This is a genomic window from Peribacillus sp. Bi134, assembly GCF_918698065.1.
In the GTDB taxonomy this organism is placed as follows: Bacteria; Bacillota; Bacilli; order Bacillales; family DSM-1321; genus Peribacillus.
This window is the reverse complement of record NZ_CAKKLN010000008.1, coordinates 346,027-391,010: the sequence shown is the minus strand read 5'-3', so window position 1 is coordinate 391,010 and position 44,984 is coordinate 346,027. Positions and strand designations below refer to the sequence as shown.

Sequence of the window (44,984 nt, the reverse complement as noted above, 5' to 3'; positions counted from 1 at the left end):
TCAAGATGAGATTTCCCATGGCGCAAGCTAGTAAGATCCCTGAAAGATGATCAGGTTGATAGGTCAGAGGTGGAAGCGTGGCGACATGTGGAGCTGACTGATACTAATAGATCGAGGACTTAACCAACGCTTTTTAAAAAATGAAATACCTTCTTATTATCTAGTTTTGAAGGAACAACGTTCCTTATATGTTTGGTGGCGATAGCGAAGAGGTCACACCCGTTCCCATTCCGAACACGGCAGTTAAGCTCTTCAGCGCCGATGGTAGTTGGGGGTTTCCCCCTGTGAGAGTAGGACGCCGCCAAGCCATTTAAAAAAGATCCGCCATCCGGCTGGTCTTTTTTTGTATTGCAATATTTTCGGCTTTCAGGGAGGAGTGACGTAAATTACATCTAATCAACCTGAAGCCTAACCTTTCGACCTAAAATGAAATAAATCGACCTGCGTTAAATCCTCTCAAATTACAAAAGCTGACTTTTAAAATAGGTCTTACTTGAATTGAAATAATTCGCGAGAGCAAGATACGAATATGGAGCAGAGGTTAATTTTATGAATAAGGCTATGGTAATTGAGAGGGGAAGAAGGGTAGGATATTGAAGGAGATGTATAATTTATGGGTGCAGGTGCTTTTACGGAAGACAGGGATATCATAATCTTAGGCATTATGGAATTTCCATTATAATGTAATCCTCTTTTTTGAAATGTAACTTGTCTTTACTTGTTCTTTTCATTATACTGTGAAGAATTTAATAATTTTAATAATGCAAGTTGGATGCTGAAGAAGAAGACAGAAAAAATAGAATTATGGAAGGAATCGGTATTGTGGGTAAAAAGAGTAAGGAAAAGTTTGAAGTTATCGAGGGCGAGACAATTGATGCATGTTTAGATCGAATTAAAGCGGCGGGGTACTTTCCTGTAAGGAGAACGGAAGAGCCCATCTTTGCCGAGAGAATCGAGAATGGCAAGGTCCATTATGTGCCAGTTGATCGAAAAATTGTATTCGAAGCAAAATTAATTGAGTAAAACACGAACGATAAATTAATATCATGTAAAAATATTCGATTTTAACTTGACATTAAAATGGCCGGAAGGTAAGATGAAGTTACATTAATACATCTCATATAATCATGGGGATATGGCCCAAAAGTTTCTACCTGATGACCGTAAATCATCGGACTATGAGAAAAGCATCTGACTATTTCGGAAACTAGCCAAGTCTTTTTGTTTTTTCAAAAGGGCTTTCTTTTCCGGACAGGTTGCTTTCTCGATGAGGAAGCAACCTGTCCGGTTTTTTAATTTACATGTTATAGATAAAAATGATAAGCGTCCGTCTGCATACCCGGGACGCCATAATATGAGTGTTGGAGGGAAAGATGATATGAAACCGCAAGTAGGGGTTATTATGGGAAGTGTCTCGGATTGGGAAACGATGAAATACGCTTGTGAATCATTGGAACAACTTGAGATTCCCTATGAAAAAAGAGTCGTTTCCGCCCACCGGACGCCGGATTTACTATTTGAATATGCAGAGAGTGCAAAAGATAGAGATATTAAAGTGATTATTGCCGGAGCAGGCGGGGCTGCACATCTTCCAGGTATGACAGCCGCTAAAACGATTGTCCCTGTGATAGGCGTTCCAATACAGTCGAAGGCATTAAATGGGATGGATTCGTTATTATCGATTGTTCAAATGCCTGGTGGCGTACCGGTTGCAACGGTTGCGATCGGAAAAGCGGGCGCAGTCAATGCCGGTTTGTTTGCGGCTCAAATATTAGCAGCTTTTGATTCTGACATTGCCGATAGGTTAGAGGCTTTACGAAACGAAACCAGAGAAAAGGTGTTACAGAGCAGTGAACAACTTAAATAATACAATCATTTTACCGGGACAGACCATTGGAATAATCGGCGGAGGACAATTGGGCAGGATGATGGCCTTATCGGCTAAGGCATCTGGCTTTAAGATAGCGGTCCTTGAGCCGACAGCAGAAGGTCCATGTGCTCAAGTGGCGGATATTGAAATCACTGGTGCTTATGATGATATCGAAGCATTGAAAAGGTTGGCTGAGGTCAGTGACGTCATAACATACGAGTTTGAAAATATCAGTTCAGAAGCACTGGATTGGTTAAAGCAACATGCATTTCTTCCACAGGGCTCAGAATTATTAAAGCTGACACAGGATAGACTGACTGAAAAAAAAGCCATATCTGATGCAGGAGCTTCCGTTGCTCCATATCAGGAAATACAGGATATTTCAGAAATTCACCTTCATATAGAGAAATTAGGGTACCCTAGTGTGTTAAAAACGACGCGGGGCGGTTATGATGGAAAAGGGCAGTTGGTCATTAAGGAAGAAGCCGACATCAAAAAGGCTGAATCCCTGCTCAAAACAGGTATATGTGTGCTGGAAGCCTGGATTCCTTTCGTAAAAGAAATATCCATTATCGTGACGCGTAAGGCAGATGGCGAGACAAGTCATTTTCCGATTGCGGAAAACATTCATGTTGAAAACATTCTTCATAAAAGCATTGTTCCCGCCCGTATTAGTCAACAAGCTGAACGGAAAGCTATTAATGAAGCTTTGCAGCTTGCAGAGAAACTTGATTTGGTGGGGACATTGGCGGTCGAGATGTTTTTAACCGCTCAGGATGATATCATCATTAATGAATTAGCGCCAAGACCTCATAACTCAGGCCATTATACAATGGAAGCATGTGAAACTTCACAGTTCGAACAGCATATAAGGGCTGTCTGCAATTGGCCGCTCGGCAATACGGAGTTATTGAAGCCTGTGGTAATGATAAACATCCTTGGTGAGCATATCGAGCCCTTAATGGATGAAATTCCGACGCTTTCAGATTGGAAGGTTCACCTTTACGGTAAGAAAGAAGCCAAGCTTAAGCGGAAAATGGGTCATGTGAATATTTTACGTCCAACGATTGAGGAAGCTCTTTTGGAAAGTGATCGAAGCAAAATATGGAATCAACAGGTTGAAACGGAGGAAGTAAAATGATTGAACGTTATACCCGCCCAGAGATGGGAAACATTTGGACAGAAAAGAACCGCTTTAATGCGTGGTTGGAAGTTGAAATCTTAGCTTGTGAAGCATGGTCTGAGCTAGGTGTCATTCCTAAAGAAGATGTGAAGCTTCTTCGTGAAAATGCTACATTCGATGTAGACCGTATCAATGAAATCGAAAAAGATACACGCCACGATGTTGTTGCTTTTACACGTGCGGTTTCTGAAACATTGGGAGAAGAACGGAAATGGGTCCATTACGGACTGACTTCCACTGATGTGGTGGATACAGCTCTTTCATATGTGATAAAGCAAGCGAATGAGATACTTGCCAAGGATTTAAATAACTTCGTGGAGATCCTGAAAAATAAAGCGAAAGAACATAAATATACGGTTCAAATGGGACGTACACATGGAGTTCATGCTGAACCGACCACTTTTGGGTTGAAACTGGCTCTTTGGTATCAAGAAATGAAGCGAAATGTAGAACGTTTTGAAGAAGCTAGAAAGAACATTGAGGTTGGGAAAATCTCTGGAGCTGTCGGAACTTACGCAAACATCGACCCGTTCGTTGAAAAATTCGTTTGTGAAAAGCTTGGCCTTGAAGCAGCACCAATTTCAACACAAACATTGCAGCGCGATCGTCACGCACATTATATGAGCACATTGGCTTTAATTGCGACATCAATTGAAAAATTCGCAGTTGAAATTCGCGGCTTGCAAAAAAGTGAAACACGCGAAGTGGAAGAATTCTTTGCAAAAGGACAAAAAGGATCTTCGGCAATGCCTCATAAACGGAATCCAATCGGTTCTGAAAATATGACGGGTATGGCTCGTGTAATCCGCGGTTACATGATGACAGCATATGAGAATGTGCCATTATGGCATGAACGTGACATTTCGCATTCTTCTGCTGAGCGCATCATCTTGCCGGATGCAACGATCGCATTAAACTACATGCTGAACCGTTTCAGCAACATAGTGAAGAACTTGACCGTTTATCCAGAAAATATGAAACGCAATATGGACCGTACGCTTGGATTGATTTTCTCACAACGTGTACTGCTTTCCCTTATCGATAAAGGACTTGTCCGTGAAGAAGCTTATGATACGGTTCAGCCAAAAGCGATGGAAGCATGGGAGCTTCAGGTTCCATTCAGAAGCTTGATCGAAAAGGATGATAAAATCACAAGCTTGCTTACGAAAGAAGAACTTGATGATTGTTTCGATCCTACACATCACCTGAAAAATGTTGATGTAATCTTTGATCGTTTAGGTTTATAAAAGTGAAGGCGGCAAACATGGCACCTCTAAACGGTGATATGTTTGCCAAGCCTGATCAATGGCAGGAAGATTCATAATATTCACAATGTGGGGGTCTGGACAGATGGAAAAACGAGAATTGTTGTATGAAGGAAAAGCGAAACAGATTTTTGCAACGGACAACAGTGAAATAGTTTGGGTGGAATACAAGGATTCGGCAACAGCGTTTAATGGTGAGAAGAAGTCAGAGATTGCCGGAAAAGGTAAGTTGAATAATCAAATTACTAGCTTACTATTTTCAAAGCTTGCCCAAGAGAATATCCCATCCCATTTTATTGAAATGCTTTCCGACCGGGAGCAGCTAGTCAAGAGGGTATCCATCATTCCACTTGAAGTCGTTGTCAGAAATACGGCTGCCGGCAGTTTTTCTAAAAGAACTGGCATTGAAGAAGGCCAGCCGCTCAAGAAAACGCTGATTGAGTTTTACTATAAAGATGACGAACTCGGCGATCCTCTGTTAACGGAAGACCATATTGAAGAATTGGAACTTGCAAGCAAGGAAGATGTAGCGATTTTAAAAGAAAAGGCAGAAGAAATCAGTATCGTCTTAACTTCCTTCTTTAAAGAGTTAGACATTAAATTGATTGATTTTAAATTAGAGTTTGGTAAAACCCCGAATGGAGACATTCTGCTGGCAGATGAAATTTCACCTGATACCTGCCGATTATGGGATATTAAAACAAACGAAAAGTTAGACAAAGATGTATTCCGCCGTGATTTAGGAAGTTTAACAGATGCTTATGAAAAAATACTAGCAAAGTTGGAGGGCACTCAACATGTATAAGGTTAAAGTATATATCACACTACGCGAAAGTGTACTAGATCCACAGGGAGCAGCAGTGCAACAATCACTTCATAGCTTGACTTATAACGAAGTCAGTGATGTTCGAGTGGGGAAATACATTGAACTTACAATTAAGGATACGGATCGTGATTTAGATCAACTTGTAAAGGAAATGTGTGAAAAACTATTGGCCAATACGGTAATTGAAGCTTACCGCTATGATGTTGAGGAGGTTATCACCCAATGAAATTTGCTGTCATAGTTTTCCCTGGTTCCAATTGTGATGTCGATATGTACCATGCGATAAAGGATGCACTGGGGGAAGAAGTGGAGTATGTTTGGCACTCTACAGACAATCTAGATCAGTATGATGGGATTCTTCTTCCTGGAGGTTTCTCTTATGGAGACTATTTACGCTCTGGAGCAATTGCAAGATTTTCGAATGTAATGGCAGAAGTCGTAAAAGCGGCACAAGCAGGAAAGCCTGTATTGGGTGTCTGCAATGGTTTTCAGATTTTACTTGAAGCAGGACTTTTACCTGGTGCGATGCGCCGTAATGAAGGCTTGAAATTCATTTGCCGCAATGTAGGACTGAAGGTTGAAAATAACCAATCGATGTTCACGACAGGATATGAATTAAATGAAACGATTACGATCCCTGTTGCACATGGTGAAGGGAATTACTACTGCGATGATGAGACATTGGCTGAATTAAAACAAAATAACCGCATCTTGTTCACGTATGATGGTGAAAATCCAAACGGAAGCTTGGAGCAAATAGCGGGAATTACAAATGAACAAGGAAATGTCCTCGGAATGATGCCTCATCCCGAACGTGCTGTTGATTCGCTGCTTGGCAGTAAAGACGGCTTAAAGATTTTTCAATCCATCGTAAAAAACTGGAGGGAATCACATGTTATTACAGCTTGAACCAAGTCCGGAAAAAATTAAATCGGATCGATTGTACGCAACAATGGGACTATCCGATGATGAATTTGCAATGGTGGAGAAAATCTTAGGCAGACTGCCGAATTATACGGAAACTGGATTGTTTTCGGTTATGTGGTCAGAGCATTGTTCCTACAAAAATTCAAAACCCATCTTAAGGAAATTCCCGATTACAGGGGAGAAAGTGCTACAAGGTCCTGGTGAAGGAGCAGGTATCGTTGATATCGGTGACGATCAGGCTGTCGTTTTTAAAATTGAAAGTCATAACCACCCTTCGGCAATAGAGCCTTATCAAGGTGCTGCTACCGGTGTCGGCGGAATTATCCGTGATGTTTTCTCCATGGGAGCCCGTCCGATTGCGATGTTGAACTCGCTTCGCTTCGGTGAGCTAGACAATGATCGTGTGAAATATCTATTTAAAGAAGTGGTTGCAGGGATTGCAGGATACGGGAATTGTATCGGAATTCCAACTGTCGGCGGAGAAATTCAATTTGATCCATCGTATGAAGGAAATCCTCTTGTCAATGCAATGTGTGTCGGTTTGATCGATCATAAGGACATTAAAAAAGGCCAAGCGCATGGAGTGGGCAACACAGTGATGTATGTGGGTGCCAAAACTGGACGTGATGGTATTCATGGAGCAACATTTGCATCTGAAGAGCTATCAGAGTCTTCGGAAGAGAAACGGCCTGCCGTACAAGTAGGCGATCCATTCATGGAGAAGCTGCTTTTGGAAGCATGCCTGGAATTGATTCAAAATGATGCCCTTGTTGGCATTCAGGATATGGGAGCAGCAGGTCTTACAAGCTCATCTGCCGAGATGGCGAGCAAAGCTGGCTCAGGAATAAAAATGAACCTGGATTTGGTACCGCAGCGTGAAACGGGAATGACAGCATATGAAATGATGCTATCTGAATCACAAGAGCGGATGCTGATCGTTGTCACTAAAGGACGCGAACAGGAAATCGTCGACTTGTTTACGAAATATGACCTAGAAGCGGTTGCTGTTGGTGTAGTGACGGATGATAAAAACCTAACCCTTTCCCATCAAGGTGAAATCGTTGCTGAGGTTCCGGTTGATGCATTAGCTGAAGAAGCTCCTATTTATCACAAGCCATCTGCAGAGCCGCAATATTTCCGTGACTTCCAAAGCATGACGGCAGAAGTGCCAGTCATTGAAGATTATAAAGAAACATTGGTATCACTATTGAAGCAACCGACAATTTCGAGTAAGGAATGGGTCTACGACCAGTATGATTACATGGTCCGCACGAATACAGTCGTCTCACCTGGATCGGATGCAGCGGTAGTGCGTGTACGTGGTACGAATAAAGCCCTTGCCATGACAACGGATTGTAACTCCCGCTTTATTTATTTAGATCCTGAAACAGGCGGCAAAATCGCTGTGGCTGAAGCAGCCCGTAACATCATTTGCTCGGGTGCGGAACCTTTAGCGATTACGGATTGCTTGAACTTTGGGAATCCAGAAAAACCAGAAATATTCTGGCAACTGGAAAAAGCGGCAGACGGTATGAGTGAAGCTTGCAGAAGCTTAAGTACTCCTGTAATCGGCGGAAATGTTTCCCTTTATAATGAAACGAATGGTGAAGCGATTTATCCGACGCCTGTAGTTGGAATGGTTGGTCTAGTCAATGACCTTAAGCACATCACAACACAAACATTTAAAAATGAATCCGATTTGATTTACGTGGTCGGTGAAGCGAAAGTTGAATTCGGAGGCAGTGAATTACAGAAAATGCTCGAGGGTAAAATCTTTGGACGCGCTCCAGAACTTGATTTGGACCTTGAACAAAAACGTCAGCAGCAAATTCTGACGGCAATTCAAAAAGGACTTGTTGCATCAGCCCATGACCTTTCAGAAGGCGGTTTGGCAGTGGCTTTAGCTGAATCTTTATTCGGGGCTAGCAAACTAGGGGCAAAAGTGAATATATCCGGGGAACCTGTATCTGAATTATTCAGTGAAACGCAATCACGATTCTTACTGTCCATCAATCCTGATAATCAAGCGTCATTTGAAGCTCTTGTTGAAGATGCGATTTGCATAGGCTCAGTAACGGCTGATAATAAATTAGTCGTAGCAACAAGTGATAGCAAAGTGTTGGAAGCGGACGTTGAAGATTTACAAACAGCTTGGAAGGGAGCCATACCATGCTTGCTGAAATAAGAAGCCTAAACGAAGAGTGTGGTGTTGTTGGAGTCTGGGGACATCCCGATGCAGCGCAGCTTGCTTACTACGGTTTGCATAGCTTGCAACATCGTGGTCAAGAGGGAGCGGGCATCGTCGTGACGGATGGTGAGCAGATGTCCATCTCTAAGGGCGAAGGACTTGTCACAGAGATATTCACTGCGGAAAAAATGCAGGCACTTTCCGGTAGCGGTAAAGCGGCAATAGGCCATGTCCGTTATACAACGGCAGGCGGCGGCGGGTATCAAAATGTTCAGCCTTTCCTGTTCAATTCTCATACAGGGGGGCTGGCCCTTGCTCATAATGGGAATATCGTCAATGCCCATCAATTAAAAGCACAGCTTGAAGGACAAGGAAGCATTTTTCAAACGACCTCTGATACGGAAGTTCTGGCACATCTGATTAAACGCTCCGGCTACTCGGATGTAAGAGATTCCGTGAAGAACAGTTTAAGCATGCTGAAGGGAGCCTATGCCTTTGTCATCATGACCGAAACCCAAATGATCATGGCAAGAGATCCGCATGGCTTCCGTCCACTTTCCTTGGGGAAAATAGGCGATGCATATTTCGCTGCATCTGAAACATGTGCTCTTGATATTGTAGGTGCAGAATTCATCCGCGATATTGAGCCGGGAGAACTGGTTGTCATTAATGATGAGGGAATCACATCCGAATACTTTTCGCTTTCCAGCCAACAGGCAATGTGCACGATGGAGTACGTGTATTTTTCCCGTCCGGATAGCAACATTGATGGTATCAATGTTCATACGGCACGTAAAAACCTTGGTAAGCAAATGGCACTCGAAACCAAAATTGAAGCAGACGTAGTTACAGGTGTACCTGATTCGAGCATCTCGGCAGCGATTGGCTATGCTGAAGCTGCAGGCATTCCTTATGAAATGGGTTTAATAAAGAACCGTTATGTTGGACGGACTTTCATTCAGCCATCACAAAGTCTGCGTGAACAAGGCGTAAAGATGAAACTATCACCTGTAAGAGGGGTAGTGGAAGGCAAGCGGGTCATAATGGTTGATGATTCAATCGTCCGTGGAACAACGAGCAGAAGGATTGTCCGCATGTTAAAAGATGCCGGAGCGAAAGAAGTGCATGTAGTAATCAGCTCACCACCGATCAAGAATCCATGTTTTTATGGCATAGACACGTCTAAAAAGGAAGAACTGATTGCAAGCTCAAAATCGGTGGAGGAAATAAGGGAAATCATTGAAGCTGATTCCTTAACTTTTTTAAGTGTCGAAGGTATGGTCGAAGCGATTGGACGACCGTTTCCTGGAGAAACGCGCGGTTCATGCCTAGCTTGTTTCACCGGAAATTATCCGACTGAAATTTTTGAATACGAACGAGAAAAAACAAAATGTTAATCAAGTCGGCAATGATGATTGATTTTCGGAGGAGGATTTCAAATGGCTAATGCATATAAACAGGCTGGTGTGGATATTGAGGCTGGTTATGAAGCGGTAAATCGAATGAAGAAACATGTAAAGCGCACATTTCGTCCAGAAGTAATGAATGGTCTGGGCGGTTTCGGCGGCATGTTTGACTTATCTTCCTTGAACCTTAAAGAACCTGTGCTCATTTCTGGTACGGATGGAGTGGGTACAAAACTTTTGTTGGCGTTCATGATGGATAAACACGATACAATTGGAGTGGATTGTGTAGCTATGTGCGTCAATGATGTTGTCGTTCAAGGTGCTGCACCTTTATACTTTTTAGATTATATTGCCTGCGGTAAAGCAGATCCTGAACGAATTGAAATGATCGTCAAAGGAATTGCAGATGGCTGTGAGCAGGCGGGCTGTGCTTTAATCGGCGGAGAAACGGCTGAAATGCCGGGCATGTATGAGACGGAAGAATACGATGTGGCAGGTTTTACTGTAGGTGCCGTTGAAAAATCACGTCTGATTACTGGTGAAGCGATCTCTGCTGGTGATGTCGTTATTGGACTCGCTTCAAGCGGCATACACAGTAATGGGTATTCCCTTGTTCGTAAGATCCTTCTTGAAGACTCAGGTATGGGGCTTCATGACTTCGTACCGGAACTGGATTGCAAGTTGGGGGAGGAATTATTAAAACCGACGAAAATCTATGTGAAGTCCGTTTTATCGACGTTGGAAAAATTTGAGGTTAATGGTCTTGCCCATATCACCGGTGGAGGATTCATCGAGAATATTCCGCGTATCCTTCCTGAAGGATGCGGTGTTGAAATCGAGCTTGGAAGCTGGGAAATTCCAACTATATTTTCATTCCTTGAAGAAAAAGGAAACCTTGTAAAAGAGGAAATGTTCAATATCTTCAATATGGGTATTGGGATGACGGCTGTCGTCAAAAAAGAAGTGGCATCGGATGTGCTAGCCCACCTAAAGTCTTGCGGTGAAGAAGCCTCAATTATTGGAACGATCGTGGATGGAAATGGAGTGTCGTTCAAATAATGAAACGCCTTGCTGTCTTTGCATCAGGTAACGGTAGTAATTTTCAATCAATTGCTGAAGCAATAAAAAGTGGAAAGTTGGAGGCGGAAATCTGTCTTGTCGTTTGCGATCGTGAAGACGCATATGTGCTTGAGAGAGCAAAGCTTGAGAATATTGACTCTTTCTCCTTTTCAGCAAAGAATTACTCCAACAAGACTGAATATGAATCGGAAATCCTGGAAAAACTTCGCCAGTATGAGATAGAGTTCATCATTCTTGCTGGTTATATGCGTTTGATCGGTCCGACATTATTACAAAAGTATTCACAGAGGATTGTGAACATCCACCCTTCACTTCTGCCAAGTTTTCCAGGCAAGGATGCAATTGGCCAGGCTTTTGATGCCGGAGTGAAGGAAACGGGGGTAACCGTTCATTATGTTGATGATGGAATGGACACAGGACCGGTCATTGCCCAAAAAACAGTGCCAATTCTTGAAGGGGATACGAAAGACATCCTTCAGAAAAGGATTCAGGAAATGGAGCATGATTTGTATCCATCAGTTTTGCAGGAGCTATGCCACAAGAAACTTACTTAATGGAGGGACCAACATAACATGAAGAAACGCGCATTAATTAGTGTATCGGATAAAACAGGTATCGTAGAATTTGCTCAAGGTTTAATTGAAGCAGGTTTTGAAATCATTTCTACAGGCGGTACCAAAAAAACGCTTCAGGAAAATGGTATTGAGGTTATTGGAATCAGTGACGTCACCGGTTTCCCGGAAATTTTGGACGGACGTGTTAAAACGCTTCACCCAAATGTCCATGGAGCAGTGTTGGCAAAACATGATGACAAAGGTCACGCAGCACAGCTTGCTGAGCATAACATTGAACCAATTCAACTTGTCTGTGTAAACCTATATCCATTCCAAGCGACTATTTCCAAACCGGAAGTCACTGTGGAAGATGCTATTGAAAACATCGATATCGGTGGACCGACAATGCTTCGTTCTTCTGCTAAAAACCACGAATATGTGACTGTTATCGTTGATTCCAATGATTATCCTACCGTATTGGCTGAGCTGAAACAAAACGGCGGGGTAGCAAAAACCACGAATCGCCGCCTGGCTGCAAAAGTTTTCCGTCATACGGCAGCATATGATGCAGTTATTTCAGAGTATATGACAGAGCTTGCCGATGAAGAAAATCCTGAATCATTGACTGTTACCTATGAATTGAAACAGTCGCTTCGTTATGGGGAAAATCCACATCAAAAAGCCGCATTCTATAAAAAACCGCTTGGTTCCGTTTTCTCAATTGCAGAAGCGAAGCAATTACATGGAAAAGAACTATCATACAACAACATCAATGATGCTGATGCAGCACTTCAAATCGTTAAAGAATTCAATGAGCCTGCTGCAGTTGCAGTCAAACATATGAATCCTTGCGGCGTCGGTGTCGGTGCGACCATTTTGGAAGCATATGAAAAAGCTTATGAGGCAGATGCCACCTCCATTTTCGGTGGGATCATCGCTTTGAACCGTGAAGTCGATAAAGCGACTGCGGAAAAGCTTCATGAAATTTTCCTTGAAATCATCATTGCCCCTGGGTTTACACAAGAGGCAGTGGAAGTATTGACAAGCAAGAAAAACCTACGTTTATTAACGATCGATTTTGACGCGGTTAAAAAGCCTGAACGAAAATTGACATCCATTGAAGGCGGATTACTTATTCAAGATCGGGACGCACATAGCTTAAAGGATGCAGAGGTAAAAGTGGCAACGAAACGTGAGCCTACACCTGAAGAGTGGAAAGCCATGGAACTTGGCTGGAAAATCGTGAAACATGTCAAGTCGAATGCAATAGTGGTTTGTAACGATCAAATGACATTAGGTGTTGGCGCAGGTCAAATGAACCGTGTGGGAGCTGCAAAAATTGCTCTGGAACAAGCTGGGGAAAGAGCGACAGGAAGTGCATTGGCATCAGATGCATTCTTCCCAATGGATGATACTGTAGAAGCGGCAGCAAAAGCGGGCGTCACGGCAATCATTCAGCCTGGTGGATCTGTTAAAGATGAGGATTCGATCAAGAAAGCTGATGAATATGGGATTACAATGGTGTTTACAGGAATTCGTCACTTTAAACATTAATCAAAAACGAGGTGCGATAATGAATGTACTAGTAATTGGCCGGGGCGGCAGGGAGCATGCCATAGCCCGCAAACTATTTGAAAGTAAACGGGTTGGGACTGTTTTTGCAGCACCGGGAAATCCAGGGATGACCGATGTAGCGACTCTTGTTCCAATTGATGAAAACAATCACGGGGAATTGGTTGCCTTTGCCAAAAATAATGCAGTTGCATTAACGGTGATCGGGCCCGAAACACCATTGTTGAATGGACTTGCCGATGATTTTGCGGAGGCAGGATTACAGGTATTTGGCCCTAATGGCCGTGCTGCTGTCATCGAGGGAAGTAAATCCTTTGCTAAAGATTTAATGAAGAACTATAGCATTCCGACAGCGGAATATGAAACATTCTCTGATTATGATTCAGCAAAGGCGTATATCGAAAAAATGGGTGCACCCATCGTCATAAAAGCGGATGGTTTGGCTGCTGGAAAAGGTGTCGTAGTTGCTATGACGCTGGAAGAGGCGTTAGACGCCATCCATGATATGCTTGTCGGGGCAAAGTTCGGGGAAGCATCTGCCAAAGTCGTTATTGAGGAATTCCTTGATGGCGAAGAATTTTCATTGATGGCATTCGTTAATGGGGAAAAAGTGTATCCGATGGTCATTGCTCAGGATCATAAGCGGGTTTTCGATGGAGATCAGGGTCCGAACACAGGTGGAATGGGTGCATACTCACCGGTGCCGCAAATTTCCGATGAAATGATCCAGACTGCAGTCGAAACGATTCTTAAGCCCACTGTAAATGCGATGATTTCTGAGAATCGGAGTTTTACAGGAATATTATATGCCGGGTTGATCGCTACTGAAAAAGGCACAAAAGTCATTGAGTTCAATGCCCGTTTTGGCGATCCGGAAACGCAAGTCGTTTTACCGCGCCTAAAAACAGACTTCGTGGATACGCTTGAAGCGGTTCTTTCTGGAGAGGATTTACAACTTGAATGGCATGAAGAAGCCGTGCTTGGAGTGGTCGTCGCAGCTGATGGATATCCAGGGGAATATAAAAAGGGATCTATCATTAAAGGCTTGGAAAAGATTGATCCGAAAGCCCATGTTTATCATGCTGGAACGGCTCTCAATAATGAAGGGAACTTCATCTCGAATGGCGGACGTGTACTTCTGGTTGCTGCAAAAGGGAAAGATTTGGCCTCTGCGCAAGCTGAAGTATATAAAGAGTTAGGGCATATTGAGAAAGACGGTTTATTTTGGCGAACGGATATTGGCTACCGAGCAATAAAATACAATTTTTCATCATAATATAAAGAAGCTGACTCTAAGCGGAGTCAGCTTCTTCTTTAGAAAAAACTTAATATGAATCAGATTGATTGGATTCACTTTCATATTTTGGCTCACTTTTCATCAAGTTCTGTCCGTTTTCCATCGCATCTACGACAGGACAATAGCGGAGTATGCCTTCGCCTATTTTCATGGCAGAAAGCATCACCACGATTATGTAAGATTGGTTTTTCCATGGTTTTTTCACCATTTTAGCCATGGCCCATGTTAAAAATGTAAAACCACAGGTAATTCGCATTAATGCATTTATTATACTGATATTTTGTTTAAACTTCATTTAAAGTCCATCCCTTCACAAAAATTTAACAATATTCTGGATAACATTACTGTTCTAATGGGGTAAGTATGTTACTATGAAATAAAATTGGATTGAAAATGGTTTTTTTCATACATCTGTTTCTAATAACTTATGGGGGAATGTTTTATGCTTGAACAGCGCTATAGATGGAAAAATAAACATCTAAGAGAACATATAGATGTGCTGGATGGCAATAGGGCACCACACATTCTGCTTAAAAATACGACTTATTTAAATCAGGCATTACGAAAATGGGTGAAGGCGAATATATGGATATATGATGATCGCATCATATATGTCGGCGATAAGCTTCCTGATAATATAGACCGCTGTGAAATGGTAGACTGTACAAACCAGTACTTGGTCCCGGGTTATATTGAGCCGCATTCACACCCTTCTCAATTATATAATCCCCTTTCTTTTTCACGTTATGCATCTCATTTTGGCACAACGACATTGATCAATGATAACTTGCCGTTTCTATTGCAGTTAGATAAAAAGAAAGCGTTTTCTCTTTTGAAAGAATTGCGTAACATTCCTGTAACAATGTATTGGTGGAGCCGTTTTGACGGACAAACGGAATTGATCGATGAAGATATGGTCTTTTCCCATGGGGCCGTTAAATCATGGCTGGAGCATGATGCCGTATTACAGGGCGGGGAACTGACTGGATGGCCGAAGCTTCTCGATGGGGATGACATGATGCTGCACTGGATTCAGGAAGCCAAGCGAATGAGGAAGAAAATAGAAGGACACTTTCCAGGTGCTTCAGAGAAGACTTTAGCAAAAATGACCTTGTTCGGAGCCGATTGTGATCATGAGGCAATGACAGGTGATGAGGTAATGTCGCGCTTGCTGCAGGGCTATTATGTATCGTTAAGACATTCTTCGATCCGTCCGGATTTACCAAAGCTGATACGGGAAATCCATGAACTGGGCATCGATCATTATGACAAATTCTTTTATACGACAGATGGATCGCCGCCGTCCTTTTATGAAGGTGGTTTCATAGACTGCTTGATCAAAATAGCGATAGAGCATGGCGTTCCGGTCATCGATGCATACAATATGGCAACTATCAACATCGCACGTTATTATAATATCGAATACCTTCATGGCAATATTGCCACTGGAAGGGTAGCGAACATCAACTTCCTGACCGATGTAAAGGAACCCGCACCGGTTTCGGTAATGGCAAAAGGGAAATGGGTTAAAAGGGATGGTGAAATCATTCCGGATAAACAGGAAATCGAATGGAGTGATTTCGATTTTAAACCACTCGATCTTGATTGGGATCTTAGTTTAAAGGAAGATTTTGAATTTTCCATGCCGTTTGGAATTGAATTGGTCAATAATGTAATTACAAAACCGTACTCGCTTGCCAATGATGTTGGCCATGAAGAACTGAACTTTGAGGATGATGAATGCTTTTTCATGCTTATCGATCGGGAAGGGAAATGGCGCATCAATACGATATTAAAAGGGTTTGCGGACAAATTATGCGGCTTCGCCGGCTCTTACACAAATACAGGTGACATCATACTGATCGGTAAAAGGAAAAAGGATATGCATTTGGCATTTAACCGGCTGAAGGAAATCGGCGGTGGAATCATTTTAACGGAACAAGGCAAGGTGATTCATGAACTTCCTCTGAAATTAAAGGGGGTCATGTCCACCAAGGAGGTTCCAGAACTGATAGAAGAAGAAAATGAATTGAAACATTTACTGCGTGAGAGAGGTTATCGCTTCGCCGATCCTGTTTACACCCTTTCGTTCTTTTCGACAACCCATCTCCCATATATAAGGCTAACCCAGCGAGGAGTATATGATGTAATGAATAAAACTATACTCTTTCCTACTATAATGCGTTAAAATATAAGAGAAGAAATGGCTAATAAATCAGAGGAGTGGAAAGATGAACCTAAAGAGAGTTCTTTTCATCGTTATTGCTATTTTACTGCTGGCAGGATGTTCTACGAAAGAAGATTCTGCATCGGATGACAATAAGCCGAAAGACCAAGCTGTCATCAAAAATACAGATGTGAAAAATGAACCTTCCAATGAGTTTCCACTAACAGGTATAGCCACCGATGAAGACAGTGAGCGCAGGGCTGCAGCAGTGATGATTAATAACCATCCGGAAGCACGCCCACAATCGGGCCTCTCAGAAGCGGATATCGTCTTTGAAATGCTCGCAGAAGGTGATATAACCAGATTTTTAGCCATCTTCCAAAGTGAAATGCCAAGCCAAATCGGTCCGATCCGGAGTGCAAGGGACTATTATATCGAATTGGCAAAAGGCCTTGATTGCATCTATGTCTGTCATGGAAACAGCCCCGAGGCAAAAACCATGCTGGACAAAGGGTATATTGATAACTTGAACGGATTATATTATGATGGTACTTTGTTTCAACGTTCGGCAGATCGAAAAGCACCGCATAATTCCTACACTTCCTTTGAGGATATCCAAAAAGGCGCGAAGGAAAAGGGATATGAGTTGAATGGTGCACCGGAGCATTATGCTTTCCTTACAAAGGAAGAGGCAGCTGGACTTCAAGGGGAACCGGCATTGAAAACCGAGGTTTCCTACGGATCAGACGAGTATGATGTACAGTATGAATACGAAGCCACGGAAGAGAAATATAAACGTTATTCGAACGGAGAGCAAACAGTCGAGCATAAATCGAATAAACCTATTTTACTGGATAATATATTGATCATTGAGGCTGCTCATCAAGTGATCGACGATAAAGGGCGTCGTAAAATCGACTTGAAAAGTGGCGGAAATGGTTATTTACTTCAAAAAGGAAAAGCGAATGAAGTAGAATGGGTTAATAAGGATGGTCGGATTATACCAGTGAAAAACGATAAAGAAGTAGGGTTGATTCCAGGGAAAACTTGGATCAATATTATTCCGGATGAACCTGGTTTAGTTGGAGACGTCTCATTTTGATACCCATGAAATTGAGGGGGAGTAACATGCAAATTGATAAGTTAAGAGGAAAAGAAACGGATCAGCTGTTTAAGTCGATCCTTTCCTTGCGTGATTTGGACGAATGCTATCGATTTTTTGATGATTTATGCACAGTTAATGAAATTTCATCACTGGCACAGCGTCTTGAAGTAGCCCGCATGCTTGAAGAAGGAAAAACCTATCATAAAATCGAAACGGAAACGGGTGCAAGCACGGCTACGATTTCCAGGGTCAAACGCTGCTTGAATTACGGAAATGATGCTTATTCCATGGCACTTAACCGTATTAAGGATAACGTTGAGGAAACAACTGAATCCTAATTCTTTCGATCAAAATAAAAAGCCGGGGAATTCATTTCCCGGCTTTTTATTTTGAGTTCAGGGCTCTCTTTGCCGGCTGTCTTTCAACCGTATCCGTGTTATATTGGATTTTAGATTCAGAGGTTCCATTTGGTAATAACATTTTATCGATACTTCTCTTTTTTAATGAAAAATCTTAATGCTATAATGGTGTAATGGGAAGTGTGAATGGAGGATTATAATGTACGATTTTCGCGAGTGGAAACATGTTTTCAAACTCGATCCAAATAAAGAAATAAGTGATGAGGCCCTAGAGAAAGTCTGTGAATCCGGTACTGATGCAATCATGGTCGGGGGAACGGATGGAATCACGCTAGAGAATGTGCTTCATTTAATGGCACGTGTCAGACGATATACCGTCCCATGTGTGATGGAAATTTCTTCTGTTGAAACCGTGACGCCAGGGTTTGATTTATATTTCATTCCGAGTGTCCTGAATAGCACCAACCCGGATTGGATGATGAAACTGCATCAGCAAGCAGTCAAGGAATATGGATACCTTTTGAATTGGGATGAAATTTTCGTTGAAGGGTACTGTATCCTGAATCCTGAGTGCAAGGCGTCCCAGTTGACGAAAGCCAATACCGATTTGGATATGGATGATGTGGGTGCATATGCGATGATGGCAGAAAAGATGTTCAACCTGCCGATTTTTTATTTGGAATACAGCGGTGATTATGGCGATGTCCAGATGGTGGAAGCTGCCAAAGAGAGTTTGGAGAATACCGTACTATTCTATGGCGGTGGGATAAAATCAGTTGAACAGGCCAAAGAGATGTCCAAGATTGCGGATGTCATCGTTGTCGGCAATGTGATTTATGAAGATTTGAAAGTGGCACTTGCAACAGTTTCGGCAGTTAAATGAAAACATGTAATAAATATAGTATACTAAAACAGAAACGAATGTTCGTATAGGTGGTGTGATAATGCAATATTTAGCGGAAAAATTACTAATAGGTTTGAATGAACAGCAACAAAAAGCAGTGAAAGCAACTGATGGCCCACTTTTAATCATGGCTGGGGCAGGAAGTGGAAAGACGCGTGTGCTGACTCACCGAATAGCTTACTTGATGGTCGAGAAGGAAATAGCGCCTTGGAACATCCTTGCAATCACGTTCACCAACAAAGCGGCACGTGAGATGAAGGAGAGGATCCGAGCCATACTTGGCGGTGCGTCCGAAGATATCTGGATTTCGACTTTCCACTCGATGTGTGTCCGTATTTTACGAAGAGATATCGACCGTATCGGATTTAATAGAAACTTCTCGATATTGGATACGACGGATCAGCAATCGGTCATAAAACAAATCATGAAAGACCGTAATATGGATACAAAAAAATATGATTATCGTGCCATTTTGGGTAGCATCAGTTCAGCGAAAAATGAATTGGTCGGGCCGGAAGAGTACCTGAAGACGGCGTCTGATTACTTCACTAAAGTAACTGCCGATGTATATACGGAATACCAAAAACGGCTGCGTAAAAATTCAGCGCTCGATTTCGATGATTTGATCATGATGACGATTCAATTGTTCCAGCTCGTACCTGAGGTGCTTGAATATTATCAGCGTAAATTTCAATACATTCATGTTGATGAGTATCAAGATACGAACAGGGCTCAATACATGCTTGTTAAACTGCTGGCTTCACGCTTCCGTAATCTCTGTGTTGTCGGGGATTCCGATCAATCGATCTATCGCTGGCGCGGTGCGGATATCGCGAATATCCTTTCATTTGAAAAGGATTATCCGAATGCCAACATGATTTTCCTTGAACAGAATTACCGCTCAACGAAAAAGATTCTTGCAGCGGCGAATAAGGTCATCGATAACAATCAAAACCGGAAGCCGAAAAATCTTTGGACAGAGAATGCAGATGGCAATAAGATATTCTATTACCGTGCAGACAATGAACAAGGGGAAGCGCAATTCGTAGCCGGAAAGATAAATGAGTTAGTCCAGGATGGCAGCCGGAAATATTCAGATATAGCAATACTTTACAGAACAAATGCACAATCACGTGTCATGGAGGAAGTTCTGCTTAAATCCAATATAAATTATGCAATAGTCGGGGGCACCAAGTTCTATGACCGTAAAGAGATTAAGGATTTACTTGCCTATCTTCGCCTTATTGCGAATCCTGATGATGACATCAGTCTTCGCCGTGTAATCAATGTACCAAAACGCGGAATTGGTGCAACTTCAATGGACAAAGTGGCAGATTATGCAGATCAATATGATGTTTCCATTTATAAAGCACTGGAATCTGTGGAAATGGTAGGGATAAGCGGGAAGGCTACCAAAGCGGCAAGGGAATTCCATACGCTGATCACTAATTATACAAATCAGCAGGAATACTTATCCGTAACGGAACTTGTGGAGGAAGTCATTAAGAAAACCGGTTACCGTGAGATGCTGCAGGCAGAAAAAACGATTGAATCACAAAGCCGCCTTGAAAATATAGATGAGTTTTTATCTGTTACGAAAGCATTCGAAGATAACAGCGAAGACAAATCATTGGTGGGCTTTTTGACTGACCTTGCGTTGGTTGCAGATATAGACCAACTTGACGAGAATACTGAAGAAGCTACAAATACGGTAACGTTGATGACGCTGCATTCAGCGAAGGGACTTGAATATCCGGTGGTCTTTCTATTGGGCCTTGAAGAAGGGGTATTCCCTCACAGCCGATCGCTTATGGATGAAGAGGAGATGGAAGAAGAACGCCGTCTGGCTTATGTGGGAATTACAAGGGCTGAAAATGAACTATTCATAAGCAATGCCCAAATGCGGACATTGTATGGACGGACGAGCATGAATCCCGTTTCCCGTTTCATTAGTGAAATACCAGAGGAACTTCTTGAAGATCTAAAACCGAAACCGGCTCCTAGAGCTAGGCAAACACCTTTCAGTTCTTCGAGAACCGGATCTCCTTCAACTGCTTCAACAAGAAAAATGCCTGCCTTCGGAAGAGCTGTTTCTGCGCCATCCGCAACGGGCGGCGAAGAGATCGGCTGGGCTGTCGGTGACCGTGCCTCCCATAAAAAATGGGGAATAGGAACCGTGGTGAGCGTAAAAGGAGAAGGCGAAGGGAAGGAATTGGATATAGCCTTTCCAAGTCCAATCGGAATCAAGCGGCTATTGGCGAAATTTGCACCAGTTGAAAAGGCTTAAGATTAATATGCTTCCACTGGTAAAGAATAGGGATATCTGACTTTAGACACCGCTCTTCTATAAGAAGTGCGGTGGAGTCTTCTTTAGAAAGGATTGAACGTATGGACTTACAAGCTGCAGAGAAGAAAATTCTAGAGCTGCAAACGTTGTTGAACCAATACAGCTATGAATATTATGTCATGGACCAGCCATCAGTACCTGATGCTGAATATGATCGTCTGCTCCGTGAACTTATTGAGTATGAGGAGAAATTTCCGGAACTGCAAACGGCGGACTCACCGACACAACGGGTCGGTGGCGCCATTTTGGATATGTTTGAAAAAGTGGAGCATAACACACCAATGCTTAGTTTAGGCAATGCCTTCAATGAAAGTGACTTACGGGATTTTGACAGAAAGGTCAGACAATCTGTAGGTGACGATTTTTCCTATGTATGTGAATTGAAAATTGATGGACTTGCCGTCACTCTTCAATATGAAAATGGATATTTCGTAAGAGGGGCAACCCGTGGAGATGGAACGATTGGTGAAGATATTACCGCTAATTTAAAAACGATCAAATCGATTCCATTGAAGCTGCGGGAGCCGGTTGCCATTGAAGTGCGCGGTGAGGCCTTCATGCCAAAAAAATCATTCGAATCATTAAACAAGGCTAAGGAAGAACGCAGTGAGGAACCATTTGCAAACCCAAGAAATGCAGCTGCGGGCTCGTTAAGGCAGCTTGACCCAAAACTTGCTGCGAAACGTAACTTGGATATTTTCCTTTATGCGATTGCTGATTTGGGCGAAACAGGGGTCCGTTCCCACAGTGAGGGTCTGGATTTATTGGATCGACTCGGATTTAAGACGAATCGGGAAAGAAAAAGATGCTCGAATATAGAAGAAGTGCTGGCCTATATAGTAGAATGGACGGAACAACGTCCAAACTTAGCCTATGATATTGATGGAATTGTCGTAAAGGTGGATTCCCTTGAACAGCAGGATGAATTAGGATTTACTGCAAAAAGTCCGCGATGGGCGATTGCTTATAAATTCCCAGCTGAAGAAGTCATTACAACCCTAAGGGATATCGAGCTGAATGTTGGCCGTACGGGTGTATTGACCCCTACCGCAGTTTTGGATCCCGTTCGGGTAGCAGGTACCACTGTACAGCGAGCTTCACTTCACAACGAAGACTTAATCCGTGAAAAGGACATCAGAATCGGAGATCAAGTGGTCGTGAAAAAAGCGGGCGATATCATTCCAGAGGTAGTCAATGTGCTGGCAGACCGCCGTACAGGGGAAGAAGTCGAGTTCCAGATGCCGACTGAGTGCCCGGAATGCAGCAGTGAACTTGTCCGGCTGGACGGGGAGGTTGCTTTACGCTGCATCAACCCGAAGTGTCCCGCACAAATACGGGAAGGTTTGATTCACTTTGTTTCCCGTACAGCAATGAATATAGACAGTCTTGGTGAAAAAGTGATTAGCTTGTTATTTAAAGAAGAACTCATACAAGATGTGGCTGATATTTATAAGCTTACATACGATCAACTGATTGCTTTGGAAAGGATGGGGGATAAATCCGTCAATAAACTTCTTCAAGCAATCGAAGCTTCGAAGACCAACTCGTTGGAAAAATTACTATTCGGGCTGGGCATTCGCCATGTTGGTTCCAAAGCTGCCAAGACGCTTGCGAGGGAATTCGGGACGATGGAGGCCTTAAGCAAGGCGAGCCGTGAAGAACTAACGGCCATTAATGAAATAGGCGATAAGATGGCTGATTCCATCGTAGCTTATTTTGAATTGGAAGAAGTCCATGCATTATTGAATGAGCTGGATGCAGCCGGTGTGAATCTTACTTTCAAAGGGCAAAGAGCTGTTGCTATAGAAGATATCGACTCCATTTTTTCCGGTAAAACAGTCGTTTTAACGGGGAAACTGCATCAGTTAACACGTAACGAAGCAAAAGAGAAATTAGAGGCGCTAGGAGCTAATGTTGCTGGAAGTGTCAGCAAGAAAACCGATTTGGTCGTAGCTGGCGAAGATGCCGGTTCCAAACTGGCAAAAGCTGAAAGCCTAGGCGTCATGGTATGGGATGAAGAGAGACTGATTGAGGAACTAAATAAATAAGAGGTGTAGCTATGAGGAAACACTCTATTTTGGGGATGATTCTTATACTGCTTCTTGCTGGATGTGCGCCTAGTTTTGAGGATAAGCAAGAGGTAGTTCAAGACTCCAAAGACAAAAAAGAATCGGCAATTATTCCGAAGTATAAAATTTCGGAAGAATATTATCAAACAATCCTACCGTTTGAACCATCAAAAGCACGCGGTTTGGTCGTATCCAATCTAAATACCCGATATGACATTGAAGAATTCGAAAATGGTTTGATGCGGTTGGCGCAAACCCAATTCGACCCGGAAGATTACCTGTTTCAAGAGGGGCAAATGCTAGATAGTTCCACGATATCTTCCTGGCTGAACAGAAAATATACCGATAGTCAGTTGAAAGAAAAGAAGAAGAAAGCCTCAGAGAACCTTGGCTTGAATCCGGTTGATCCGGGTAAAGGTGACATTGATAAGCGGAATGAAGAAAATCCGATCTATCTTGCCCATATTTTAGAACATAATTACTTGGTGAAAACAAAAGATAATTCAGTGAGCCTTGGCGGAGTTGTAATAGGTCTTGCGTTGAATTCAGTGCATTACTATCAAAAGGAAGATTTCGGTGCCACCTATGAAAATAAAATCGATAGTAACAAGCTAAAGCAAGAAGGGGAGAAAATTGCTGCAGAAGTCCTGAAAAGGCTGCGTAAAATGGACAAGCTGAAAAATGTTCCGATTACGATTGCCTTATTCGAGCAAAATGAAAAATCTTCAGTAGTCCCTGGGAATTTCATTTCCTATACGAATATCGATAAAAACTCTGACAATATTGGAAAATGGACGAACCTGGACGAAGAGTATTTCCTATTTCCTTCTGCAGGGGCTGAAAAAAAATACCGTGATGACGTCAATACATTCACAAACTTTAAAGAAGATGTCGAAGAATACTTCCCTAACTTTAACGGAGTCATCGGCAGGGCGTTCTATATGGATGATCAATTGCAAAGTCTGAACATCGATATCCCCATTCAATTTTATGGGAACTCCGAAGCGATCGGCTTTACCCAATATGTTGCTGGCCTTGTAATGGAACGTTTCCCGAACTATATTGCCGTACAGGTATCCATCACCTCTGTAAATGGACCTGAAGCACTCATAGTCCGTGAAGCGAATCAGGACGAACCAACCGTTCATATATATGAATGAAAAAAGATGAAGCTTAGCGGCTTCATCTTTTTTGTGTCCCGCTTTTTAATGGGAATGTATCCAAAATAACCTTTAAACAGGAAGTAAACCCTTCCATCTTAGGGAGCAACTGCTTTAAAAAGGGAACATTTGTCGAATTTTAAAGGACTTATTGTCATTTCCCCGGAAATTCCGGCAACTTCCCCATATTTCCCGGAAAATATCTCTTTTTCCTTATGAAATAATTGAATTTCGACATTGTATCTCTTGTTGCTTTACTGTGTAATAGTTTGATATGATTTAAACGATGATTATATGGAGAAAAGCGACGAAATTCAGTCGATTTGGATATTTTTTCGGAGGTGAAGAGAATGTCACGTATTTCTATGGAACAAGTTAAACACGTTGCCCATTTGGCTCGTTTGGCCATTACGGAAGAAGAAGCACAACAGTTTCAGCATCAGCTTGACCAAATGATTTCATTCGCGGAGCAGTTGAATGAGCTTGATACGGATCAAGTAAACCCGACTTCTCACGTTTTGGATATGAAGAATGTTATGCGCGAAGATGTCGCAAAACCGGGATTGCCAGTAGAAGAAGTAGTTAAAAATGCACCGGATAGCAAAGAAGGATATATCCGTGTACCATCAATAATTGAATAAGGAGGGACAATGATGTCGTTGTTCGAACAAAAGGTTTCTGAGCTTCATGAACGCTTACATAAGAAAGAGATAAGTGTCACTGATCTTGTTAACGAATCGTATAAGCGAATCGGACAAGTAGAGGACAAGGTGAAGGCATTTTTGACACTTGATGAAGAAAACGCCCGCAATCAAGCAAAACGATTGGATGATCAATTGGTAAAAGGCGAGAACGAAGGCGCTTTATTTGGTATGCCAATCGGAGTGAAGGATAATATTGTCACTAAAAATTTGCGTACGACTTGTGCGAGCAAAATTTTGGAGAACTTTGATCCAATCTATGATGCAACCGTTGTTCAAAAGCTACAGAAAGCAGAAACGGTTACGATCGGGAAATTGAATATGGATGAGTTTGCGATGGGTTCTTCCAATGAGAACTCCGCATTTCAGGCAACACGCAACCCTTGGAACACGGAATTTGTGCCAGGAGGTTCTTCGGGCGGTTCAGCTGCATCTGTCGCTTCCGGTGAGGTCCTATTCTCTTTAGGTTCCGATACGGGTGGATCGATCCGCCAACCAGCGGCCTATTGTGGAGTTGTCGGCTTAAAACCTACATATGGACGTGTTTCCCGATTCGGACTAGTAGCATTTGCGTCTTCACTGGATCAAATTGGGCCAGTTACAAGAACGGTTGAAGATAACGCCTATTTGCTTGAAGCGATTTCAGGTGTAGATCCAATGGATTCGACCTCTGCCAATGTTGACGTGCCGAATTTTGTGAATTCATTAACAGGCGAGGTTAGAGGATTGAAAATAGCTGTGCCTAAGGAATATCTTGGCGAAGGCGTTGGTGAAGAAGCACGTAATTCCGTACTTGAAGCATTAAAAGTATTAGAGGGGCTTGGAGCTGAATGGGAAGAGGTATCCTTGCCGCATTCCAAATATGCTTTAGCTGCCTATTATCTGCTATCTTCATCGGAAGCTTCGGCTAACCTTTCACGTTTTGACGGTGTGCGTTACGGACACCGTACAGATAATGCAGAAACACTTATAGAAATGTATAAGCAAACCCGTGCAGAAGGATTCGGTGACGAAGTGAAACGCCGTATCATGCTTGGAACTTTCTCCTTAAGTTCAGGTTATTATGATGCTTATTATAAAAAGGCTCAAAAAGTACGTACGTTAATCAAAAAAGACTTTGAAGATGTTTTTGAAAAATACGATGTCATCGTTGGGCCGACTACACCTACGCCTGCATTTAAAATTGGTGAAAAAGTCGACGATCCATTAACGATGTATGCGAATGATATCTTGACGATTCCAGTCAATCTTGCTGGTGTACCGGGTATATCCGTACCATGTGGATTCGCAGCGAATGGTCTTCCGCTTGGACTGCAAATGATTGGTAAGCATTTTGATGAAAGCACGATTTACCGCGCGGCTCACGCATTTGAGCAAGCAACAGATTTTCATAAACAATTTCCTAAGCTGTAAGGGGTGAAAAAAAATGGACTTTGAAACGGTGATTGGTCTAGAAGTACACGTAGAATTAAAAACGGATTCTAAAATTTTCTCAGCGAGCCCAAATCATTTTGGTGCCGCTCCAAATAGTAACACGACTGTAATCGACCTAGGCTACCCAGGTGTATTGCCTGTCGTCAATAAAAAGGCTGTTGATTTTGCAATGAAGGCTGCAATTGCCCTGAATTGCGAAGTGGCGGAGATTACGAAATTCGACCGGAAAAACTACTTTTACCCGGACAATCCTAAAGCATACCAAATTTCACAATTCGATCAGCCGATCGGTGAGCATGGTTGGATTGAGATTGAGGTGGGCGGCAAGAAAAAGAAAATTGGCATTACCCGCATTCATATGGAAGAGGATGCTGGAAAGCTGACACATAAAGGGAACTATTCACTTTGTGATTATAACCGCCAAGGTACGCCTCTAGTTGAAATCGTATCCGAACCGGATATCACTTCCCCAGAAGAAGCTTATGCATATCTGGAAAAATTGAAATCCATCATTCAATACACCGGCGTTTCCGATTGTAAAATGGAAGAAGGCTCACTTCGCTGTGATGCCAACATTTCCTTGAAACCTGTCGGCCAAAAAGAATTCGGTACGAAAACCGAATTGAAAAACTTGAACTCATTCAACTTCGTCCGCAAAGGGTTGGAGCATGAAGAAATCCGCCAAGCGGAAATCTTGAATGAAGGCGGCATAATCGAACAGGAAACACGCCGGTTCGACGAAGCTACAGGCAGAACGGTACTAATGCGAATTAAGGAAGGCTCCGATGATTACCGTTACTTCCCGGAACCGGACTTATTGACAATTCATATCGATGAAGAATGGAAAGCGCGTATCGCTGCCGAGATTCCGGAACTTCCGGATGCCCGGAAAAAACGCTATGTCGAAGAATTTGGCTTACCTGAATATGATGCAGCCGTTTTAACGGTAACGAAAGAAAGTGCTGATTTCTTTGAAGCGACAGTCGCTTCAGGAGCTGATGCAAAACTGGCATCTAACTGGATCATGGGTGAGGTTTCCGCCTTCTTGAATGCAGAAGGTAAAGAGCTGCATGAAGTCAAATTGACTGCTGAAGCGTTGGCTGGAATGATCAAGCTGATTGAAGATGGCACGATTTCTTCTAAAATCGCTAAAAAAGTTTTCAAAGAATTGATTGAAAACGGCGGGGATGCTGAAACGATCGTCAAGGAGAAGGGACTAGTCCAAATTTCCGATGAAGGCGCATTGCGTACAGCCGTTGAAGAAGCATTGAATAATAACCCGCAATCAATTGAAGATTTTAAGGCCGGTAAACAAAAAGCAATCGGCTTCCTTGTCGGACAGATCATGAAAGCGACAAAAGGACAAGCCAATCCACAGCTTGTTAATAAAATTTTGGTGGAAGAAATCAATAAACGTTAATATTGACCGTATCACTTTTAAAGTGGTACGGTTTTCTCTTGATTAAGAAAAGATTTTACTGTGAAAAAGCGAAAAAATTTTTGAGTTATCTGTAGGGGTAACTCCTTTTTGTGCGTCTATTACATGAATGATTAAAAGGAAAGGAGGAAGAGAAGTGACGGATGAGTTAGTTGAGAAGGTAAGGGCTGGGAATGATCATGCATTCCGAATGTTGATTGAAACATATAAACAGACGATTTATAGGACCGTCTATTCCGTCTTGCGGAATCAAAAGGATGCAGAAGATGTTACCCAGGAAGTCTTTATCAAAATCTACACCTCTCTTCCTCAATATAAGAACCAAGGTTTCAAAACCTGGATTACCCGAATTGCGGTAAATCATGCAATCGATTTAAAGAGAAAGAGGGAACGCCAAAAGGAAGAATTGCAGGAAGAACATTCATCGGAAGCTAATTTGGGCTTAACGGATGATGTCGAGGCGGTATTCTTTCTGAATGAAAGGCGAAAGCAAGTATTACGGAAGCTGAATGACCTTCCAGAGGGATATCGGGATGTTGTATATAGCTATTACATAAAGGAAAAGACATTCAAGCAAATTGCAGAGGAACAGCATATTCAAGTGAAATCTGTCGAGGTAAAGCTATATCGGGCAAGAAATTGGATGAGAAAACATTGGAAAGAGGAGGATTTTTCGTGAATCATGTTCCTGAAGCAGAATGGGTTGCATATTTGGCAGATGAAATACCAGAGGCTCTAAAAATTGAATATGAAAATCATCTATACTCCTGTGACAAGTGTTTGTCCGCCTATATGGAAGCGATGGAAAAAGAAGAAACCAGTCTGGACATCGAAGGATTTGATATTGCAGGTCCGGTCATGGACTCGATTAGCCGATTGAAAGAAGGTTCTGGTGAAGAGGCTAAACAACACCGAAAAGAGAAATCACTCCGGACGATTACAAGACATTACCTGATCGCGGCCGGGTTTACCATTTTATTGATGGCAGGCGGAGTATTTCAATCATTGACGGAATACGTGGATTCTGTGGAATCAAGCAGCGGAAGGGAAACGCAGTCCTTAACCGATGGACTTATTGATAAAACATTTAATTGGATGGACACAATCGAAAAGAAGAATAAGGAGGGGTTTAGAAATGAATAAAAGTCCGGTATTAGCTTTTTTATTATCGTTTCTGCCAGGTTTCGGACATTTTTACCTAGGAAGGAAATATAAAGGGTTATTTTATTTTCTTGCCACGGCTGGATTGGGGCTTGGAGGTCTATTTCTTTCGTTGATCAGTCAATCGGATGCGTTTCTGGCTTTTTCCGTTATTGGAATGGTGTTTTATTTCATCAGTATATTTGATTTGGTGGTCACCTCACTGAGGAATCCTAAAAATGAAGAGAATGTAGGGGCCGATCAGCCGGAGACGGAAAGATTTTATGTAATCATCCTGTCATTCGTTCCAGGATTAGGGCATTTTCAGCTGGGTCTCATGAATCGGGGACTCATTTTTCTCATCGGCTTTTTAGGCCTTGGCATCATGGTTGTATTCATCAGTGTGATGACACAAATGGAAGGCCTGTTGATATTCATGGCATTATTGCCTGTTATCTGGATTTACAGCTTTTTTGATTCTGTTCAACAGCTGAATAAAAAGCAAAGAGGTGAGGAGCTTATCGATCGGACCGTTTTGGAAGACTTCGAGGAGAGAAGGGAATCCGGCAAGAAGAGTAAATCGGTCGCGACTTTACTCGCCATTTTTCCTGGTGCAGGTCACTTATATTTGGGGCTGCAAAAACGTGGAATTCAATTGATGGCCGGCTTTTTATTCGCCATTTACATACTGGATTTACTCCGGTTAGGTTTCTTCTTTTTCCTTATTCCGATTATCTGGTTTTATAGTTTTTTTGATGGATTGCAAAAAGCCTCGAAAATGGAAGAGGGACCAGTAGAAGATACGCCCATCATTTCGGGTATGGTCAATCACCAAAAATGGCTAGGATTGGGGTTGGTGGGAATTGGAATCTATTTCTTGGCCAGTAATATAATCGTCCCGGCCATTGCCCCTCATTTGGATGAATGGATTGGAAGCAACTTGGAGTATTGGTTTAGAGATTATTTTCAAAAAGGACTTGTATGCATCCTTCTCATAGGCGGGGGAATCAAACTGCTGTCGGGAAGTAAAAAAGGTAGAGTCGAGGAGGAGACTAAATGAGAACATGGAGAGTCGGAACGATTTCAATGGGGATCTCCCTGGTTGGTTTGGGTTTTGTTTTACTCGTTTCTCAAATTTCGGATATGAATTTGACGACGATTCTGCTATCGTGGTGGCCGTTGCTGTTCATTATCTTGGGTGCAGAGATTCTCTTTTATATTTATTTTTCCAGAAAAGAAAGTTCTTTTGTAAAGTATGATATTCTTAGCATTCTTTTCGTTGGATTGCTTGGAACGACGGGAATAGTTTTAATTCTGCTTACATCCAGCGGATTGTTGGATCAAGTTAGGGCTGCCGTTAATAGTGAAGAGAAAACGGTCAATTTGCCTGGTTTCAATCAAAAGGCAGGAAAGGGCATACAGAGAGTTGTCCTGGACACTGGTTCATACCCATTGACAATTGAAAGTGGTAAGGACGAAGAAGTTTCCGTTTTTGGAACATATGGTGAGCGGGTAATGGAAGATGATGATTCATTGTTGAACAAAGCGGAAGATTATTTACTTGTTGAAAGAAATGGTGATACTCTTTATATTAGCTTCAAGGATTTACCGAGTCAAAATGGACTTTTGGACAGTGGTACAAGGAATCTTAAGGCAACCCTTATAATCCCTGCTGAGTTGGCAGTGGAAATTGACGGACAAAGTACCGATCTTGTCTTGAAGCCTAGAAAGCTCTTGAATGACTGGAGTGTGAAGGACAGCGGAAATCTAAGTGTAGTCCTTCAGGATAATAGTGATATCAAGATAGATGCTAGAGGGGTCGAGGAACTTGAAGGCCCCGAGAGTGGCTGGAAGATGACTGAAGTGAAAAAAGGAACAAGTGATGAAGGCATTGTAAAAAAGAATGGGATATTCAATACTGGTGATGGGAAACATACTTTAATGGTTACCGATACATTTAACGTGAACGTTCAATATCCATGATTGAAATCATTTACTAGAATAAAATTGTAAAAAGCATTATAATTTTCCCTGATGCGATTTCTAGTAAAATGTAAAAGATATGGACCGAAATACGGTCCTCTTTTTTTCGAATATTGCTTTTCATGTAACGAAGGATTAAGATGTAAATTATGGAATCAATATGTATAAGGATGATGGGAAATGAAAAGAGCAAGGTTGATTTACAACCCGACTTCGGGCCGGGAAGCCATTAAGAAGAGCCTGCCAGGTGTGCTAGCAAAACTTGAAGAAGCTGGTTATGAAGCTTCTGCACATGCGACGACCGGTGCCGGGGATGCGACGAAAGCGGCTAAGATAGCGATTGAACGCGGCTATGATGTAGTTATTGCAGCAGGGGGCGACGGTACGATTTATGAGGTTGTTAATGGACTGGCCACTGCAGAGAAACGTCCGAAACTAGGAATCATTCCGACGGGAACGACCAATGATTTCGCCCGGGCGCTGCATTTACCGAAGTCGATCGAAGGAGCGGCCGAAATTATAGCCGGTGGGCATACGATGCCGGTCGATATCGGGAAAATGAACGATAAGTATTTCATCAATATTGCTGGCGGGGGCAGATTGACCGAATTGACCTACGACGTGCCAATCAAGCTGAAAACCATGCTTGGTCAGCTAGCCTACTATATTAAAGGAATTGAAATGCTTCCTTCAATTAAGCCGACGGAAGTTTCTATTGAATATGATGGAAAGCTTTTTGAAGGAGAGATCATGCTTTTCTTGGTGGCTAACACGAATTCGGTCGGCGGCTTCGAGAAACTGGCTCCTGACGCCTCTTTGAATGATGGGATGTTCACGTTGCTTATTTTGAAAAAGGCAAACCTCGCTGATATTGTCCGTGTCGCAACATTGGCAATGCGCGGTGAACATATACATGATAAAAACGTCATTTATGAAAAAGCCAATCGAATTAAAGTACATGCCAAAAAGGACATGATGCTTAACTTGGATGGGGAATTTGGCGGGATGGCCCCAGCTGAATTCGTAAATCAGTACCGCCATTTTGATGTATTCATCCCGCAAGGAATACTGCCGGATGATCCGGCAAATAAATAGGTTGAAGTGGCCACTGAATCTGGTGGCCTTTTCAGTTTAATGAAGCAAGGAGAATTACAAACATGTATATCAGGAAAGCGACACCGGACGATGCAAAAAAGGCAGCCGTATTGACCCGGTTAGCGATTAAGGAAATTGCAGAGGTTTTGACTGGTGAAACGGAAGAAGAAAAGATACTTTCCGTTCTTGCCGATTTGTTCAGGAAAAGTGGGAATCGGGTCAGCTATGAAAATACGCTTGTCAGTGAACATGATGGACAAGTATCTGGATTGATCATTGCTTACCATGGCAAGGATGCCGAAAGCTTGGATGAACCGATAGTGAAACAATTAAGGATGAAGATGAAAGACCCAAGCGTTACGCTCGATAAGGAAGCGGAAATGAGAGACTTTTATTTGGATACAGTATCCGTCGACCCGGATTTTCAAGGAAAAGGTATTGGTAGTGCACTGATTCAATATGTTGAGGGATATGCTAAACATAAGGGATATCCAAGGGTTTCTTTGGTTGTTGAAAAGGAAAATGAAGCGGCGAATCGTCTCTATGGCAGATTGGGGTATGTGGAAATTAAAACCATTCCGATTAGCGGTCATGAATTTCGCTATATGGTAAAGGAAATAGAAGAACCTCCTGTTTAACAGGGGGTCCTTTTTACTCATTTAATATATGGCACTGTATGCGATTACATTTGCTGTCCATTCATGGCGGCCCAATCAGCGTAAGCGCCGGTGCCATTACAGCCGGGACAGTCGTGTATATCGGAAAAATGATATTCCGTAGGTACGAAGGAGCTGTATCCACGTCCGTAACAATCTGGACAGAGGCCTTTTTCCTCCATACTTGCACGATGTTTTTCTAACCTTGTAGCATTCCAGGCCGATATAGAGTTAAATAAACCCATTTCCTCACCTCATCTGTTTTTCCTTATTTTTCTTTTTTTAGTGAACTTTTATTCATGGAACTATGAAAAATCCGTAATTCCTTCCACTATATTTTTATGAAAACCAAGGTAAATTGGTGAGTGGTTTTGTGACAAGGCCTCTATTGTGGTAAAATACAGGCTAGCATAAAAAAGAAAAGAGAAGATGATATGAAAAAAACAGCACCAGTTGCTAAAAATGATATTATAGAGGTTTTATTTGAAGATTTAACACATGAAGGGGCTGGCGTCGCTAAAGTCGATGGCTACCCGATCTTTGTTCAGAGCGCCCTTCCAGGTGAAAAAGCAAAAATTAAAGTGATGAAAGCTAATAAGGGTTATGGCTTCGGCCGCTTGATGGAGATTATCGAAAACAGTCCATACCGTGTTGAGGTCACGACCGAAGATTACCCTAAATACGGTGGTTGTCAGCTGCAGCATATGAGCTATGAAGGACAGTTGGAATTCAAGGAAAAGCAAGTGCGTGAAGTGATGACACGAATCGGGAAACTTGAGGATGCGAAGGTTCACCCGATCATCGGGATGGAGAACCCAACCCACTATCGCAATAAAGCGCAAGTACCTGTTGGTGAAAAGGATGGCAAGCTAATAGCTGGATTCTTCAAACCGCGGACACATGAAATTGTTGAAACGAAAGAAAGCATTATCCAAAATGAAGTGATCAATGAAGCCGTTCAAGTTGTTAAGGAGATTTTCAGTAAACTTGGTATTCCTGCTTATAATGAAGAGGCACATAAAGGTGTTTTACGGCACATCATGGCCCGTTATGGCAAGCAAACAGGCGAATTAATGATTGTTCTTGTTACAAGGACGAAAAGTATTCCTTTCATCGAAACCATCGTGAAGGAAATCGTTGAACGTCTTCCGCAAGTGAAATCCATTGTTCAAAACGTGAATTCCAAGAAAACGAATGTTATCTTGGGCGATAAAATGACTGTACTATGGGGCGACGAAGTGATTCATGATATGATCGGTGATGTGAAGTTTGCGATTTCAGCAAAATCCTTCTACCAAATCAATCCAGACCAAACGAAAGTCCTTTATGATAAAGCTCTTGAATATGCAGGGCTGACGGGTGAAGAAACGGTGATAGATGCTTATTGCGGCATTGGGACCATCTCTTTATTCTTAGCTAAAAAAGCGAAAAAAGTAATCGGTGTCGAAGTGGTCGAAGATGCGATAGAAGACGCACGCCGCAACGCTGAATTGAATGAAATCTCAAATGCAGAATTCATGGTCGGCGACGCAGGTAACGTTATTGCTGAATGGTATCAAAAGGGCAACACTGCGGATGTCATCGTTGTGGATCCGCCTCGCAAAGGTTGTGAAGAATCCCTTCTGAATACGATCATCGAGATGAAACCTAACAAAGTCGTATACGTATCATGCAACCCAGGCACTTTAGCGCGTGATCTTCATATATTGGAAGAAGGCGGATATAAAGCGGTTGATATCCAGCCTGTCGATATGTTCCCAATGACGACACATGTTGAAAATGTAGTGTTATTAGAGTTGAAATGAATGAGTGTGGCCCGGTCTAATTGACTGGGCCTACAGTTTTTTTATGGCTTGTACAATTGGACGTTGATTTTTGTTCAAGGCACTCGCTTTCCGCGGGTCTCCCTAGACGCGCTTTTCCCTACAAACTGTGGTCCCGGTCTAAATGATCGGGACCTTTTTACCGTAATTAGTTTGAAGGGAAGGGAGGGAGATTTTTTTTTTTCATGTTTATTCTTGACGCTTTGACTTGGACATATAGTAAGGAATATATGGATTGGGAGGCAAGGTGATTTTATTAATTTTCAAAAAGCGGTGGCTGTAATTGTTGGTAGCTTTTTGGTGGGCATTGGAATCAATGGTTTTTTAGTTCCCCATCATTTAATAGATGGCGGCGTTATTGGGATTGCACTTATCCTTCATTATTTCTTTGGTTTTCAAACGGGGCTATCCATGTTGATCCTTAGTATTCCTATATTTTTATATGCCTGGTACTATGAACGGCCTTTTTTCTATAGCAGCGTTCACGGATTGCTTTTGACATCCCTTTTTATGGATTGGCTTAATCCATTGAAAAAGGTCTTTTCCATTTCGATACTAACAAGCTCTTTGATTGGCGGTGCCATCATAGGGATGGGCATAGGACTCATGCTTCGATATGAGACAAGCAGCGGGGGAACGGATATGTTAGCTAAAATCATCTCAAAATCTACTTCCATGGATATTGCTTTGGCGATTATCGTCATAGATACACTAATCATTTCAGCTGCAGCATTTACCTTAGGGATCGAAATTTTTCTTTTTTCATGTGTGACGATTGTCATCATTGGACTGATCACATCGCTTATGAAAGTAAGGAATGATTAGTTCCTTAAGATATAGGCGACTTCATCTATTGCCCTTTGCAGCTTTTCGCTATTTTTGCTGAACATCTCTTTAGCTTCCTTTGATTCAGTTCCAAGGGCAAACAACTCTAAGTCCGCTTGGCATTTTTTCAAGGTCGCGAGCAAAAGAGGTTTTTCTTGAGGGGAAGGAACTTTAAGCTTATCATCATAAAGGTCCACAGTTAATTCTCCGTTAGAATTAGCTTGACCAAGAAACACATTTTCTAGGAGTACACCCAGCTTATCCAATTCAGTATGAAGCCAATTTTGGTTCAGACCAATCGTGGAAAGTGGTTCATCAAGTATGCTGCCGTCCATAATGATGGTTTGTGGCTCCTTTACTGCAGCTACAGGCAAGTTAAGGTCCTTGGCTGTTATAGGTTGATTTTGCTTCTTTAACATTACGGAAAAATCCCCGTTGGCTTCCAATAAGGCAAACTCAACTTCAGAAATATCGAAGACATCCTTTTTCCGGAGCAATCCTAACAATTCATCGATGGTATATTTCTCTTTTTTTAAATTATCTTCCATGACTTTCCCATCTTTGATGAAAACCGATGCTTTTCCTTCCACAAGATCACGGAAAGTTTTACTTTTTAAGGATATTAAACCTGCAATGAAGGGTGCTATGGCAAAAACGAGAATGGACAGTACGCCATGTATAATATTGCCCTCCACTTTTGTAGCTAATTCTGCCCCAACATTACCAATGGTTATGCCCGTTACATATTCAAAAAAGGAGAGCTGGGACAATTGTTTTTTTCCTAACACTTTAGTGATCAAAAAAAGAACAATTAAAAAGAAAAATGAACGCAAAACAATTTCTATCCAACCCGGCATTACCAAACACCTCCTGCTTGATCATGGTCATTAAAAACCTTTATATTGCGGTTCTTCCCTTTCTAACTCGCCTACGCGCTTCTGTACATCCTTAATAACTTCATTCACCACCAGCATCGTTTCATGTAAGATGCGTTTAGATTCATCGTCTTGAGTCCGGAGTGCTAAGCTGGATAAACCTGCTTCAACTCCTTTTAGGCTAGATACACATTGCTTTACATTGGAAGCTATCGTCATGCAGCATCCTCCTAATCTTTAGGTCTATGGGTCGGAACACTCCAGGCTGTTATCCCATGCACCGGTTACTTCAAACATGCGAGCGGCAACAACCGAACAATCCAGTCTTTTCCGCATCCGCTAACGCTTCCGAAACCACCTCCGTCCGGTATGAGCAGGCGTCTGTTTGTATACTTCAAATCTTATCTGTCCCGTTACACAAGTAAATCATGGTTGTGGTTACTCATATTCAATCGATACGGCATGGGCAATGCATGGAATCGTCTCACTTTGTTGAAAGGAAAGGGGAGATAATAGAGCACCTGTAGCCACGACGAGCAATCGTTTTATTTCTCCCTTTTTCATGCGATTCAATAAGTGACCATAAACGACGGTTGCGGAACATCCTGGGCCGCTTGCCCCGGACAGGACCGGTTGACCATCCCTGTATATCATTAAACCGCAATCTTTATATTGCTCCTCTTTAATCGGCGTACCATGTTTCTTAAATAATTCCAGAGAAACTTCATGTCCAATTTTCCCTAAATCCCCGGTCACTATCAGATCATAATAGGATGGGTCGAGGTTTCTTTCTCTTAAATGGGCTTCAATCGTATCCACGGCGGCCGGGGCCATGGCACCTCCCATATTGAAAGGGTCAGTGAGGCCCATGTCGATGACCCGGCCTATCGTAGCTGAAGTGACCCTTGGTCCTTCCCCGGCGCTGCTTAATAAAGCCACGCCGGCTCCTGTAACGGTCCATTGGGCTGTTGGAGGTTTCTGCCCTCCGTATTCAGTTGGGTAGCGGAATTGTTTTTCTACTGCGGCGTTATGACTTGATGCTCCTGTCAATAAATACTCTGCTCCTTTGGTATTGACAAGATAAGCACCAAGCGCCAATCCCTCCATGGAGGTGGAGCAGGCGCCAAATAAGCCGAGATAAGGCGTTCCCAGTGTTCGGCAGGCAAAACTGGTAGGCGTTATTTGATTGATAAGGTCGCCTCCAAGGAAAAATTGAATCTGTTCCTTCTGAAGACCAGCCTTTTCGATTGCTTTTGTGCTCGCTTCTTCCAATAAGACTTTATGTGCCTTTTCATAGGTATCTTGATTTATCCATAAATCGGAATGGAGAAGATCAAAATCATCCGCAAGCATACCGTCTGCTTCAAATGGACCGCCGACAGTTCCTGTGGAGACGATGACAGGCTTTTGATCAAACACCCATGTGCGATGCCCCGTAAGCATTATAAACCACCCCAATGTATGAGTATTGTCAGTGCTAAGGTAAAACCAAGTATTAACATAAATGATTCGCCAATTTGATTATATTGGTGCCGTTCCCTAACAGATATAGCTGCATTACCGCCAATTCAATACACCATAAGTCCGGTAAGGACGGAAAAACGCTTGATATAGAAAAGAAAGGAATGGATATAAAAAAGGGCTGGTTGCCTTAACCACCCTTTTTTATATGAATGATTATTGCTTATATTGAGGTTCCTCATTTTGAATCTCTTCAATACGAGGAGTGATGCTGTCCACAATCGTTTGTGTTTGTTGGGCAGCTTGCTGGTACAGTTGTTTGGCTTGCTCATTATCTGTTGAAAGGGCGAAGGTTTCAAAGCTCGCTTGAGCACTTTTCAGCCCGGCTAATGTTGTTTTGACATCGTTTATTACTGTCATATATAGGACCTCCCTAGTTTATATCTTCTTGTTTAGAGTAAGAAAAAAATGATTATCTATACCTTCCAATATTTATCTGGATGAGTTAACTATCTCAGTCCATTAATCAAACGTTTGATTAATGAAGGACAACAGGCAAAAGTGAGGTTAATATCATTCATTACGCAAAGTGGTTTTTATTTCTTAATTATTGACTGAATTCAGAATTATTAATATAATTAGAAAATATAACGTGACTACGTGAGGTGATATGACATTTATATTCATGATGATTTATATAGTAGAGTTGTTTTTGAAATTTCATCTGAAGAAGTTGTAAAAGGACTGCTATTCCATAAAAGCAACCAAGAGTCGGAAATTGAATCGATTAAAGGTAAAATTCATAAATATGAGCAAAAACGAAGAGCTGAGGAAGCTTGGTATCAATCCCTATCACCATTTAAACGTTTTTTTACAGGGCGTGCTCCAAGTCATCACCAGGCCGTTGAGCATTTGGTGAATGTTAAAGATAGATATAAACAAATCGAGAAAACAAAACAGAAGGTCGCTTTTTTAAATGAGATGATCGGTTTACTTGAAGCTGAACCGGAAAAACGGGAAATTAATTTACCATCAGACATCATTAAAGAAATAATGGCCTGGCAGAAAGCGGAGGGAACCCCAAGATGACTCTAGAAACGTTAAACGCTGGCTTGGATACGATTTGGGTGGTTCTGACAGCAGCCATGATTCTATTGATGGAGGGCGGGTTTGCTTTATTGGAGGCAGGGTTCGTCCGTACGAAGAATAATGTGAACATCATCATGAAGGTTTTTGCCGATATTACGATTGGAACGCTTTGCTATTTCGTCGTTGGTTTTGGCTTAATGTATGGAGCGGATGTATTTGGAATTATTGGAGCAAGCGGCTTTCTGCTGAAAGGTGATTTGTCGCATATAGACCTTACGATTTCCATCGACGCATTTTGGTTATTTCAAGGGGCATTCGTCATCGCGGTCGTTTCCATCGTTTCGGGAGCCGTTGCAGAAAGGATCAATTTTCGGGCGTATCTTATTTTTGTCGTAATGATGACGGCATTCATCTATCCGATTGCCGGTCACTGGGTATGGGGTGGTGGCTGGTTAAGCGTGTTGGGCATGCAGGACTTCGCAGGGTCAGCAGTCATACATGCACTAGGCGGTTTTTCTGCACTTGCGGCCGCCATTGTAATCGGGCCGAGAGCAGGAAAATTCACTTCACGGGGGACTAGCTCCATTTCACTGCCGAGCAATCTCCCACTGGCATCTGTTGGGGCATTTCTTTTATGGTTTGGCTGGTTTGGGTTTAATGCTGGAAGCACCTTGCAAGCTACTGATGGACGCATTGGCCATATTGCAATTGTCACGATGCTTTCAGCTGCATCAGGGGGAGCGGCGACCTTGCTTTATACACTTTTTAGATATGGACGCTCGGATGCACCTTCCGTCATCAATGGATCACTTGCAGGTCTTGTCGGGATTACGGCTGGCTGTGCATTCGTTAGTGATCTTTCGGCATTGTTGATTGGAGCAGTTTCTGGAATGTTGATGTTAGCTGCGACCAATTGGCTGGAAACCCGAAAAATCGATGATCCGGTTGGCGCCTTTCCTGTTCATGCGGCATCAGGGATGTGGGGTACGATAGCGGTAGGGCTTTTCTCCACTGAAAACGGATTGTTCGCCGGTGGGGGATGGCATTTGCTCGGAGTTCAAACATTAGGATTAGTGGTGTTATGCATCTGGGGCTTTACATTGACATGGTTCGTTTTTAAAATTATAAATGTTTGGCTGCCTATCAGATCCACTGAAGAAGAAGAAGAACTCGGATTGGATATCAGTTATCATGGCATCATGGCCACACATACCTCGCCGGAGTTCATCAAGGTCGAGGACTACTATAAGCAGGATGAAGAATTGACAAGGTAATGACTATAATACAAGATAGAATCAAGATAAGTAAGAGGTGAATTTAAATGGGTGCATGCAATCTTAATCATTCGCAGCAAGATGTCAGGCTGAAATTTGAAAGTCAAAAGGCATTTTTACCAAGCGAAATAAGTCAAACATTAGATCGATATCTGGAAAAAGGGAATTCGCAGGAAACATTGAATGAACTTTTTCATCTATTGAAGAAGTATGACTTGTCTACCCAGGAGGAACAGGAATCAAGAAACGAAAAGTTGAAACGGTTAATGTTGTAAAGGGAAAAAAACGGAGGATGACTTCCGTTTTTTTTGTTTTTTCTTATTAAACGATTTAAGGGATTGGGCGCGGGAATCTGACTCCTATTTTCTTTTTATTCGGTGCAAAAGTAATTGTAACTGCTTTTTTAAAGAAGATAGCAGGAATAACATTTAAGGCAGCGAAAACATGACTGTAAACGAAAAGGTATTCTTTTAAGAGTTTAAGTAACGCGGACAAAGGTTTAGCGGATCTTTAAAGATTTAATCAATCGTTTGATTAAATTTCATGAACTGACTACCAGGCCTTCGATAAAAGCATGGAAAAATAAAAAAGCGGGAGCCCATAATGAGCTCCTGCTATCTTTAAAAACCATCATCTGTCGCGGTGAAGGGGATGTTAAGGTTTCTTTCCACTGCCCGAAGTCTTTGATTCAGTCTGTTTAACCTATTCGTATGTCGCTGATCCGCTTGACTTAGCCTTGTGATTTCCTGGTTAATGCGGTTCACTTCACGATTTATCCGCGTGATTTCTTGGTTCTGCCGATTGAGTTCCCTCGTTTGACGCTCGTTTTGACGCTCAAGTTCCCGGATTCTTCTTTCAAGTTGTTGAGGCTGCCTTTCAATATCGAATTGGTCTGGCACCTGGCTATATGGATTTTCTTGTACCTGCTGAAAGTTCCAATCTTGCTGTGGCATATAATCAAATCGTTCAGGCTGTTGGAAGTATGGGTTAAAATTTGGTTCAAAGTACTGATGATTTCCATTTTGTTGTGGATAAGGATAAAATCCGTATGAATTCATGGTCAACTCTCCTTTTTAAAATCAGGATGGATACCCTATAACTTATGTCAGTTCCGGTGAAGTGACTAGGCGTTAGCCCATATTAGCGGGAAGAAGGGGTAATTTACAGAAAAAATTTCAATAAATTTGCAGAAACCATCCGGTTCCTATATCGTTTAGGGGAGGAGAAATTCTTTTATCCAACTTGAAACCAATTCCAAGGATAATCCGTATATAAAGAAAAGAGTGTAAGTCAGGAGTGTAATGATTATGAATCGATTTCTTGCTGATTTTGTTCCGATATTGATTGCATTTCCAATGGTTTTGCCGGTTTGGATAATTAGCTATTTTGTATTGAATCAACCGTTTGCCCTGTCCGTTGTCATATCTTTAGCAGGAGGGGTGCTTGCATACTGGCTAAGTTCCGTATATTTTTCATCCAGATACCTCAAAAAACATGAATTGACGAGAAAAGAATATCAATATATAAAGAAAAATTTAACTGAAGCAAAACCAAAGATTTGGCGGGTGCAAAAAGCACTAATCTCGGTCAGGCATATCTCCTCTTTCAAACAGAGGAAAGATATGATTAAAATGATCAGGAAAATATACAGTCTGACGAAAAAAGAACCGAAGCGATTTTACCAGGCGGAACAATTTTATTACTCGCATCTGGATTCCGCCATGGAGCTTGCGGAGAAGTATGTTTTTTTAGCACAGCAGCCAAAAAAGAATAGGGAACTCGAACTCTCCTTAACTGAGACTCGTAAAACATTAAAGGAACTCACTAATACGATAGAAAAGGATTTATATAAAGTGATTGCGGATGATATCGATAACCTTAACTTCGAATTGGATGTTGCTAAGCAATCCATTAAAACGAGAAAAGAGTCACAAGTAATTGATGAAAGCAGGAGGTTAAAATGAATAACAATGATCCAAACCTGTTGAATAAAACGAACGATGCCAGTTTGATCGATGATCTTTTAGCCAATCCATTTGATGGGGTGCAGGAGGTGGAGAAAGCATCTTCACAGGAAGCGAAACCGGTTAAGCTGATTGATGTCATCCCTGAAGAGAACAGGGCAAAGGCTTATCAGCTTGCCGAACAAATCGACCCAACGAATCATCAGGCAATGATTTCCTATGGTACACCCGCCCAATCAAAGCTCCTGACCTTTTCTAATTCGATGCTTGAGCATGTCCAGAAAAAAGATGTGGGTGAAGTGGGCAACATTATCAGTGATTTAATGAAAAAGTTAAACGAGCTGAGCCCGGATGAGCTAAAACCGGATAAGCCATCATTCTTTGCGCGTATGTTCGGGAAGCTCTCGGGATCTGTACAGGAGGTACTATCCAAGTATCAAAAAACAGGGGCCCAAATTGATCGTATCAGTGTGAAACTCGATCGGAGCAAGAATATCCTGTTATCGGATATCGTAATTCTTGAAAAGCTATATGAAACGAATAAGGATTACTTTCAGGCATTGAATGTCTATATTGCAGCTGGGGAAATCAAACTAGAAGAAATTCATGGGAAAACGATTCCGGAGCTAAGGAAGTCCGCTGAATCAAGCAATGATCAAATGAAGTTTCAAGAGGTCAATGATATGCTGCAATTTGCTGAACGGTTGGATAAAAGGCTTCATGATTTGAAATTGAGTCGTGAAATCACGATTCAAAGCGCACCGCAAATCAGGCTGATCCAAAACACGAATCAGGCACTAGTCGAGAAAATCCAATCTTCGATCATGACCGCGATTCCCCTTTGGAAGAATCAGGTTGCGATTGCACTGACCCTAATCAGGCAAAGGCATGCTGTAGAAGCACAAAAACAGGTTTCCAAGACTACGAATGACTTGTTATTGAAGAACTCCGAGATGCTGAAAACGAATACCATTGAAACGGCTAAAGAAAATGAGCGCGGACTTGTCGATATCGAAACATTAAAGAAAACTCAAGCTAACTTGATTTCCACGCTTGAGGAAACAATGCGGATTCAAGAAGAAGGCAGGCATAAACGCCGGCAAGCCGAACAGGAATTGGCATCAATGGAAAATGAGCTGAAACAGAAACTATTAGAGATAAAGGGATAAGGGGAGATAAAATGGAAACTATCGAAGCTATAAAAACGAGACGAAGCATTGGAATCGTAAAGCAAGATCCGGTACCTAAGGAAATGATCGAGCAAATCATCGAAGCCGGAACGTATGCACCCAATCATCATCGAACGGAACCTTGGCGTTTTTTTGTATTGACTGGAGAAGGAAGAAATAAACTTGGCCAGGTATTCGAAGAAATCACAAGAATTGAAAATGCTGATGATACCCCTGAAAATTTAATCAGCAAGCTCGAACGGCAAAAAAAGAATCCATTAAGGGCTCCAGTCATCATCGCAGTGGGCATAGAGCCTAGTGATAAGAATAATGTCCTTGTGACAGAAGAATATGCGGCAGTGAACAGTGCCATCCAGAATATGCTTCTTGCAGCACATTCTCTAGGTCTGGGAGCAGTATGGAGAACGGGGAAAATAACGTATCATGAAAAGGTCCGTGAATTTTTCAATTTATCCTCTAAGGGAGAGGTATTGGCTTTCATATACTTGGGTTATCCTGACATGGAGCCGAAACCTGCCAAGAGAACATCGATTGATGAATTGACCACATGGATCGGATGAAAGATTGAGGGAGCTGCATCAGTTTATAGATACTGATGCAGCTTTTTTATTGCCTTCAATAAGGCTTCCTTAAATCTGCATTTAATGAAGGGGATTTGGCTTTGCCAAGCTTCGTTTCAAGTGACGATTGATGAATTAGGTTGTACAATACATAGGAAGAATAAATTTTGATGAATTAGGATGTGTCTATAGATGAGAACGATTGATCCATTTGAGATACTCGATGGAAAAGCGATAAAATATTTGGATGTATTTGGCGTTGAGGATGGCATTGCCTTAAAGAGTAAGTACGAAGATAAATCGTATTGGATATATGATTATTATTGCATGCATCAAACTTGTGATTGCCAGGAAGTATACCTTGAATTCGTTGAGGAGCTTAAAGGCAATAAACAGGCGGGACAGCATTTTGGAGTGAGGGTTTCTTTCGGGGATAATCAATTTGTCCTGGAGGATTATAATATTTCCAAGCAAAAGGCGATGGATATCGCGGAAGATACGCTGAAGTACAGTAAAGATGTAATGGAATTATTTAAACAGCGGTATCAGCAAATGAAGGAAAAAGGCACGCAAATTATCACGGAAAGTGCTAAGGCAGCTAAAATGCCGCATGTTCATGCAGAACCAGTCATTGGCAGAAATGAGCCTTGTCCATGCGGAAGCGGGAAAAAATACAAAAAATGCTGCGGTGCAGCTTAACATTTTGGAAGCTGACTCGATTCGGAGTCGCTTCTTTTTTAATTGGAAAAGCGCATGCTTGCAAAAAAACTGAATAATGAATAAAAAAATGTGGTATTTATCGAACGTTTGTTCTATAATGGTAGTACCAGATAATAACATAAAAAGAAATAAAAACTAGTTATTTAGACGGAATTTTCCGAAAACTTCTTTTTTATTTTCATAAATCTGGTATATATAAGAGAGAAGAGTTTTTTGATCTCATCTCTTTCAACGGTAGACGGCAACCAGACGGGATGAAAATCCCCACACTGATGGCAGTTTAACTTATTGAACGAAGGAAGGGGTAATCAAATGACAAGAGAAAAAAGATTAATACCTTACAAAGTTCTAGAAGTAATGGAAACGGTGAAAGAGAAGATTCCTGAGGGTGTCGAGCTTGTGAAAGCACCGGCGATTTGGGAAAAAAGCAATTATGGTGAGGGCGTGGTAGTTGCCGTCATCGATACAGGCATTGAC

General features: G+C 42.1%; 46 protein-coding genes, 2 rRNA genes and 1 riboswitch (1 of these 49 running past the window's edge). Of the genes, 42 read left to right on the top strand and 6 right to left on the bottom strand.

Annotated features, from left to right (window positions below):
- From LQ188_RS20210 to purD, 15 genes are all read left to right on the top strand, one after another.
- A 23S ribosomal RNA gene (locus LQ188_RS20210) occupies positions 1–127 on the top strand; the annotation flags it as partial.
- 64 nt (positions 128–191) lie between these two features.
- Positions 192–307: ribosomal RNA gene (gene rrf / locus LQ188_RS20205) — 5S ribosomal RNA — on the top strand.
- A gap of 515 nt (positions 308–822) precedes the next feature.
- Positions 823–1,023, top strand: a complete 201-nt coding sequence (locus LQ188_RS20200; RefSeq protein ID WP_101225051.1) for an NETI motif-containing protein — start codon at positions 823–825, stop codon at positions 1,021–1,023.
- A 74-nt stretch (positions 1,024–1,097) separates the two neighbouring features.
- Positions 1,098–1,199, top strand: a riboswitch (purine riboswitch).
- A gap of 179 nt (positions 1,200–1,378) precedes the next feature.
- Entirely contained in the window at positions 1,379–1,867 is a 489-nt protein-coding gene (gene purE / locus LQ188_RS20195; RefSeq protein WP_076372819.1) for a 5-(carboxyamino)imidazole ribonucleotide mutase, read from the top strand.
- Entirely contained in the window at positions 1,851–3,011 is a 1,161-nt protein-coding gene (gene purK, locus LQ188_RS20190) for a 5-(carboxyamino)imidazole ribonucleotide synthase (protein ID WP_230177956.1), read from the top strand. Before purE ends, purK begins: the two co-directional genes overlap by 17 nt.
- Positions 3,008–4,300 carry an adenylosuccinate lyase gene (gene purB, locus LQ188_RS20185; protein WP_034306123.1) on the top strand — a complete coding sequence of 431 codons (1,293 nt, stop codon included), beginning with the start codon at positions 3,008–3,010 and terminating at the stop codon, positions 4,298–4,300. The genes purK and purB overlap by 4 nt, the downstream gene beginning before the upstream one ends.
- Before the next feature lie 103 nt (positions 4,301–4,403).
- Positions 4,404–5,123: a phosphoribosylaminoimidazolesuccinocarboxamide synthase gene (gene purC / locus LQ188_RS20180; RefSeq protein ID WP_101225023.1), complete on the top strand. Its 720-nt coding sequence runs from the start codon at positions 4,404–4,406 to the stop codon at positions 5,121–5,123.
- Positions 5,116–5,370 (top strand): phosphoribosylformylglycinamidine synthase subunit PurS, encoded by a 255-nt coding sequence (purS, locus tag LQ188_RS20175; protein WP_034306118.1) that lies wholly within the window; start codon positions 5,116–5,118, stop codon positions 5,368–5,370. Before purC ends, purS begins: the two co-directional genes overlap by 8 nt.
- Complete coding sequence (gene purQ, locus LQ188_RS20170; protein WP_048680628.1) at positions 5,367–6,053, top strand: phosphoribosylformylglycinamidine synthase subunit PurQ; 687 nt, start codon at positions 5,367–5,369, stop codon at positions 6,051–6,053. Before purS ends, purQ begins: the two co-directional genes overlap by 4 nt.
- Complete coding sequence (gene purL, locus LQ188_RS20165) at positions 6,037–8,256, top strand: phosphoribosylformylglycinamidine synthase subunit PurL (RefSeq protein WP_101225022.1); 2,220 nt, start codon at positions 6,037–6,039, stop codon at positions 8,254–8,256. Before purQ ends, purL begins: the two co-directional genes overlap by 17 nt.
- Complete coding sequence (gene purF / locus LQ188_RS20160; protein WP_048680621.1) at positions 8,241–9,656, top strand: amidophosphoribosyltransferase; 1,416 nt, start codon at positions 8,241–8,243, stop codon at positions 9,654–9,656. Before purL ends, purF begins: the two co-directional genes overlap by 16 nt.
- A gap of 42 nt (positions 9,657–9,698) precedes the next feature.
- Positions 9,699–10,724: a phosphoribosylformylglycinamidine cyclo-ligase gene (purM, locus tag LQ188_RS20155; RefSeq protein WP_034306111.1), complete on the top strand. Its 1,026-nt coding sequence runs from the start codon at positions 9,699–9,701 to the stop codon at positions 10,722–10,724.
- Complete coding sequence (gene purN, locus LQ188_RS20150) at positions 10,724–11,299, top strand: phosphoribosylglycinamide formyltransferase (protein WP_101225021.1); 576 nt, start codon at positions 10,724–10,726, stop codon at positions 11,297–11,299. The genes purM and purN overlap by 1 nt, the downstream gene beginning before the upstream one ends.
- 18 nt (positions 11,300–11,317) lie before the next feature.
- Positions 11,318–12,853 carry a bifunctional phosphoribosylaminoimidazolecarboxamide formyltransferase/IMP cyclohydrolase gene (gene purH, locus LQ188_RS20145; protein WP_230177955.1) on the top strand — a complete coding sequence of 512 codons (1,536 nt, stop codon included), beginning with the start codon at positions 11,318–11,320 and terminating at the stop codon, positions 12,851–12,853.
- Between the two features lie 19 nt (positions 12,854–12,872).
- Positions 12,873–14,147: a phosphoribosylamine--glycine ligase gene (gene purD / locus LQ188_RS20140; RefSeq protein ID WP_230177954.1), complete on the top strand. Its 1,275-nt coding sequence runs from the start codon at positions 12,873–12,875 to the stop codon at positions 14,145–14,147.
- 49 nt (positions 14,148–14,196) lie between these two features.
- Here the strand turns inward: purD and LQ188_RS20135 are convergent, their stop codons facing one another.
- Positions 14,197–14,463, bottom strand: a complete 267-nt coding sequence (locus LQ188_RS20135) for a YgaP-like transmembrane domain (protein ID WP_101225019.1) — start codon at positions 14,461–14,463, stop codon at positions 14,197–14,199.
- Between the two features lie 147 nt (positions 14,464–14,610).
- On the opposite strand from LQ188_RS20135, the gene LQ188_RS20130 reads away from it, so the two are divergent.
- The 19 genes from LQ188_RS20130 to LQ188_RS20040 all read left to right on the top strand — a co-directional run bounded on the left by LQ188_RS20130 (position 14,611) and on the right by LQ188_RS20040 (position 35,374).
- Positions 14,611–16,356: an adenine deaminase C-terminal domain-containing protein gene (locus LQ188_RS20130; RefSeq protein WP_101225018.1), complete on the top strand. Its 1,746-nt coding sequence runs from the start codon at positions 14,611–14,613 to the stop codon at positions 16,354–16,356.
- A 43-nt stretch (positions 16,357–16,399) separates the two neighbouring features.
- Positions 16,400–17,437 (top strand): DUF3048 domain-containing protein, encoded by a 1,038-nt coding sequence (locus LQ188_RS20125; protein WP_101225017.1) that lies wholly within the window; start codon positions 16,400–16,402, stop codon positions 17,435–17,437.
- Positions 17,438–17,463: 26 nt separating this feature from the next.
- Complete coding sequence (locus LQ188_RS20120; RefSeq protein ID WP_034306094.1) at positions 17,464–17,778, top strand: YerC/YecD family TrpR-related protein; 315 nt, start codon at positions 17,464–17,466, stop codon at positions 17,776–17,778.
- Positions 17,779–17,998: 220 nt separating this feature from the next.
- Positions 17,999–18,682 (top strand): heptaprenylglyceryl phosphate synthase, encoded by a 684-nt coding sequence (locus LQ188_RS20115; protein WP_230177953.1) that lies wholly within the window; start codon positions 17,999–18,001, stop codon positions 18,680–18,682.
- A gap of 61 nt (positions 18,683–18,743) precedes the next feature.
- Positions 18,744–20,990 (top strand): DNA helicase PcrA, encoded by a 2,247-nt coding sequence (pcrA, locus tag LQ188_RS20110; RefSeq protein ID WP_230177952.1) that lies wholly within the window; start codon positions 18,744–18,746, stop codon positions 20,988–20,990.
- Positions 20,991–21,091: 101 nt separating this feature from the next.
- Positions 21,092–23,098, top strand: coding sequence for an NAD-dependent DNA ligase LigA (ligA, locus tag LQ188_RS20105; RefSeq protein ID WP_230177951.1), 2,007 nt, complete (start codon positions 21,092–21,094; stop codon positions 23,096–23,098).
- 11 nt (positions 23,099–23,109) lie between these two features.
- Positions 23,110–24,279, top strand: coding sequence for a CamS family sex pheromone protein (locus LQ188_RS20100; RefSeq protein ID WP_230177950.1), 1,170 nt, complete (start codon positions 23,110–23,112; stop codon positions 24,277–24,279).
- A 350-nt stretch (positions 24,280–24,629) separates the two neighbouring features.
- Positions 24,630–24,920, top strand: a complete 291-nt coding sequence (gene gatC / locus LQ188_RS20095) for an Asp-tRNA(Asn)/Glu-tRNA(Gln) amidotransferase subunit GatC (RefSeq protein ID WP_076372748.1) — start codon at positions 24,630–24,632, stop codon at positions 24,918–24,920.
- Between the two features lie 12 nt (positions 24,921–24,932).
- The gene (gatA, locus tag LQ188_RS20090) at positions 24,933–26,393 is read left to right on the top strand and encodes an Asp-tRNA(Asn)/Glu-tRNA(Gln) amidotransferase subunit GatA (RefSeq protein WP_230177965.1); all 1,461 of its coding nucleotides are present in this window, start codon (positions 24,933–24,935) and stop codon (positions 26,391–26,393) included.
- Between the two features lie 13 nt (positions 26,394–26,406).
- A complete protein-coding gene (gene gatB / locus LQ188_RS20085) occupies positions 26,407–27,834 on the top strand; it encodes an Asp-tRNA(Asn)/Glu-tRNA(Gln) amidotransferase subunit GatB (RefSeq protein ID WP_230177949.1) in 1,428 nt (475 codons plus the stop codon).
- Between the two features lie 154 nt (positions 27,835–27,988).
- Complete coding sequence (locus LQ188_RS20080; RefSeq protein WP_230177948.1) at positions 27,989–28,531, top strand: sigma-70 family RNA polymerase sigma factor; 543 nt, start codon at positions 27,989–27,991, stop codon at positions 28,529–28,531.
- Positions 28,528–28,995, top strand: a complete 468-nt coding sequence (locus tag LQ188_RS20075; protein WP_101225009.1) for a hypothetical protein — start codon at positions 28,528–28,530, stop codon at positions 28,993–28,995. The genes LQ188_RS20080 and LQ188_RS20075 overlap by 4 nt, the downstream gene beginning before the upstream one ends.
- Positions 28,988–30,052: a hypothetical protein gene (locus tag LQ188_RS20070; RefSeq protein ID WP_230177947.1), complete on the top strand. Its 1,065-nt coding sequence runs from the start codon at positions 28,988–28,990 to the stop codon at positions 30,050–30,052. The genes LQ188_RS20075 and LQ188_RS20070 overlap by 8 nt, the downstream gene beginning before the upstream one ends.
- Entirely contained in the window at positions 30,049–30,975 is a 927-nt protein-coding gene (locus LQ188_RS20065; protein WP_230177946.1) for a hypothetical protein, read from the top strand. Before LQ188_RS20070 ends, LQ188_RS20065 begins: the two co-directional genes overlap by 4 nt.
- A 180-nt stretch (positions 30,976–31,155) precedes the next feature.
- Entirely contained in the window at positions 31,156–32,070 is a 915-nt protein-coding gene (locus tag LQ188_RS20060; protein WP_101225006.1) for a diacylglycerol kinase, read from the top strand.
- 62 nt (positions 32,071–32,132) lie between these two features.
- Positions 32,133–32,708: a GNAT family N-acetyltransferase gene (locus tag LQ188_RS20055; protein ID WP_101225005.1), complete on the top strand. Its 576-nt coding sequence runs from the start codon at positions 32,133–32,135 to the stop codon at positions 32,706–32,708.
- Positions 32,709–32,746: 38 nt separating this feature from the next.
- On the top strand, positions 32,747–32,929 hold the full coding sequence (locus LQ188_RS20050) for a hypothetical protein (protein ID WP_157831128.1): 183 nt from the start codon (positions 32,747–32,749) through the stop codon (positions 32,927–32,929).
- 231 nt (positions 32,930–33,160) lie between these two features.
- On the top strand, positions 33,161–34,531 hold the full coding sequence (gene rlmD, locus LQ188_RS20045; RefSeq protein WP_101225003.1) for a 23S rRNA (uracil(1939)-C(5))-methyltransferase RlmD: 1,371 nt from the start codon (positions 33,161–33,163) through the stop codon (positions 34,529–34,531).
- Positions 34,532–34,822: 291 nt separating this feature from the next.
- On the top strand, positions 34,823–35,374 hold the full coding sequence (locus LQ188_RS20040) for a YitT family protein (RefSeq protein ID WP_260356292.1): 552 nt from the start codon (positions 34,823–34,825) through the stop codon (positions 35,372–35,374).
- On the opposite strand, the gene LQ188_RS20035 is transcribed toward LQ188_RS20040, so the two are convergent.
- From LQ188_RS20035 to LQ188_RS20020, 4 genes are all read right to left on the bottom strand, one after another.
- A complete protein-coding gene (locus LQ188_RS20035) occupies positions 35,371–36,231 on the bottom strand; it encodes a DUF421 domain-containing protein (protein WP_230177944.1) in 861 nt (286 codons plus the stop codon). The genes LQ188_RS20040 and LQ188_RS20035 overlap by 4 nt on opposite strands.
- 30 nt (positions 36,232–36,261) lie before the next feature.
- Positions 36,262–36,468, bottom strand: a complete 207-nt coding sequence (locus LQ188_RS20030) for a DUF1657 domain-containing protein (RefSeq protein ID WP_101225000.1) — start codon at positions 36,466–36,468, stop codon at positions 36,262–36,264.
- 219 nt (positions 36,469–36,687) lie between these two features.
- Positions 36,688–37,692 (bottom strand): stage V sporulation protein AD, encoded by a 1,005-nt coding sequence (gene spoVAD, locus LQ188_RS20025; RefSeq protein ID WP_101224999.1) that lies wholly within the window; start codon positions 37,690–37,692, stop codon positions 36,688–36,690.
- Between the two features lie 234 nt (positions 37,693–37,926).
- A complete protein-coding gene (locus LQ188_RS20020; RefSeq protein ID WP_101224998.1) occupies positions 37,927–38,130 on the bottom strand; it encodes a DUF1657 domain-containing protein in 204 nt (67 codons plus the stop codon).
- A gap of 492 nt (positions 38,131–38,622) precedes the next feature.
- Between LQ188_RS20020 and LQ188_RS20015 the strand changes: the two genes are divergently transcribed.
- From LQ188_RS20015 to LQ188_RS20005, 3 genes are read left to right on the top strand one after another with little or no spacing between them, the layout of a single operon-like run.
- Positions 38,623–38,799 (top strand): hypothetical protein, encoded by a 177-nt coding sequence (locus LQ188_RS20015; protein WP_230177943.1) that lies wholly within the window; start codon positions 38,623–38,625, stop codon positions 38,797–38,799.
- Positions 38,796–40,073, top strand: a complete 1,278-nt coding sequence (locus LQ188_RS20010) for an ammonium transporter (RefSeq protein ID WP_101224996.1) — start codon at positions 38,796–38,798, stop codon at positions 40,071–40,073. Before LQ188_RS20015 ends, LQ188_RS20010 begins: the two co-directional genes overlap by 4 nt.
- Positions 40,074–40,120: 47 nt before the next feature.
- A complete protein-coding gene (locus tag LQ188_RS20005) occupies positions 40,121–40,348 on the top strand; it encodes a group-specific protein (RefSeq protein WP_230177942.1) in 228 nt (75 codons plus the stop codon).
- 345 nt (positions 40,349–40,693) lie between these two features.
- Here the strand turns inward: LQ188_RS20005 and LQ188_RS20000 are convergent, their stop codons facing one another.
- Entirely contained in the window at positions 40,694–41,026 is a 333-nt protein-coding gene (locus LQ188_RS20000) for a hypothetical protein (protein ID WP_034306570.1), read from the bottom strand.
- A gap of 354 nt (positions 41,027–41,380) precedes the next feature.
- On the opposite strand from LQ188_RS20000, the gene LQ188_RS19995 reads away from it, so the two are divergent.
- From LQ188_RS19995 to LQ188_RS19975, 5 genes are all read left to right on the top strand, one after another.
- Complete coding sequence (locus tag LQ188_RS19995; RefSeq protein ID WP_101224994.1) at positions 41,381–42,037, top strand: 5-bromo-4-chloroindolyl phosphate hydrolysis family protein; 657 nt, start codon at positions 41,381–41,383, stop codon at positions 42,035–42,037.
- Positions 42,034–43,206: a toxic anion resistance protein gene (locus tag LQ188_RS19990; protein WP_230177941.1), complete on the top strand. Its 1,173-nt coding sequence runs from the start codon at positions 42,034–42,036 to the stop codon at positions 43,204–43,206. Before LQ188_RS19995 ends, LQ188_RS19990 begins: the two co-directional genes overlap by 4 nt.
- 11 nt (positions 43,207–43,217) lie before the next feature.
- Complete coding sequence (locus LQ188_RS19985; RefSeq protein ID WP_101224992.1) at positions 43,218–43,787, top strand: nitroreductase; 570 nt, start codon at positions 43,218–43,220, stop codon at positions 43,785–43,787.
- 192 nt (positions 43,788–43,979) lie between these two features.
- Positions 43,980–44,486 carry an SEC-C metal-binding domain-containing protein gene (locus LQ188_RS19980; protein ID WP_034306044.1) on the top strand — a complete coding sequence of 169 codons (507 nt, stop codon included), beginning with the start codon at positions 43,980–43,982 and terminating at the stop codon, positions 44,484–44,486.
- 333 nt (positions 44,487–44,819) lie between these two features.
- On the top strand, positions 44,820–44,984 hold the beginning of the coding sequence (locus LQ188_RS19975; RefSeq protein WP_101224991.1) for a S8 family peptidase. It continues 834 nt past the right edge of the window; only the first 165 of its 999 coding nucleotides appear in the window; it begins with the start codon at positions 44,820–44,822; the stop codon falls past the right edge of the window.

Coding starts and splice junctions, on each gene's coding strand:
- purE (WP_076372819.1), top strand. CDS start 1,379: ATGAAACCGCAAGTAGGGGTTATTATGGGAAGTGTCTCGGATTGGGAA.
- purB (WP_034306123.1), top strand. CDS start 3,008: ATGATTGAACGTTATACCCGCCCAGAGATGGGAAACATTTGGACAGAA.
- purC (WP_101225023.1), top strand. CDS start 4,404: ATGGAAAAACGAGAATTGTTGTATGAAGGAAAAGCGAAACAGATTTTT.
- purS (WP_034306118.1), top strand. CDS start 5,116: ATGTATAAGGTTAAAGTATATATCACACTACGCGAAAGTGTACTAGAT.
- purQ (WP_048680628.1), top strand. CDS start 5,367: ATGAAATTTGCTGTCATAGTTTTCCCTGGTTCCAATTGTGATGTCGAT.
- purL (WP_101225022.1), top strand. CDS start 6,037: ATGTTATTACAGCTTGAACCAAGTCCGGAAAAAATTAAATCGGATCGA.
- purF (WP_048680621.1), top strand. CDS start 8,241: ATGCTTGCTGAAATAAGAAGCCTAAACGAAGAGTGTGGTGTTGTTGGA.
- purM (WP_034306111.1), top strand. CDS start 9,699: ATGGCTAATGCATATAAACAGGCTGGTGTGGATATTGAGGCTGGTTAT.
- purN (WP_101225021.1), top strand. CDS start 10,724: ATGAAACGCCTTGCTGTCTTTGCATCAGGTAACGGTAGTAATTTTCAA.
- purH (WP_230177955.1), top strand. CDS start 11,318: ATGAAGAAACGCGCATTAATTAGTGTATCGGATAAAACAGGTATCGTA.
- purD (WP_230177954.1), top strand. CDS start 12,873: ATGAATGTACTAGTAATTGGCCGGGGCGGCAGGGAGCATGCCATAGCC.
- LQ188_RS20135 (WP_101225019.1), bottom strand. CDS start 14,463: ATGAAGTTTAAACAAAATATCAGTATAATAAATGCATTAATGCGAATT.
- LQ188_RS20130 (WP_101225018.1), top strand. CDS start 14,611: ATGCTTGAACAGCGCTATAGATGGAAAAATAAACATCTAAGAGAACAT.
- LQ188_RS20125 (WP_101225017.1), top strand. CDS start 16,400: ATGAACCTAAAGAGAGTTCTTTTCATCGTTATTGCTATTTTACTGCTG.
- LQ188_RS20120 (WP_034306094.1), top strand. CDS start 17,464: ATGCAAATTGATAAGTTAAGAGGAAAAGAAACGGATCAGCTGTTTAAG.
- LQ188_RS20115 (WP_230177953.1), top strand. CDS start 17,999: ATGTACGATTTTCGCGAGTGGAAACATGTTTTCAAACTCGATCCAAAT.
- pcrA (WP_230177952.1), top strand. CDS start 18,744: ATGCAATATTTAGCGGAAAAATTACTAATAGGTTTGAATGAACAGCAA.
- ligA (WP_230177951.1), top strand. CDS start 21,092: ATGGACTTACAAGCTGCAGAGAAGAAAATTCTAGAGCTGCAAACGTTG.
- LQ188_RS20100 (WP_230177950.1), top strand. CDS start 23,110: ATGAGGAAACACTCTATTTTGGGGATGATTCTTATACTGCTTCTTGCT.
- gatC (WP_076372748.1), top strand. CDS start 24,630: ATGTCACGTATTTCTATGGAACAAGTTAAACACGTTGCCCATTTGGCT.
- gatA (WP_230177965.1), top strand. CDS start 24,933: ATGTCGTTGTTCGAACAAAAGGTTTCTGAGCTTCATGAACGCTTACAT.
- gatB (WP_230177949.1), top strand. CDS start 26,407: ATGGACTTTGAAACGGTGATTGGTCTAGAAGTACACGTAGAATTAAAA.
- LQ188_RS20070 (WP_230177947.1), top strand. CDS start 28,988: ATGAATAAAAGTCCGGTATTAGCTTTTTTATTATCGTTTCTGCCAGGT.
- LQ188_RS20065 (WP_230177946.1), top strand. CDS start 30,049: ATGAGAACATGGAGAGTCGGAACGATTTCAATGGGGATCTCCCTGGTT.
- LQ188_RS20060 (WP_101225006.1), top strand. CDS start 31,156: ATGAAAAGAGCAAGGTTGATTTACAACCCGACTTCGGGCCGGGAAGCC.
- LQ188_RS20055 (WP_101225005.1), top strand. CDS start 32,133: ATGTATATCAGGAAAGCGACACCGGACGATGCAAAAAAGGCAGCCGTA.
- LQ188_RS20050 (WP_157831128.1), top strand. CDS start 32,747: ATGCGATTACATTTGCTGTCCATTCATGGCGGCCCAATCAGCGTAAGC.
- rlmD (WP_101225003.1), top strand. CDS start 33,161: ATGAAAAAAACAGCACCAGTTGCTAAAAATGATATTATAGAGGTTTTA.
- LQ188_RS20035 (WP_230177944.1), bottom strand. CDS start 36,231: ATGCCGGGTTGGATAGAAATTGTTTTGCGTTCATTTTTCTTTTTAATT.
- LQ188_RS20030 (WP_101225000.1), bottom strand. CDS start 36,468: ATGACGATAGCTTCCAATGTAAAGCAATGTGTATCTAGCCTAAAAGGA.
- spoVAD (WP_101224999.1), bottom strand. CDS start 37,692: ATGCTTACGGGGCATCGCACATGGGTGTTTGATCAAAAGCCTGTCATC.
- LQ188_RS20020 (WP_101224998.1), bottom strand. CDS start 38,130: ATGACAGTAATAAACGATGTCAAAACAACATTAGCCGGGCTGAAAAGT.
- LQ188_RS20010 (WP_101224996.1), top strand. CDS start 38,796: ATGACTCTAGAAACGTTAAACGCTGGCTTGGATACGATTTGGGTGGTT.
- LQ188_RS20005 (WP_230177942.1), top strand. CDS start 40,121: ATGGGTGCATGCAATCTTAATCATTCGCAGCAAGATGTCAGGCTGAAA.
- LQ188_RS20000 (WP_034306570.1), bottom strand. CDS start 41,026: ATGCCACAGCAAGATTGGAACTTTCAGCAGGTACAAGAAAATCCATAT.
- LQ188_RS19995 (WP_101224994.1), top strand. CDS start 41,381: ATGAATCGATTTCTTGCTGATTTTGTTCCGATATTGATTGCATTTCCA.
- LQ188_RS19990 (WP_230177941.1), top strand. CDS start 42,034: ATGAATAACAATGATCCAAACCTGTTGAATAAAACGAACGATGCCAGT.
- LQ188_RS19985 (WP_101224992.1), top strand. CDS start 43,218: ATGGAAACTATCGAAGCTATAAAAACGAGACGAAGCATTGGAATCGTA.
- LQ188_RS19980 (WP_034306044.1), top strand. CDS start 43,980: ATGAGAACGATTGATCCATTTGAGATACTCGATGGAAAAGCGATAAAA.